Annotated in this window: 51 protein-coding genes, 1 pseudogene and 1 riboswitch; of the genes and pseudogenes, 13 read left to right on the top strand and 39 right to left on the bottom strand. The window is 47.8% G+C overall.

All coding sequences use genetic code 11. From position 1 onward, the window contains the following. Positions 1-420: 420 nt before the first annotated feature. The 8 genes from MH144_RS22950 to MH144_RS22920 form a co-directional block, all read right to left on the bottom strand. A complete protein-coding gene (locus tag MH144_RS22950; protein ID WP_239304467.1) occupies positions 421-882 on the bottom strand; it encodes a GNAT family N-acetyltransferase in 462 nt (153 codons plus the stop codon). Between the two features lie 92 nt (positions 883-974). After that, a complete protein-coding gene (locus MH144_RS31110; protein ID WP_481857391.1) occupies positions 975-1,541 on the bottom strand; it encodes a DUF1361 domain-containing protein in 567 nt (188 codons plus the stop codon). 485 nt (positions 1,542-2,026) lie between these two features. Next, positions 2,027-5,695 carry a GH32 C-terminal domain-containing protein gene (locus tag MH144_RS22945; RefSeq protein WP_239304465.1) on the bottom strand — a complete coding sequence of 1,223 codons (3,669 nt, stop codon included), beginning with the start codon at positions 5,693-5,695 and terminating at the stop codon, positions 2,027-2,029. A 291-nt stretch (positions 5,696-5,986) separates the two neighbouring features. Then, positions 5,987-6,889 carry an ROK family protein gene (locus tag MH144_RS22940; protein ID WP_239304463.1) on the bottom strand — a complete coding sequence of 301 codons (903 nt, stop codon included), beginning with the start codon at positions 6,887-6,889 and terminating at the stop codon, positions 5,987-5,989. Between the two features lie 19 nt (positions 6,890-6,908). Further along, entirely contained in the window at positions 6,909-8,384 is a 1,476-nt protein-coding gene (locus MH144_RS22935; RefSeq protein WP_239304462.1) for a glycoside hydrolase family 32 protein, read from the bottom strand. Between the two features lie 31 nt (positions 8,385-8,415). Then, positions 8,416-10,023, bottom strand: coding sequence for an ABC transporter substrate-binding protein (locus MH144_RS22930; protein ID WP_239304460.1), 1,608 nt, complete (start codon positions 10,021-10,023; stop codon positions 8,416-8,418). Between the two features lie 56 nt (positions 10,024-10,079). After that, the gene (locus MH144_RS22925; RefSeq protein ID WP_239304458.1) at positions 10,080-10,961 is read right to left on the bottom strand and encodes a carbohydrate ABC transporter permease; all 882 of its coding nucleotides are present in this window, start codon (positions 10,959-10,961) and stop codon (positions 10,080-10,082) included. A gap of 15 nt (positions 10,962-10,976) precedes the next feature. After that, complete coding sequence (locus MH144_RS22920) at positions 10,977-11,912, bottom strand: ABC transporter permease (protein ID WP_239304731.1); 936 nt, start codon at positions 11,910-11,912, stop codon at positions 10,977-10,979. Positions 11,913-12,378: 466 nt separating this feature from the next. Here MH144_RS22920 and MH144_RS22915 point away from each other — a divergent pair, with 466 nt between their 5' ends. Then, on the top strand, positions 12,379-13,446 hold the full coding sequence (locus tag MH144_RS22915; protein WP_239304456.1) for a LacI family DNA-binding transcriptional regulator: 1,068 nt from the start codon (positions 12,379-12,381) through the stop codon (positions 13,444-13,446). 192 nt (positions 13,447-13,638) lie between these two features. Here the strand turns inward: MH144_RS22915 and MH144_RS22910 are convergent, their stop codons facing one another. From MH144_RS22910 to MH144_RS22890, 4 genes are all read right to left on the bottom strand, one after another. Next, positions 13,639-14,085: a DUF1569 domain-containing protein gene (locus tag MH144_RS22910; RefSeq protein ID WP_239304454.1), complete on the bottom strand. Its 447-nt coding sequence runs from the start codon at positions 14,083-14,085 to the stop codon at positions 13,639-13,641. Positions 14,086-14,258: 173 nt separating this feature from the next. Then, positions 14,259-15,437: an MFS transporter gene (locus MH144_RS22905; protein ID WP_239304452.1), complete on the bottom strand. Its 1,179-nt coding sequence runs from the start codon at positions 15,435-15,437 to the stop codon at positions 14,259-14,261. A gap of 23 nt (positions 15,438-15,460) precedes the next feature. Next, positions 15,461-16,279, bottom strand: a complete 819-nt coding sequence (locus tag MH144_RS22900) for a MerR family transcriptional regulator (RefSeq protein WP_239304450.1) — start codon at positions 16,277-16,279, stop codon at positions 15,461-15,463. 750 nt (positions 16,280-17,029) lie between these two features. After that, entirely contained in the window at positions 17,030-17,746 is a 717-nt protein-coding gene (locus MH144_RS22890) for a class I SAM-dependent methyltransferase (protein WP_239304446.1), read from the bottom strand. A gap of 319 nt (positions 17,747-18,065) precedes the next feature. Between MH144_RS22890 and MH144_RS22885 the strand changes: the two genes are divergently transcribed. Beyond that, on the top strand, positions 18,066-18,308 hold the full coding sequence (locus tag MH144_RS22885; protein WP_239304444.1) for a (4Fe-4S)-binding protein: 243 nt from the start codon (positions 18,066-18,068) through the stop codon (positions 18,306-18,308). 2 nt (positions 18,309-18,310) lie between these two features. Continuing rightward, a complete protein-coding gene (locus MH144_RS22880) occupies positions 18,311-18,589 on the top strand; it encodes a GNAT family N-acetyltransferase (RefSeq protein ID WP_239304442.1) in 279 nt (92 codons plus the stop codon). Positions 18,590-18,721: 132 nt separating this feature from the next. Here the strand turns inward: MH144_RS22880 and MH144_RS22875 are convergent, their stop codons facing one another. From MH144_RS22875 to MH144_RS22855, 5 genes are all read right to left on the bottom strand, one after another. Further along, positions 18,722-19,195, bottom strand: a complete 474-nt coding sequence (locus MH144_RS22875; RefSeq protein ID WP_239304440.1) for an HIT family protein — start codon at positions 19,193-19,195, stop codon at positions 18,722-18,724. Positions 19,196-19,261: 66 nt separating this feature from the next. Further along, on the bottom strand, positions 19,262-19,762 hold the full coding sequence (locus MH144_RS22870) for an NUDIX domain-containing protein (RefSeq protein WP_239304438.1): 501 nt from the start codon (positions 19,760-19,762) through the stop codon (positions 19,262-19,264). 169 nt (positions 19,763-19,931) lie between these two features. Beyond that, positions 19,932-20,375 carry a GNAT family N-acetyltransferase gene (locus MH144_RS22865; RefSeq protein ID WP_239304436.1) on the bottom strand — a complete coding sequence of 148 codons (444 nt, stop codon included), beginning with the start codon at positions 20,373-20,375 and terminating at the stop codon, positions 19,932-19,934. Between the two features lie 531 nt (positions 20,376-20,906). Then, complete coding sequence (locus MH144_RS22860; protein ID WP_239304434.1) at positions 20,907-21,155, bottom strand: hypothetical protein; 249 nt, start codon at positions 21,153-21,155, stop codon at positions 20,907-20,909. Between the two features lie 233 nt (positions 21,156-21,388). Further along, positions 21,389-22,414 carry a M23 family metallopeptidase gene (locus tag MH144_RS22855; RefSeq protein WP_239304432.1) on the bottom strand — a complete coding sequence of 342 codons (1,026 nt, stop codon included), beginning with the start codon at positions 22,412-22,414 and terminating at the stop codon, positions 21,389-21,391. A gap of 368 nt (positions 22,415-22,782) precedes the next feature. Here MH144_RS22855 and MH144_RS22850 point away from each other — a divergent pair, with 368 nt between their 5' ends. From MH144_RS22850 to thrS, 3 genes are all read left to right on the top strand, one after another. After that, positions 22,783-23,544 (top strand): response regulator transcription factor, encoded by a 762-nt coding sequence (locus MH144_RS22850; protein WP_239304430.1) that lies wholly within the window; start codon positions 22,783-22,785, stop codon positions 23,542-23,544. Next, positions 23,541-25,307: a sensor histidine kinase gene (locus MH144_RS22845; protein WP_239304428.1), complete on the top strand. Its 1,767-nt coding sequence runs from the start codon at positions 23,541-23,543 to the stop codon at positions 25,305-25,307. Before MH144_RS22850 ends, MH144_RS22845 begins: the two co-directional genes overlap by 4 nt. Before the next feature lie 474 nt (positions 25,308-25,781). Beyond that, the gene (gene thrS / locus MH144_RS22840; RefSeq protein WP_239304426.1) at positions 25,782-27,713 is read left to right on the top strand and encodes a threonine--tRNA ligase; all 1,932 of its coding nucleotides are present in this window, start codon (positions 25,782-25,784) and stop codon (positions 27,711-27,713) included. A gap of 112 nt (positions 27,714-27,825) precedes the next feature. Here thrS and MH144_RS22835 read toward each other — a convergent pair whose 3' ends face one another. Then, the gene (locus tag MH144_RS22835) at positions 27,826-28,689 is read right to left on the bottom strand and encodes an SDR family oxidoreductase (RefSeq protein ID WP_239304424.1); all 864 of its coding nucleotides are present in this window, start codon (positions 28,687-28,689) and stop codon (positions 27,826-27,828) included. 137 nt (positions 28,690-28,826) lie between these two features. On the opposite strand from MH144_RS22835, the gene MH144_RS22830 reads away from it, so the two are divergent. Beyond that, positions 28,827-29,324, top strand: a complete 498-nt coding sequence (locus MH144_RS22830) for a hypothetical protein (RefSeq protein ID WP_239304422.1) — start codon at positions 28,827-28,829, stop codon at positions 29,322-29,324. A gap of 52 nt (positions 29,325-29,376) precedes the next feature. Further along, entirely contained in the window at positions 29,377-30,108 is a 732-nt protein-coding gene (locus MH144_RS22825) for an MBL fold metallo-hydrolase (RefSeq protein WP_239304420.1), read from the top strand. Positions 30,109-30,278: 170 nt separating this feature from the next. On the opposite strand, the gene MH144_RS22820 is transcribed toward MH144_RS22825, so the two are convergent. Next, positions 30,279-31,484, bottom strand: coding sequence for a PQQ-dependent sugar dehydrogenase (locus tag MH144_RS22820; RefSeq protein WP_239304418.1), 1,206 nt, complete (start codon positions 31,482-31,484; stop codon positions 30,279-30,281). Positions 31,485-31,795: 311 nt separating this feature from the next. Between MH144_RS22820 and MH144_RS22815 the strand changes: the two genes are divergently transcribed. Beyond that, positions 31,796-32,884, top strand: a complete 1,089-nt coding sequence (locus tag MH144_RS22815) for a M24 family metallopeptidase (RefSeq protein WP_239304416.1) — start codon at positions 31,796-31,798, stop codon at positions 32,882-32,884. Positions 32,885-33,014: 130 nt separating this feature from the next. On the opposite strand, the gene MH144_RS22810 is transcribed toward MH144_RS22815, so the two are convergent. Then, the gene (locus tag MH144_RS22810) at positions 33,015-33,698 is read right to left on the bottom strand and encodes a queuosine precursor transporter (RefSeq protein WP_239304414.1); all 684 of its coding nucleotides are present in this window, start codon (positions 33,696-33,698) and stop codon (positions 33,015-33,017) included. 226 nt (positions 33,699-33,924) lie between these two features. Beyond that, the gene (locus tag MH144_RS22805) at positions 33,925-35,322 is read right to left on the bottom strand and encodes an L-cystine transporter (RefSeq protein WP_239304412.1); all 1,398 of its coding nucleotides are present in this window, start codon (positions 35,320-35,322) and stop codon (positions 33,925-33,927) included. Positions 35,323-35,656: 334 nt separating this feature from the next. Here MH144_RS22805 and MH144_RS22800 point away from each other — a divergent pair, with 334 nt between their 5' ends. Further along, a complete protein-coding gene (locus MH144_RS22800; RefSeq protein WP_239304411.1) occupies positions 35,657-37,357 on the top strand; it encodes a methyl-accepting chemotaxis protein in 1,701 nt (566 codons plus the stop codon). Between the two features lie 178 nt (positions 37,358-37,535). Here the strand turns inward: MH144_RS22800 and MH144_RS22795 are convergent, their stop codons facing one another. The 11 genes from MH144_RS22795 to cobD all read right to left on the bottom strand — a co-directional run bounded on the left by MH144_RS22795 (position 37,536) and on the right by cobD (position 49,089). After that, on the bottom strand, positions 37,536-39,098 hold the full coding sequence (locus MH144_RS22795; protein ID WP_239304729.1) for a cobyric acid synthase: 1,563 nt from the start codon (positions 39,096-39,098) through the stop codon (positions 37,536-37,538). A gap of 95 nt (positions 39,099-39,193) precedes the next feature. After that, entirely contained in the window at positions 39,194-40,180 is a 987-nt protein-coding gene (cobS, locus tag MH144_RS22790) for an adenosylcobinamide-GDP ribazoletransferase (RefSeq protein WP_275440263.1), read from the bottom strand. Further along, positions 40,177-40,737 (bottom strand): bifunctional adenosylcobinamide kinase/adenosylcobinamide-phosphate guanylyltransferase, encoded by a 561-nt coding sequence (cobU, locus tag MH144_RS22785; RefSeq protein ID WP_153977396.1) that lies wholly within the window; start codon positions 40,735-40,737, stop codon positions 40,177-40,179. The genes cobS and cobU overlap by 4 nt, the downstream gene beginning before the upstream one ends. Then, the gene (cobT, locus tag MH144_RS22780; protein ID WP_239304409.1) at positions 40,734-41,861 is read right to left on the bottom strand and encodes a nicotinate-nucleotide--dimethylbenzimidazole phosphoribosyltransferase; all 1,128 of its coding nucleotides are present in this window, start codon (positions 41,859-41,861) and stop codon (positions 40,734-40,736) included. The genes cobU and cobT overlap by 4 nt, the downstream gene beginning before the upstream one ends. A gap of 49 nt (positions 41,862-41,910) precedes the next feature. After that, on the bottom strand, positions 41,911-42,732 hold the full coding sequence (locus MH144_RS22775) for an ABC transporter ATP-binding protein (protein ID WP_239304407.1): 822 nt from the start codon (positions 42,730-42,732) through the stop codon (positions 41,911-41,913). Further along, entirely contained in the window at positions 42,729-43,775 is a 1,047-nt protein-coding gene (locus MH144_RS22770; RefSeq protein ID WP_095360590.1) for a FecCD family ABC transporter permease, read from the bottom strand. Before MH144_RS22770 ends, MH144_RS22775 begins: the two co-directional genes overlap by 4 nt. Further along, positions 43,772-44,773, bottom strand: a complete 1,002-nt coding sequence (locus tag MH144_RS22765; RefSeq protein WP_481857388.1) for an ABC transporter substrate-binding protein — start codon at positions 44,771-44,773, stop codon at positions 43,772-43,774. Before MH144_RS22765 ends, MH144_RS22770 begins: the two co-directional genes overlap by 4 nt. Positions 44,774-45,212: 439 nt before the next feature. Then, a riboswitch (cobalamin riboswitch) is annotated at positions 45,213-45,341 on the bottom strand. A gap of 172 nt (positions 45,342-45,513) precedes the next feature. Continuing rightward, positions 45,514-46,161 carry a histidine phosphatase family protein gene (locus tag MH144_RS22760; protein WP_239304403.1) on the bottom strand — a complete coding sequence of 216 codons (648 nt, stop codon included), beginning with the start codon at positions 46,159-46,161 and terminating at the stop codon, positions 45,514-45,516. Continuing rightward, on the bottom strand, positions 46,152-47,132 hold the full coding sequence (cbiB, locus tag MH144_RS22755; protein ID WP_239304401.1) for an adenosylcobinamide-phosphate synthase CbiB: 981 nt from the start codon (positions 47,130-47,132) through the stop codon (positions 46,152-46,154). The genes MH144_RS22760 and cbiB overlap by 10 nt, the downstream gene beginning before the upstream one ends. A 41-nt stretch (positions 47,133-47,173) precedes the next feature. Next, entirely contained in the window at positions 47,174-47,971 is a 798-nt protein-coding gene (locus MH144_RS22750) for an adenosylcobinamide amidohydrolase (RefSeq protein WP_239304399.1), read from the bottom strand. Then, positions 47,971-49,089: a threonine-phosphate decarboxylase CobD gene (gene cobD / locus MH144_RS22745; RefSeq protein WP_481857390.1), complete on the bottom strand. Its 1,119-nt coding sequence runs from the start codon at positions 49,087-49,089 to the stop codon at positions 47,971-47,973. Before cobD ends, MH144_RS22750 begins: the two co-directional genes overlap by 1 nt. A gap of 220 nt (positions 49,090-49,309) precedes the next feature. Here cobD and lplA point away from each other — a divergent pair, with 220 nt between their 5' ends. Continuing rightward, positions 49,310-50,311 carry a lipoate--protein ligase gene (gene lplA / locus MH144_RS22740; RefSeq protein WP_127538243.1) on the top strand — a complete coding sequence of 334 codons (1,002 nt, stop codon included), beginning with the start codon at positions 49,310-49,312 and terminating at the stop codon, positions 50,309-50,311. 127 nt (positions 50,312-50,438) lie between these two features. Further along, positions 50,439-51,242 carry a Cof-type HAD-IIB family hydrolase gene (locus MH144_RS22735; RefSeq protein ID WP_095360596.1) on the top strand — a complete coding sequence of 268 codons (804 nt, stop codon included), beginning with the start codon at positions 50,439-50,441 and terminating at the stop codon, positions 51,240-51,242. Positions 51,243-51,346: 104 nt separating this feature from the next. Here MH144_RS22735 and MH144_RS22730 read toward each other — a convergent pair whose 3' ends face one another. Genes MH144_RS22730 through MH144_RS22720 form a run of 3 tightly spaced genes read right to left on the bottom strand, consistent with a single transcriptional unit; the run spans position 51,347 to position 53,093 of the window. Next, a complete protein-coding gene (locus MH144_RS22730; protein ID WP_239304396.1) occupies positions 51,347-51,757 on the bottom strand; it encodes a hypothetical protein in 411 nt (136 codons plus the stop codon). A gap of 24 nt (positions 51,758-51,781) precedes the next feature. Continuing rightward, complete coding sequence (locus tag MH144_RS22725; RefSeq protein WP_239304394.1) at positions 51,782-52,114, bottom strand: hypothetical protein; 333 nt, start codon at positions 52,112-52,114, stop codon at positions 51,782-51,784. A 40-nt stretch (positions 52,115-52,154) separates the two neighbouring features. Then, a complete protein-coding gene (locus MH144_RS22720) occupies positions 52,155-53,093 on the bottom strand; it encodes a DMT family transporter (protein ID WP_239304392.1) in 939 nt (312 codons plus the stop codon). 120 nt (positions 53,094-53,213) lie between these two features. Between MH144_RS22720 and MH144_RS22715 the strand changes: the two genes are divergently transcribed. After that, complete coding sequence (locus MH144_RS22715) at positions 53,214-54,638, top strand: aminotransferase-like domain-containing protein (RefSeq protein WP_239304390.1); 1,425 nt, start codon at positions 53,214-53,216, stop codon at positions 54,636-54,638. A gap of 142 nt (positions 54,639-54,780) precedes the next feature. Here MH144_RS22715 and clpP read toward each other — a convergent pair whose 3' ends face one another. From clpP to MH144_RS22695, 4 genes and pseudogenes are all read right to left on the bottom strand, one after another. After that, positions 54,781-55,365: an ATP-dependent Clp endopeptidase proteolytic subunit ClpP gene (gene clpP, locus MH144_RS22710; protein ID WP_095360598.1), complete on the bottom strand. Its 585-nt coding sequence runs from the start codon at positions 55,363-55,365 to the stop codon at positions 54,781-54,783. A gap of 17 nt (positions 55,366-55,382) precedes the next feature. Then, complete coding sequence (locus MH144_RS22705) at positions 55,383-56,252, bottom strand: RNA polymerase sigma factor (RefSeq protein ID WP_239304388.1); 870 nt, start codon at positions 56,250-56,252, stop codon at positions 55,383-55,385. 155 nt (positions 56,253-56,407) lie between these two features. Continuing rightward, a complete protein-coding gene (locus MH144_RS22700; protein ID WP_239304385.1) occupies positions 56,408-57,190 on the bottom strand; it encodes an MBL fold metallo-hydrolase in 783 nt (260 codons plus the stop codon). A gap of 188 nt (positions 57,191-57,378) precedes the next feature. Next, positions 57,379-57,671 (bottom strand): annotated as a pseudogene (locus MH144_RS22695) (hypothetical protein); the annotation flags it as partial.

The raw sequence follows: 57,671 nt of genomic DNA, 5'->3' as shown, positions 1-57,671 counted from the left end.
AAGAAATGAATGTCTATTTTTTGGCAGATTTACGGATTCATTGAACTAAACTGCCCGTTAGCTGAACAAACAGCTGATCGAATTGATCAGCTGCCTTCTAGGTATTATTGAGCTATTGTCTCCCGTTATCAAAATGACTTACTGTGATAGGGTTTACCGCGCTGTATCTAATCACTAAGTTTAATGGTCATCTACCCGGATGGCCTTTTAACGTTTTACGGTACAAATTTTACAACGATTACTCTGATAACTGGACGATAGCATCAATGAGAAGAGTCGTAGGAAACGAACGCGTTTACGAAATAGTTTGTAAAATGCGAATGATTTCTTTTTCGATAAACGATTCGTCAACAGTATCCAGATATTCAGGACTAATTACTTGATACTGTTTCATTCTATAAAAGATCAAATACCTGCTGCTCAGTCCCAGTGCTTTTCTAGCGCTTCTTCACTCTGAGAAAAACCATTTCTTGAATAGAATTCAACGCTCTCGCTGCTTGGCCAAAGAATGAGAAACTCGACCTCATTCTCTTTTGACCAATTTTCCATAGCTTTATGGATTTTTGACCCGATACCTAAGTTTCTGAAAGCCGGACGAGTATAAACATTGGTAACGTAACCGTAATAAGGGTCTGAAGATTTTCCTGGACGCGGAACTTTATGTATTAGCTGCAGGTACATATGTGATACAAGACTTCCACCACTTTCTGCAATCCAAATATACCAGTCTCCGCTTTGGATTGCTTTTAGCAAAAACTCACTACATATCTGGTTAAATTCCTCAAATGTAACGACATTATTAGCATGCTCTTCTTCTGAAAAATCCCAACGCATTTGTACAAGCTGAGGGATATCCTCCGATGTTGCCAAACGAACTAGCATGATACACCCCCTACTATTGTAAATATATTCAATTTATCTTATCACACCTTCACCCTAACATGCCGTTAGCTTAGTGAATTAAAGAGCAATATTCATTCTTTACTGGATCTTGCAGTCAACAAGGATACAATAACGTATGCAAATATTTGTATTAAAAATACAATAGCCACAAATTCAATAACCATGTTGTTCCTTGCAACAAGATCATGCATGATATCCATAACAATTTGCCAAGGCCTGGACAATACATCCCACGAATTCCACCGATTAAATCTCCCTATGTATACGCCCAAACTACTCAACATTAAAATAACGCCTATAACCATCATGTTAATGTACTTACTGAATAACTTGTTTAACACACCATGTATTTGAATGATCGAGCACGTTGAGAGAAGTATGCCTAGTATGGCTACAGCGAACGTTAGGGTGAGGTTATACCAAAAATCAATATGGATCCAAAATTGTGTTCCTTCTTGAGCATTGAAATATCTGAATGAATGCAGGATTTCAGTAAAAAGGTATGCCGAATTAGGCAAAAAAAATAGCCACACCGCACTCATTGGCACCATCCAGATCAGACTCATTTTCGTTAATTTCTTATTGAATATGTATCTAATGCATGATGAGATGATATATGGTACCCATGCCAGGAACATATCCCAGGTTAAGAATTGATATATATTCGTATCTGATTTGATACGTAAATACATCGCAACACCTAAACAACATAACGTAACCACTAATAAGGTTAAAATAAATCGAAAATCTTGAACAGGATGTTTGTTTTCATTCATTTCGTTGCTTCCCATTCCCTTTCCCTAGGGATTTACAAATGCATTGTTGTAGTCTTTAACATTTGCATTATCCAAATTATAACATGAATTTATTCAACTATCCGGCTATTAGCTTAATGCACTAGTAAACGAACTAGATTAAAAATACAAATATTCAGCATTGGATCATCTCTAGTCCTTCCTCTTCCTAATAGAACAGCTGTGAGTATTGAAAATCAGTTAGAGGACTACACCTCACGTGCAGTCCTCTTCCACATGTTTTATTCAAATGTTGAAGGCGCAGATCAACACCTACAAATCATTATCCCATTTACTTTAACTCTCCAGAACACCACGCCACGCCACGGTTATTGCACTTTGTTTACCAAAATCCATTTTTGATACTCATCTTCAGCCTGGAATTCTTCCATCACCAGCTTGGTTCCATCTTCTGATACACGGAGTGCACTGCCATTGTGCACACTTGTAATACTTACCGTCCCATCATCGTTTTTGGAAATGTTCCAGCGTTGATTGGGGTACCCGATATATGGATAGAGTTGAATCCGATTCTGACCGACATCCCAATCCAATGATACCCCGCTGACGGTACGGATGGAAAAAGAACCGGAATCATCGCCGGTAGGCACCAGTATCCAAGCATACCTTGATTCTTCACCATCCTTTTCGGCGCCCACTTTCACAACCTCGCCTGCTTGGGATTGCGTCGCTTGTAGGACAACAGGAAGTTCTGAACTGCGAATGATCACGGTCTCCAGAGCTGCTTTTTTCATGTCATATGCATTCACATGCTGGAAAGACGCACTGCCTCCAAACGTATGCACACCGAAGTGTCCCTCCGCAAAGGTTCCATCCTGGACAACCATGATCCGTTCACCGTCCAAATCCACCTGAATATGAGTTCCTTTCGCCTGAATCTGGATATGGTAAGTCTGATTACTCCGAATGAATTTTGGAATGCGGGCAAGCACCTGCCGATTCTCGAACTTTCCGTCCACTTTATAAAACAGGCGAATCGCCTTCAGGTTGGGATCAACATTCAGATAATAGCCACTTCGTCCATCCTCGCTTGCCCGAAACAGAATGGAACCTGCTCCACCTTCAGCATCCAGCTGCAAGTCAGCCTCATATCGGAAGTCTCCCGCGGTCTCTCGCGCAATATATTGTGAATCACCACGGTCACTCCCCTGTAAGCCGCCATCCGAAACAAACCACTGCGCAGACGGTCGATCCTTTTGCCAGCCGGATAAATTCGTGTGAAATACGCCATCCGTTACCGTAATCGGTATTTTGGTAGAAGCTTTGCCATTAGCCATGGAAGCCGTCACCCAAGCTTCTCCCTTGCCTACAGCACGAATCGCAGCATGTGTTTTGCCAGAATCAACGATTTTCACCACTTTAGGATTACTCACGGTCCATTTTAGCGGTTGGGCCCCTTTCCCTGGTCCGCCTTCAGCCGAAGCGTAGAGGGTTTCGGTATGACCCACATTCGTTACTCTTCTCTGCGTATCTGCAATAACTTTCGGTGCGGAGGACATGCCTCTTCTCCAGATATTATCCATCGCATATACATTCATGGAGACCACTTTCACATCTCCACCCAGGCTGTAGAACGCCATCGACCTTCCAGCCGGATCCGGAAAAATAACATCCGAGAAAACAATACTGCCATCATTGCCGAACACTTCAACGGAAGATTCATCGACAAATATCCGCAGCTTGATCCTCCCATTTTCAGGTTGTAGCTCAGCTTCGTGAACTTTGGTAAATAAGCCCGAGAAACCCACATCTCCCGAAGCGGTGCGATCCACGAACATCGTCTCTTTCTCCGTCTTGTAGCCTACGGTCGTTTGTTGTCCTTCCCTTTGACGCAGGTGAAAACCAAACTCCGTAACGGGACTGTTTGCCGGAATTTCCACTTCTGCTTCAATTTCGTATGCACCCGCAGCCAGACCCTTGAGCACATTCTGCGATTGCGGCCCGACCATTAACTGCTCCGCACTGTACAGGTTTTGCCGAAGTGTCTCAAGTTCGATAACAGGCTTTTGTACCAGACGCACACCCTCATCTGTTGCTCGGAGAGAAACTTCTCTCGGAATAGTCAATTGACCTTTCCAAGGGTTCGTCGGGAAATCAAATGGATAATCCCAATTCGTCATCCACGCAAGCATCACTTTCCGCTGATCCGGCATATTCGCAAATGACATCGACGCATAGAATTCCTTGCCGAAGTCCGTCTTCAGCACTTTTCCGGCAGGATGGTCGTTCAGGAATTCCCCCTCCGCCGTCAGCTCGCCAACAAAGTATTCCGCATCCGATCCTTGCGTTTTCGTATTGGCTCCTGTACTGATCATAAGCACCCACTTGCGCTCATCCGTCCCCTCTACTGGCAGCTGAATCAGGTCTGGACACTCCCATACCCCTCCGCGTATGTATTCCCCATACCCGAAGTTATCGGTTAATGTCCAATCGAGCAGATTCGTTGAGGTGAAAAACCGGATATGATCCCCGCCAGATACCACCATGATCCAGCGGTTGTGCTCTTCATCCCGAACGACCTTCGGATCGCGAAAGTCCCAACTCCCCGGGTCTTCGCCATTTTGGCCAGGGTTCTCGATCACAATCGGATGGTCTTCCGCGTATTGCCAGTTCCGGCCTTGATCCGTACTGTATGCGAGACCGATACGCTGATTGCCACCAGGCTTACCCGGATGGTACGACGTATAGTATGCGATCAGACCTTTGCCACCAGAATCCGAGAACAGGCCGGATGCGTTGTTCAGATCCGCAATCGCTGATCCCGACCATACATGACCCAGATCATTCCAAGACAGTGCAATGGGTAAACGCTTCCATTTCACAAGATCCGTACTGACTGCATGTGCCCATGTCCCTCCATCCTGGTGAAACAAATGATACTCCCCCTCGTAATAAACCAATCCGTTTGGATCACTTGCGGACCCTCGAATCGGAGAGTAATGATATTGGGGACGGTATTTTTCCGTATAATACTTCGCATTTTCCGTGATATACGTATCTTGAAAATAGGCCATGCCCTGTTCCACTTCAAGTCCGGCATATCCCTCGGCATAACTTGAATCCATAACCTCCACAGCCGGTGCTGCATATCCATCTACATACACCTGAATCAGGCTACCGGTGGCAACCACTTCGATATGGTGCTTTGCTTCCGGTTGACTTGGGTATGTACGATCCGAATTCGCAAGAATCGTTCCGTCTGCCTTTTGCAGCTGTACCCGAACCTCTTCCCCTACTCTAGTAAGAGCCGCTTTGTATCCCTTTGTCCCGTCTGTATTTGACCTGAATCGTAGAGCTGCGAAGCTCGTATCGGCCAAAGACATATCTCCCTCAAATACAAAATCCCCCGCTGTTTTTTCGTATATGATCCGCGTTTCCTCTTGCGAACTTCCTTTCCCACGATATCCCTGGATATCCGGCTGCCAGTCACCTTCACTGTAAACGGGGTTACCCAGATTTCCACCCATGGTACTGATCTTCACATTTTGGAACAAAGCTGATCCGTCCCACACATGGAGCCCCAGCTTCCCTGATACATACGCACTGTCTTTCACATCAATCACCGGGTCGTACCCGCCATCCCAATACACCTGCAGCCTCTCGCCAACCGCTTTTACTTTCAAATGATAAATGCCGCCAGACTCCACGGTTACCGAGTACTCTTCCAACAATGTACCTGACTTGCCACTGGCATCTTTTAAACGAATCAGACCAGCCTGAGGAACCACTTGCAGCATATAAGCAGACCACCCCGCATCATTGGAACGGAAAACAAGACTGGTATCTGCCTTCATATCCTTGATTAACAAATCTGCTTCATAAATAAAATCATCGGCCGCCGTGTCCGATAGGGCGGTTACATTCTCCTTCTCTTCGGAAGCCAGATAAAGCCCTTCATTCGTATCTTCAAAATTGCCTTTACCATGCAATGTCCAACCGGACAAATTTGTTACTGCCTTGGGCACGTCCATTTTCATCGGAACCGCCTCCGTATGTTGAGTTTGAGGTTTTGAACTTATGGATGATGCCGTACTCTGCTGCATCGTAACCTTATCCAGATAGGAAGGCGTTGAGTACGCCTCCACAGAAGCAGAACCAAGGACACAGGATAATAGGACGCAGCTAATGGACCTTAAAATGAATCTCATGAACATCCCTCATTTCTCTGCGTGATATAAAAAAAAAAATAAAGAAAGGACGATGCATTCCCTTAAACAACTGAATCAGTCTTTTAAGCGATTTGCTCCGTCCTTTCCCGAACATGTCGATTACAATGATACCGATGAATCAGTCTTTACTTGATTAAGTGCTTCAATGCCCAAGGCAAGCGCACCGTATAAACCTGCGTGTTGTCCCAATCCTGGTGGAACAATATATTGGTCGATGTGCTGCACCAATTCAGGCACGTTTACATAACCATGAAGATTGTGTATAACCTGTTCCCGAATCATGGGAAACAGATGCATTTGCTGCATGACTCCACCGCCCAAGATGATCTTCTGCGGTGAATGCAGCAGGATGGACGTCGTAATGGATTCTGCAATATAAAAGGATTCGATCTCCCATGCCAGATGGTCCGTCGGCAGCTCCCTGCCGGGTGTCTGCCAGCGGGCTTCGATGGCTGGCCCTGCAGCCAGTCCCTCCAGGCAATCCCCATGATACTTGCACAACCCGGCAAAGTGATCCTGCGGATGCCGCCTCGTCCGGATGTGTCCACCCTCTGGATGCAGCAATCCGTGTATTCTTTTTCCTCCAGCAATAAGCCCAACGCCAATACCTGTGCCAATCGTATAATAGACGCAGTTGTCCAAGCCCTGCGCAGCTCCCCATGTGACTTCCCCCAGAGCAGCAGCATTCACATCCGTATCCCACCCGAAGGGAACAGGGAATTCACGCTTCAAGATTCCCACCACATTGCAGTTTTCCCATTCGCACTTCGGAGTTGTGGTAATGTAACCGTAAGTAAGGCTATCCGTCTTCAAATCGATCGGACCAAAGGAACCAATGCCGATAGCCACTACCCCTTTATCTTTGTAATAGTCACTCACCTTGGCGAGTGTAATCTTGGGATGTTCCGTCGGAAAGCTGAACCAGTCTTCCATATGTCCTTGTTCATTGCCTATTCCGCATACAAATTTTGTTCCGCCTGCTTCGATGGCACCTATACGCATTTATCTGCCCTCCTTCTCTTTATTTCTCATGAACTTTCACCTTAACGGGAGATAATTCGTAGATATGAAGAGCGGAGAAGACCATGTCTTCCTGATCGGCATCAACCGAAATTCGCGTAGCCTCTGGATCCGGATAGATCAGGTCGGTAATAACGGCCTGACCGTCATTCGCAAATACCTCAACCGAAGAAGAATCCACATAGATACGCAAATGTTGACCCCCGCCCTGAACCCTTGCGGTGTGACGTCCCAGGAAATGCTCATGGAAATCAACGATGCCTGATCGACTGCGATCGACGTACACCTCACGCTGATCCGCGTCTACACCAACGAGCGTTTGATGACTGGCGCTGCTTCTCAAGGTAAATTGAACGGATTGCTGAGATTCCCATTGCGCATCGACTTCATAGCTCACCAGCTGCAGCGTGCTGAGATGCTTCCTCGCCTCTTGGACAGAAACATTGTGCAGGGTCAATATCGGTTTCCGGGCTTGCTCCATCTCACGGGCCGGACGCTGAACCAATGTGACTGTACCGTCTATCGTTTCCAAAGTAAGCTCCCGAGCAATCGTCATCGCGCCGCGATAACCTTCGGTTGGTGTTTGGTTGGCATACATCCAGTTGCTCATCCAGCCCATAAACAGGCGTCTGCCGTCTTCTGCCGGAATGTCGGACCAACTGACTCCTGCGTAGTTGTCCCGGCCATGGTCAAGCCAGCGAACCATGCGGGAAGCTTCATCCGGAACAAACGTCGACCCATCAAAATCTCCGATAAAGTACTGCGTCCGCGAGCCTTCCTTGAACGCAGGATCTGCACCAATACTGACAAGCATGACCCATTTTTCATGCCCATGGTCCCCATCCACTGCCAGCGGGAAGAGATCAGGACATTCCCACACGCCGTCATGTGAACCGATGCCTGCCCCGAATTCACTGCCTAGTGTCCAATCCTTCAGATTGGGAGAACGGTACAAGCATACGGTCTGACCACAGGCGATGATCATTACCCATTCCTTGTTCTGCTCGCGCCAGAACACCTTGGGATCACGGAAATCGACATAAGACTCATGCTCCAGTACCGGATTGCCCTCATATTTGTTCCATGTACGGCCATTATCCTTGCTGTATGCAATGCTCTGCCGCTGAATCGGCTGCTCGTTCGGCACTTCCAGATGATGCGTGAATATCGCCACCAGTCCTGGTTCCTCATCAAAGAAACCGGAAGTATTATTCCAATCCACCACTGCACTGCCCGAAAAGATCATGCCGTGTTCATCCGGCGCCATAGCCACAGGAAGCTCTTCCCAGGTGAACAGATCCTTGGTCACAGCATGCCCCCAATGCATCGGTCCCCATGTGGTACCAAACGGGTGATGTTGATAGAACAGGTGATACTCGCCTTTGAAAAACACCATCCCATTGGGATCATTCATCCACTTCTCGTTCGGTGAGAAATGATAAGCACCTCGGTAATCGGTTGTTGATATTGTAGACATGTAGGTTCTCTCCTTTGAATTACACGTTTTTTTATTTTGTATTGCGGTCATATCCCGCTTGTTTAATCTGAAGCCATTCCTGCAGTCCAAGACGATCCAGCTCTTTCAGATAGGCATCCCATTCCTGCTCGATTTTCCCGTTTTGATACCATTCCGTGCGCATGCGCAGTACATAAGCAAACAGGTCGGTTTCAATGGTAGACAGTCGGTCGAGCTCATCAATGGAGAAAAATACGCTTGGATAGACGTTTTCTGCTTTCATATGTGGAACCATGACCCGATCCAGAAGCTCCATGCGCCAAGCAGCATCTTCTGGTTTCGTCGTGTATTTGTCGTAGTAACTGTCGAGAATCGCCAGTGGTCCCGCAATGCTCGTTTTTTGCCTAAGTTCGACAGGCGCAGCTCCTTCCAGCGGCAGATGCTTCAGCATGCCCTTGGCTTCATCGAATTCAAAAATATTCTGCTGCGTTTCATCCCCATACGTTCCCCAGTTATTTTGGATTGATTGGAGCGGATCGTACAGCTGGTCTACCCACTTCGCAGTGGATTCCAGATTTTTATTGCTGCTCGTGACGACCATACGTCCTCTGTCGAGCCCAATCCCGTTGGTTCTTGTGACATTTCTCTCTCCATCCGGACCGGCAAGCGGAGGCAAAACATCATACGTGTCATTCATTCCCGTAATGTTGGCCTTATCCCATGTGAAATACATGCCGTACTTATGGTCCTTGCCTTTGGCCAGATACGTATTCCAATCCTGTTGATAGGCTTCCACATCCACAAGACCTTCCTGGACAAGCTCATGGATATATTTCACGGCTTCCTTATAGCCTTCATCCGCTGCCGTAAAGACGACCTTACCCTCGTTCGTTACCACGGTATGATCCCAGTTCTCCCCAAGCCCAAATGCGGCAAAGAGAAATGTCAGATCTTCTCCGCCCGGCTTGTTGATGAACGACAACGGAATTTCATCCGCTTTTCCATTTCCATTGGGATCTTGCGTTTTGAAGGCGATTAGCACTTCCTTCAATTCCTCGGTCGTCGTCGGCATCTTCAGTCCGAGCTTATTCAGCCATTCCACATTGATCCATGGCAGATTATCCACCGCTTGTATCCGCTGCTTGCCGCTTCCCAGCTCCTCGATCCATGGGAAAGAGTAGATATGTCCATCCGGCGCTGTAATCATGCTCTTGTATTCGGGAGCTTCCTCCAGCACCTTTTGCAGATTGGGCATGTATTGTTCAATCAAGTCTTCGAGCGGGATGATGGCCCCGTCCTTGGCCAGTTTCAGAAGATCATAATCTCCGTAACCTGCGTCAAAGATGGCATCGGGCAGATCCCCGCTGGCTACCGCCAGATTTCTTTTTTCGGCAAACACATCACTCGTATAATTCTTCCAGTTGATGTGCACATTGGTCTTTTCCTCAAGTCGTTTGTTAATCAGCTTCTCGTTCGGATCGGCCGGAGCCAGCGGCGAGCTCTGCGTGATAAAATTCAGTGTCACTTTCCCATCGGGAGACTGGGCTTCACTGGCTGCGCCGCCACCGCCTCCACCACAGGCCGTGAGCAGAAGTACAGCAGACAACATGGATAGGGATACCGATGTAATGCCTCTTTTGGACTTTTTCACTTTTTTCATGACGTGACCTCCACTTTATATTGTTGGATCTGACTTAAGATATCTGAGGCTGTTCACTACTTGAGTGAACCTACCATGACACCCTTTTCGAAGTACTTTTGAAAGAACGGATACATGATAATCAGCGGCAGACTTGAAATGACGATGGCAGAATACTTAATCATCTCGGATAGCCGTTTAAGCTCCGCCATGGCAAGCTGATCACTGATCATGCCTGGTGCAGCCTGATTCTGGATCAGAATGGAACGCAGGACGAGCTGTAGAGGATGAAGATTGGGATTATCCAAATAAATCATGGCATCAAAATAGGAATTCCACTGCCCGACGAACGCGTACAACGCAAGGACAAAAATGATCGGTTTGGATAGCGGAATGACGATCTGAAAGAAAATCTTCATATCGGAAGCACCGTCCACGTTCGCAGCTTCTTTCAGCTCCCTGGGCACGCCTTTGAAAAAAGTTCTGGAGAGAATGATGTTCCACACGTTGACCGCTCCGGGAATGATGATCGCCCATATGGTATCCAGCATCCCGAGATTACGCACAAGCAGATAGGTGGGAATGAGGCCGCCACCGAAGAACATCGTAATGATAAACAGAACCATGAAAAATCCTCTTCCCGCCAGCCTTTCTTCAGACAAGGCATAACCTGCACAGATGGAAACCGCCACGGTCACGAAGGCAAACGAAACCGAGTATAGCACCGCATTCGCGAAGCCTCGAATCATGGCCGGATTGGACAGAATCATCTCATAACCATCCAGACTCCAGTCGGATACGTTGAAGGATAGTCCTTGGTTAAGCAGTACCGTTGGATCCATAAAGGAAGCGATAACAATATAAATAAGAGGAACAACCACAACTAGTACAGCACAAGTGAGAAAGATGGCGTTCAGTGCGAGGATCAGACGATCCAGCCCCGTCGGTTTGATAGTCATGAGTGATACTCCTTTCTAGTAAAGGCCTTCGCCTTCGTTTAATTTCTTCACGATCAGATTCACGGTGACGAGCAGGATGACGTTAATGATGGAGTTAAACAACCCTACGGCCGCAGAATAGGCGTAATCACCTGACTGTAATCCGACCTTGTATACATAGGTGGCAATAATTTCGGATGACGGCAGGTTCATGGATGTCTGCATCAGATATGCCTTTTCGAATCCGATCGACATAATTCCGCCCGCCGCAAGGATAAACACAATGGCCATAATTGGGCGAATGGTTGGAAGATCAATGTGGCGAATACGCTGAAGAAGATTGGCTCCATCCAGATTGGCTGCATTGTGAAGTTCTGGATCGACATTGGCCAAAGCAGCAACGTATATGATCGAAGCCCAGCCAGCCCCGGTCCAGATATCGGACAAGATGTAGATCCAGCGGAAATATTCGGGTTCGGACATAAACATGATCGGCTGACCCGTAATCCATGTGGTCAATTGATTAACGGGACCCGTCGGCGATAAGAAGATGAACAGCATGCCCACAACAACGACAACCGATATAAAATTGGGTGCATACAGAAACAATTGAATGTTCTTCTTCACTCCAGCTTTGCGCACCTGATTCAGCATGAGAGCCAGTAAAATAGGCACCGGGAAGCTGAATATCAATCCCAAAAAGCTGAGCTTAAGCGTATTCAGGAAAATGACATCAAAATTAGGTGAAGCCAAAAACTTCTCGAAATGTTTCAGTCCCACCCACTCACTGCCCATAATCCCCTTGATCGGACTGAAGTCCTTGAATGCGATGATGGCTCCATACATCGGAATGTATTTGAAGATCAGTGTCAGGATTAGAGCTGGAGTAAGCAATACATACAGGAAATAATTCTTTTTGAGCTGCTGTAATGGATGAAAAATGGAACTCCTCTCTTTGAGGCTTTTCCCCATCCTCTTATTGGTGTTTACTGTGTTATCCAACACACGACCCCCGTTCATCATTAAAGTTTACAATTGCTCATAGTAAGGGCTTTCAATATTTACAATTGCTTATTTGATAATTTACAATTTATCAGGGTGAGTATCATTTAGTCAATACAAAACGTAAAAAAATAATTGTGCATTTGCTTCACTTTTTTATGCATAATTCTGTTCTAATTGTACGTCCTAAGGAATTAATACCCATAAAAATCCCGTTATATAGCGTGTTTTATCCTGTAACAATAGTCTCTGCATTGGCCGTGTACGATGTAAACCTAAATGACGAATGAAGAGCGAATGTATAATGTGAAATTGACAAAAACAATTTCAAATTGTGCATTTGTAAATTTACAATTGCTATTTGCTTCGATATATTATACATTTGACTTAGAAAACACTTGGGACGATTAATTGACCAATAGAGGTGAGGCACGACATGGCAAAAGAGAAAGTTACGATACAGGATATCGCAGATGCTTTGGGCATCTCCCGAAATACGGCTTCCAAAGCCCTGAATGATAGCGGAAACATCCCGGAAGAAACACGGAGTCGGGTGATTAAGAAAGCCATTGAGTTAAGATATAAACAGTTTGCTTATATGGAAAGTGAGCATGTCCTGAGTAAAACACCGGGCAATATCGCCCTCTTAACAGAGAACCTGCCGAATACATCTCATTTTGGATCGCTGCTCATTAGCGGTTTGGAGAAAAGAATTAGTGCTGAGGGCTATAATCTGTCCATTCATATCGTTCGTGAAGTTGATGAAGAATCACTTACACTACCTAACAATTTTGACATTTCCAAAGTGGACGGCATCATCTGCATCGAGTTATTCAACCTGGAATATACCCGCCTCATCACAGAGCTCGGAATTCCCACGGTCTTTATCGATTGTGCAGCCAACATCTGCTATCCGGATTTTCATGCTGATCTGCTTCTTATGGAGAATGAACATAGCACTTATCAGTTAACCAAAAAATTAATTGATAGCGGCTACAAAAGTATCGGATTCGCTGGGGATTACAATCACTGTAAAAGCTTCAACGAACGATGGACTGGATATCACCGGGCGATGTTGGAATCGGGATTGCAGGTCGATCTATCCCACTGCATTACAGACAATGATAAGCTGTTCTTCTCCAAGCCTGGTTGGATAAGGGAGCGAGTAGCTGCACTGGAGTCTTTTCCTTCCGCATATGTGTGTGCCAATGACTTCATTGCGGTGGATCTAATCAGAGCTTTTAAATTAAGAGAGGTCACGGTTCCGCAGGATATTGTGGTATGTGGATTCGATAATGCACCTGAATCCAGAATTATAGAGCCTCCGTTAACGACGGTTCATATTTACAGCAACGAGATGGGCATTAAGGCTGCCGAAATGCTGTTATCCCGGATTGACAACCCCGAACAGCCTTATCAGGTCTCGCATATTGTGACTGCACCCATTATCAGGGAGTCGACACCTGGAATCATGCCAGCTGAGCCTACTCTTATCAGAAAATAAGATGGAGAAATGTATCTAGTCATGCTGAAATGCGTCGCGATGGCGTTCTCTGAGCATGTAGTCGAATACAAAAAGAAGTGGATACCCTACAGATGGGTGATCCACTTCTTTATATTTTCTAATCTATCTCTTCTAGCTTGCCTCAGTTTATCCTGTGTATTTCTCTATGTGTTCAGCCCTTCTCCTCACTTCTTAAACGCCAAATTGCTTCAGATGATGGTCCAAGTGCTTATAGATTCCTTTACCCCATTCCTCGGAAGTTAGTCTTCCAAAAAAAGGATGAGGAAATGCACCATCTTTGAGACCTTCACGTTGTATCGTCAATATATTTTGTTTGAGCTTTTCTCTCTCTACTTCAAACTCTCTTGTATCCATGATCATCATGCTTGGAATCGTAGACATATTACGGGGAAGGGGCTTGTCATTATAAAAGATGGGTTTTGCAAACTTTCCCACCACCATGCCTAGCAAGCTTCTTGAGGAACGGGCTTTTCCCGTTGCTATGTCTTGGAACGAAGAGCAATGAGCAAGCATCTGAGCAACATTCATGCGCCCCCACCCAGGTTGAACATCTTGCTCTAATTGATCGATGCGTCCCAAGATTTCTTTTGCAGCCGATAGATCAAAAATCGTTTTCACTAAGACATAGGCCTCCTAACCTTTACAAGAAAAGAATCCACAACAAAAATATTACCATATTATTCAAGTGAAATGTGGATTAAACCAGACCCTTTTATGATTAAAACAGCCAATCACAATGATCGGCTGCTTTCTTGTTGTTATTGAATTATCGTGGAAGTCCCGTTCTTCTCTTACTTAGTCATCATAGGCGTTTCCGCCTTAATACGGCTTGCTCTATTAAACAGTAGGATAGCCAAAATTAAAGCTATACCGACAGCGGCAAATCCCAACCAGTTCAGATACAGAACAGACGTACTTCGAATGACGAGACCGCCTACAGCAGATCCCAGTGCAAAACCGAATTGAATGAAAGACGTATTTACACTAAGAGCAATGTCCGGATTTCGAGGCGCCAGAGTAACTAAGTATAGCTGCTGGGCTGGGGAGATACTCCACGTTGAAAGCATAAAGATCATTAAAATCAAGATTAATGCCAGGAGATGGACACCCGCTAGCGCGAACATAAGGAGCGTGCCCCCCTGTAACAAAAGCCCGAGAAGAATGGTGAATTTTGAACCCTTGGCATCTGCCAATTGTCCACCCACTCTTGATCCTGCAAAGCTGCAAATGCCTGCTAAAAACAGAACACCACTAATCTCGGTCATGGTAAGAGAGGATGTCTCTTGCAAAAATGGCGTAATATAAGTAAACAGCGTGGCGTAACCGCCGACATACAATAATGTAACTACTAAAGACATAAGAATAGTCGGGTTTTTCAGAATAGAGAGCTGCATACCGAGGGTAACCTTTTCTTCTTCTTTGATTGCTGGAACCCTTTTATAGATAACTAGTAATGGAAGAATACTCAATACACCAATTAGAATAAACAAGACTCTCCAGCCGAACATCTCACTAAAAAATGTACCGATAGGGACACCGAGCACTAACGCACTGCTAAGCCCCATTAAAATGATCCCGATGGCATTGCCCCTTTTCTCCTTCTCAACCAGTCGGGTCGCTACGGCCATGGCTACAACGGTAGCCATTCCTCCGCTAGCTCCCTGGATTACGCGGACCCATAACAATGTCTCATAAGCAAGATCTGCAAACATGAGTCCGTTGCTGACAATAAATACACCGAGGGTTGTCATCAGTATTTTTTTGCGATCTGCATTGATCGTAAGTGCGATCAGCATCGGAGAGACAATGGCCGCAGCGAGAGCAAACACCGTGACTAGTAGCCCCGCTTCGGAAGTAGATACCCCTAGGTCCATGGCAATCATCTCTATGACTCCAGTAATAATATATTCAATGGTCCCGATCAAAAAAACGGCCAATGCCAGCACATAGATGATGCCTTTATTTTTCATTTCACACCAATCCACCTTCTCAATTAACTATTTAGTATGGGAATTTGTATCTCAATAAATTGTGCATCCCGTTCCGGAGATAACGGTAAATACAGTTCCCTGCCGGGTTCGCTTTCCTTGATCTGATAGTTATTATCCTCGATCCATTTCGCTAAATGCACACAGGCCGCACCATCAAACTTGGAATCGGAATGAAATGCCATTGTGGCCATCATCGGTTCAGGAGGAAGAATTCGCAGCTGAAATGGCTCTGGAGAGGATTGCAGCTCACAGGTTAAAAAATATCCCACTTCAAACTCAAACTCATCTTCTTTTCCATCGACGTCTTTCCACAACACAACCTGAGGGCCTTGGATCTGCTGCCGCATTTCGGCTGTTACTAACAGATCAAATTGACGAAATAACTCCGGAATGTCTTCTTCTGTTCCGTACGCTTTTTGAAAAAGAAAGGTTTGAGCAGCTTCTGCTTTGATTCGGATGTCTTGACCCGTCTCGAGTTGCCCCTCTCTTTCGATGAGCTGCATACGCTCTTCAATCCTGAAAAGTTTGGCTTGTTCCGTATCAATGATTTGCTGGATTTCACTTCTTTTCAGCCTAAACATGCCTTGAATGTTCTCCAATGTGATATCTTCCTGGAGCAGCTGTGCAATCTGAGGTAATGTAAAACCCAACTCCTTATACATCAAAATCCGGTTGAGCTCCAGAAGCTGATCTGCGGAATAGTAACGATATCCCGTATGGTGATCTACTTTTCTTGGCTTGAGTATGCCAATCTGGTCGTAGTAACGCAGGGTTTTAAGTGAGACCTTGCTTAACCTGGAAAATGCACTGATTTTGAACAACATATCATCTCCAATCTATAACATAAGGTGAGTATACAGTTTCCTGTGCAGGGGAAAGTCAAGGATGTGAATACATTTTATTTTATCCGAACAAAAGCAGCCGATCCTGATACTCGGCTACTTCTTTGGTAATATTGAGTTCAGAATCTATCCGACATATTTAAGAATGAGCTGGTATATGGCTATGGAGAACCCCAAAATGCTTGCTTTCACTTTAGCTGGATGATTTTTTCTTCTACCGCCAAATAAATATAGGAAGATGATTATAAATCCTATAGGAATCCATAGCTGAAAGTAACCTTTTGCTGTGTAACTAGTGTAAATCGGAGTAATGGAAGTACTGAACAAAAAGTAAAAGAATACCGTAAAACGTCTTGTTTCTAATTGTTTGCTCCACCTTACTAATAAGAAAATAATAATTACTACGATAATCGTGATGTGTAAAGGGGGAATAAGTATCGTAACGTTTCCAAATGTTAAATCCATTTTTGCGTTGCCCTCCTTTTTTCACCTACTCATACTCATCTTTCATTGCTTTCAGCATCTAAATCATGAAGCATCCATTATATCAGAATCAGAACCATTTATTGTATAATATTAGGAAACAAATATTCATATCACCATTAAATTTTAATTAAAGCATCCATGGTAAAAATAACAAAAGCAGCCGATCTTGTTGATCTGCTGCTTTTGTCGTATAAAGGACGCTATCCTTTTTAGCAATCACTATTATTGTGCTTTTCAAAGAATCTATTTTATACAATGAAAAATAAAAGATCGACTTTCAGAATTTGCGTGTTTAAATTCCCAATCCCCATATGTTTCAATTTTTGAAAAACCTGTTTGTTTCAGTGACTCATTTAATTCTCCTTGATTTCGAAATCGTATCTGCATTTTTTCATGAACAAGAACTTCATTTGTCTTTGTATTTTTCACAGTTTCATAGAAAGTATAAACATCTCGCTCAAACCCCTCATATTCTGTATAGATTTCAAGAGGGTCTCCACTCAGCCTGTCTTTGGCTACATCAGGAGTCATATCCTTCTCCCACTCTTCCCACACTTTCGCCAAAGGATTTCTTGTATCAAAAATAAAGTGACCGCCAACTTTCAGGGATCGGAATACGTCTGAGATCACTTGCTTCCAACGATCATCTGTAAGAAATACCTGTGCGACATTGGCTGTCATAATAACCGCGTCATACGTATTGGTTTGTAAGTTGGAGCTGTCTCCTACAATCCAATTCACATGGCCTGAATCATCCTTAATTCTCGCCAGTTTAATCGCTTCTTCATGGGGATCAATAGCTGTAATTTTATATCCGTATTGAACAAGATGTGTAGTCCATCTTCCTGTTCCACAGCCCAAGTCAGCTATAGACTCCACTTTCAAGCTCTTTAGCAAAGCAAGGAAAAATTCATCATCTTTTCCCCAAAGGTTAATCTGGTCATATACTAATGGAATCATAAATGTTGTTTCCCACTTTCTATAGCGTTTTTATGATGAACCTGGATGTTACATAAGTATAAATGGATATTCCTGAAATCGTTCAACTTATCTGCCCGTTAGATGAATAATAGCAACCAAATACAAGGAATGCATTAAAACATTGGGAGATTCGTCACGTTGACTTATCCATAATTCCTCATTATAATTCGGACATCGAGAGCCAAGCCAAAAATTGCTGGCCACGGTTGCCAATGCCATGTCCCGGTTCAGAAGGTTCGCTTTCGAAGTATGAATCTTGTCTATAAACAAACTCAAAAGTGAAAGATGTGAATGAACGATGAGTAAACAGAAGTTGTACTACGGTAAAGATATCGAAGTAATGTTTGATTCTGAGGTATGCATTCACTCAGGTATTTGTGTAAAGGGCCTCCCTGGTGTGTTTGATTTGAGCAAACGTCCTTGGGTTAATCCCGATGGCGACACTTCAGAGACTATTGCCCGGCATATTGACACATGTCCAAGTGGAGCACTGACGTATAAACGTCTGGACGATGAATATTCAACAAGGAAAGAGGGATGAACATGCATAATGTAGAGCATGAACCTGCTAATAAAAGATTTCTTATTCAAGATAATGGCGACACTGCTGCGGTAATGACGTATGTAATTTCAAGTCCGGAGCTGTACATTATTGATCACACGTTGGTTGAAAATGCTTACCGGGGCCAAGGGCTTGGCGACAAGCTTCTCAAAGCTATGGTAGAATACGCGCGGGAGAACGGGATCAAGATTCTACCTTTGTGCCCGTTTGCCAAGGGACGTTTCGACCGCATCCCAGAATACGCGGATGTTCTCAATTAATAACGATTGAATGATGTCCATAATAAGAAGAGCCTGAGAGTACGAGATTACTTCGTTTCTCTCAGGCTCTTTTGCATTAACTGCTCCTGTCATTTTGGTGAGCATCTTCATGAAAGTAATGTTCAAATTGACTTAGATGTTTTCCTTTATCCAAGAACGCAACTTATCAGCATAGAAAGAACGCTCTTCTGGATCGGACTGTGAACCCTTCAACAGATAAAGTTGATCATTCATATATCTAGGGTAAACATGGAGATGATAATGCCACACGTCCTGATTGCCAGCTGGTTCATTATGCTGCCTTGTAGAAATTCCATCACATCCATATGTACTTTTCATAGCAAATGCTGTAAGCTGCGCAGCGCGGTGAATCTGGGCAGCGTAATCTGCAGGCAGTTCATAGATGTTCTCGAAATGTTGATTGGGCACCACAAGAACATGTCCTTTATTGTTTGGCCACCATTTGCCCGCTATAAATGCTGTTACCTTTTCATTCTGATAGATGATATCCCTTTGTTTTGTTCCCTGATCAGGTCGCTTAATTCCCCAAATACAGCAAAATGGACATTCGTATCCTTCGGGCTTGTGTGAAAATAATGCTGTCATCTCTATTTCCCAACCCCTCTCATAATTTCCCCACCCATTAGTTTAATCTCTTAGAGTTACAAACTTTCAGAAAGATACAGTTTGTTTAACAATAGACCACTGGATAAGCGGAACTTCTTCTTCATTAACTGTAAGTGCTCCAACACATATATTCCTCTGATCAGGATTCTCAAGATAATGTTGAATAGTAAACCTGATGGCTTTTGAAGTTTTCAATTTCATTAGCTCACTCTTATGTATCCAAAACAATTCGCCTTCATCTGAAGGGATAAAATCCCTATGGGTTGTCTCTCCAAAATATACGTATTGTTGCCTAAGTTCATCTTTACTTTCTTCTATCAGTATGTACTTCAAGGTAAAGTTCTCTATTTCATTCTCTTTATATCCCGTTTCTTCTTCAATTTCCCTGAAACTTGCTCTCATCGGGGAGTTTAGTTCCTCATACTCAAGATGTCCCCCAATACCGCCCCAAAATTCAAAATTAAAAATCTTACTCTTAGCCTTCTTCATCATCAAAACATGCTCGTGATGTATTAAGAATGCTGTTGCCATTTGTCTAACTTCCATAAATTTGTCCTCCAATAAGGTATTCAGGTTTTAATAACATTCAAAAATGTAGTGGGAGTAAATTCGTCAATAAACTGCCTTTGCTTTCAAAAGCAGTCGATCATAATGACCGTCTGCTTCCATATCTATATTGAGCTCTCCGTTTCTCTTTGAATGAGATGGTTATCATTCAGTCAATTTTAATAATTTTATCAAAACAGTATGAATCTTTGTTATATCCGTTATGCTCATAAAAAGCTTGGGCACCCGTTCGTTTCATCCCGGTACATAAAATAATGCTTGATATCCCGCTTTCTTTCGCGTAATTTTCAGTATATCGCAGCAGTTCAGTTCCTACTTTATGACGTTGAAAATCCTTATGCACAGCAAGTCCGGTTATATGCAGATAACCATTCGTAGACCCTACAGCTAATGCGTGGACTATAGATATGAAACCAACCACATGATTCTCAAGTAACGCTACAAACGTTTTGTAATTGCCCTCCCTGATCATCTGGTCCATCGTAATGTGAAAATTTTCATCCGTAACAGTACTGACGCCCAGTTCATCATTCCATAGGGTAACGACTTCAGTATAATCTTTTGATAGCAATTCTCGTATTCTAATCCCCATATAATCTGCCCCCATTGAGAATATATTCACAGCGAAAGAGTTTGAAATCGATGAAGGAAACCTGTTCTTTAGTTGAACATGAGCAGTCGATCACATTTGGTTAGTTGTTTAATGAACTATAGTTGCCTTTTACTTTAATGACTTTGCACTACTTAGAATGGCTTCAAGTATTTTCTTACCTGTAACGTCTATCATGGTACCTTGTGTTGGCTCTTTTTTATTAATCCATTTTATGAATTTAGAAACATAATAATCCAATTATAACATGAATATGGATGTAAAAACTTTGGTTATGGAGCCGATTTCAAACAACATGTGCTCAGGAGGGACCAAGCTTTGCTTTTTATGATTACTAAACGAAAAGTATTCAATATCACCCTCACTAATCATCCTACTTTCAGTGTTGAATGATGTATTCGTTTCCATTCCATTATATTCCTGCTTGTTGCTTCAGTATGAAACGGCAGCTGAGCTTACGTTAACTACCGTTGTACTGTATTGAACAATCGTTACATGTTAGCATAATGGGCTCTAATTTTTACTATCTTCATTAATCTTTTGTTTGTATAAAATAATGGCGAGAGGCAGATTAATCATTCCAAGAGTGAAAGAAGATACAATAGTTATCCATTGAGGCATTGTAAGATAATAATTCGGTTTTCCGTCTCCTACAGGTCCTACTTTGGGTTGGTAGCTATCCCACCATTCATATAAGAAACCAACAGCAGGTACTAATATGCAAACTACACTTGCAGCGATGTGTAACACATGCCTGTTCACCCCTAATCCCTCCGTTTCATGTATTCCTGTCTAGAATCTTCTTTACATAATATGTAATCTAAAAGTTGAAAGCCATACTAACCTGCACATTTGCTCAACATAAAGACAGCCGACCCATTAGCCGGCTGCCTACATGAATTATGTGTTTTAAGCTAAGATCACGATTCCATAAGCTCTATTTTATTAATCGGAGATGAGCCCCATCCACCTCCCCTACTAACAAAAGCACCCTGCTATTCAGGAAGTCCCTGAAACGTGTTCCCACGTGTCAGCACCTGGCTCTGATCTTCCCAGCGGATCTGAACTGAACGGGAAGTGAACAGATCAGGTCCATCTGAGACTTGAAAATGCAGATGCGCTTCACTGGAGTTACCGGAATTACCAAGCTGCCCGATGAGATCTCCCTGCTTGACTTTATCCCCTGTTTTTACGGCTGCACTCCCTTCCTTGAGATGTGCGGTGATGCTGTATTCCCCATTTCCATGATCGATGACGACAACATTCCCTGTCGGCTCTTCAGCATTCATCACGCCTGGCGTGTTATCCGGAATGTCATTTTTGACTTCAACAACCGTCCCATCTGCAGCTGCATAGAGCGGCTCACCAAAAGCATAATAGTTTTCATTTACAGCGGCCTTCCCTTGATAACTTGAATCTTCCTTCGTGCGAATAATGTCCAGTGCGTAACGCTGCGTTTCATGCGCATAATGATAATTGGACATCACATCATTTCCTCCCCAGAACACGAACCATTCCCCCTTCATAGGAAACTGAAATTCGGTCTTGGTAAATGCCTTGTCCGTCTCCTCATGCGTTTCAAGTGGCTGGATCAACAGCCCGTCAATCTGATGATCCTCGGCAAAATAGGTCTGTATTCCTCTGGTCCCCGTCTGATCCTTCCAGGAATGCTCCATCAGGTTGTTCATTTTGACTCTCGTAACCTGTTCCCAGGAAGTGACCCCCTCCGTGAAGCTGTCCACAGACGTCTTAAACTCATCCAACGATATCGTTTCCTTCAGTTCCGGGCTCATTTGATTATAAATGTCCTCCTTCGAACCATTCATCAATGTATCTATGAAATGTTCAGGTGTAATCATCACATTCTCCTCTGCTGAGTTCATCTCTTCTTTATTGGTGTTTTCTGCTGCTGGCGACGCACTGGAAGTCTGTTCTGCTGATGGCTTTTCCCTCTGGTCAGATGACTCTGTAGTGCCGCAGGCAGAGAAGAGCATACACACACCAAGTGCTGCTGCAAGCATTAACCAACTCCTCTGGCTTCTCCTTAAGTCTTTTTGCAGAGCATAATTTGCTTTCATCCGATTTTTTTCAATGAACATTTTGGACCGCTGCCTGCTTCCCTTATGAATTTTATTCACTTCCCTGCACCCCTTCTGTAGAACGATTTCTTTCCAATCCAGTTTACAAAACCAATCTTATCCTCCGTCTAACCTCCTCTTACGTCTATCATAACTTTGAGGCATGCTGCTGCTTCATAATTAAGATTCTGTTAAGGTTATAAACACGCTCCACGGCTCTTCTGAATGGTATGATAGATTAGATAGACCAACGCAGATGAACATAAGGAACCACTAATATATACATAAAAATCAGGAGGATCTCTTACGTCATGGATAACGTTTCAATCCTGCTTGTTGATGATGAACAGGCGATTTTACATATGTTAAAAACAGTTCTGCTCAAGGAGCAATTCGTAGATATTGACACGGTCACCACAGGTGAAGATGCGATTGCCGCATGTGAAAAGAAAACCTATCACTGCATCGTGCTGGACGTCATGCTGCCAGGCAGAAGCGGGCTGGAAGTCTGTCCTTTTCTGCGCCAATTGACCGACGCACCGATTCTCTTTTTAACCGCCAAAACAACCGATTATGACAAGTTGACCGGCTTCGCGGTTGGGGGAGACGATTATGTCGTTAAACCGTTTAATCCACTTGAAGTGGTCGCACGGATGAAATCACTGCTGAAGCGTTATTTGCCCACACGGACGGATTCAGGCAGGAAACTTCCATTTCATGACGCAACTCCGTCATCTCCTTCCTCGCAGGAAGGGATCTATGATTACGGCCGCTTTCAGTTGATCGAGCAAGCCGGTGAACTCCGGGTCGAAGGACAGCTGATAGGCTGTCCGGCTCTGGTTTATCAGCTGCTGCTCTTTTTTTGCAAACATCCCAATCGAATCTTCACCAAATCCGAATTGTATGAGCGGGTATGGGAATCGGAGGCTATCCGTGATGACAACACCGTCATGGTTCATATTCACCGAATTCGTGAGCGTATTGAAGCCGATCCTTCCAGGCCTGAACTGCTGGTGAATGTCCGTGGTTTGGGATATAAGCTCGTTGATCCCGAGGCGGAGCTCCCAAGATGAGCATACGTCGCAGATTGATGACGCGGTTCATCGGCCTGCTTGCGGGTGCTGTAATTCTGATCCTGGTCCTCGGTGGATTCATCGCATATTGGGTCATCCAACAGCTGAATGAGGCCAGCCTTGTTGAAGATTTTGCCACTGTCGGGCTCGAACAGCTGATCAGTACCGCAGAGATTTTGCCGGACGGTACTGTTCAATATGATCCCGCGCTGCTAAAGCGTGTGGAGGAGAACAACGGCTGGCTCCAGGTTCTCGATGAGCAAGGCAGTGTGGTGGATGCTTTTCACACCCCTTCCGATGTCCCGAATCACTATAAACCCGGAGAACTTCTATCCTATTGGGAGGGGAAAAAGCCCTTTCCCTACCAGCTCTATCTGCTCATTCGAGAAAGAAAGGGAATCAATTTCACCCTGCTGTACGGGGAGAGCAATCAGGCGGTAACGATTCTGGATCAAGTTTACACCGATGGAAGTTATGCCAACGACAAGCTTGTACTGCCCTCCGAGCAGCAGGATATCCTTCGCTCGGCGGACGCCTATCTTGAGATTTTGGATGAGCAGGGACATGTACTTACTTCTTTCAACGAGCCTGCAATGGGCACACCGGACAGCTACAGCATTCAAGACCTGATTCTACGCACACGATACCCTACCAGGTACGGAATGACTACGGTGACCCTTTATGATGAACAGGATCAATTGACCTGGATGCTGAGTGTTCCTCTTGCGAGCAGTCCGGCAGGCATGAATGAGAATCCCTTTGGATTTATTTTTGGTCCTGCACTGGCTGCACTTCTGGTATCCATCATCAGCCTGCTTGTGCTGCTTGCATTCTGGTATGCCAATCGCTTCGGTTACCCCATGCTCCATATGCTTCAATGGCTGCAGCGGCTCGAACGTGGACACTACGAAGAGCCCGCAGGCACCCGGGGCAAGCCACGCAGCCAGAAGCGTAACGGGAAGTGGCGTCAAAAATATCGGGTATATGCGGAAGTGCTGCACTCCATCCAGTCGTTGTCGAGCACACTTAAACGTGATGAAGAACTCCGCAGACAGACCAACTCTCTGCGCGAGGAATGGATTGCTGGGATAACTCATGATCTGAAGACACCCCTGTCCTCCATCCAGGGATATGCGCACATGCTGGAAGCATCGAAATACAACTGGACCTCCGAAGAAATACGGGAATTTGCGGGCATCATGCTGGATAAATCCATGTACATGGACCGACTGGTGAACGACCTGTCCATGACATACCGTCTGCGCAGCGGTGGATACCTTCCCCCTGTCGAGAAAAATGACGTCAATGCGCTACTTCAGGATCTTGTACATCGTGCCGAGCGTAACCCGGCTTATGGAGAAGGGCGTATTATATTCCAACCTGCCACAATCGCGGTGCATGGTTATGTCCACATCCCGTCCTTCGAACGAATTGTCGATAATCTCACCGCCAATGCCCTACTGCATAATCCACCAGAGACGAAGCTGACCGTTAGTGTTAATCCAGGTGAGCAGGACAGCAATTTCTGCATTCAATTTGCCGATGATGGCCGCGGAATGGATCAGGAGACGGTATGGAGGCTGTTCGAACGATACTATCGCGGCACGGATACGGCAACATCCGATGTTGGATCAGGCCTCGGCATGGCAGTAACCAAAGGGCTGATTGAGGCCATGAAAGGCCGAATCGAGGTTCAATCCCATCCGGACCAGGGAACCACCATACGTTTGATATGGGATCGCCATTCGGATGAAGCCGAATAAAACTCCGCTTGACCTTTTGATTTTCAGTCTATATAATCGACACTCAATAACACCTGTTCCAATATATTGATACGGATCACAACTTCATTTCGAATCAAATGAACTGACAATAACTTTGCATATTGGCGATGACCAGAGACATGATTTCGTTTGCGTGCTGCCCAGAGAGAGAAGGGATTGGTGAAACCTTCTTCAGCGAACGGAGCGGAATTACCCCTCTGCAGCCGTGGCCTCGAACCTCAGCCTGATGGACTTTCCATGGAAGTACTGTCCGGTTGTCAGTAGAGTTCACCGCCTGATCCCCGATAACGGATCCCAATGAGGGTTATGATGTTTCCTGTATTGCGGCGGCTGGCCGATTCAGGGGATATTCATAACCAAATTAGGGTGGAACCACGAGCTGAGCGCACTCGTCCCTTTTCCGGGACGGGTGTTTTTTTGCGCTTCCATTTCAAACATTGGAGAGTGGTTTGCATGAGTAATCAACAAGGTAACCCCATTGAGATTCGCCTTCAAGGTGGAGCAATTCGTTCGTACAAGGCGGGCATAAGTGTCGGAGAAGTGGCTTCGTCTATCAGCACTAGCTTGGGTAAACAGGCCATCGGAGGCGTTGTGGACGGTGTAAACGTTGATCTGGACATGAAGCTTGAACAGGACTGCGAACTTGTCATTGTTACACTGGATAGCGAGGAAGGACTGTATCGTTATCGTCATAGTACTGCACATGTCCTCGCCCAGGCCCTCAAGCGTATCTATGGCGCGGAACATGTCAAACTGGGAATTGGTCCCGTCATTGAAGATGGCTTTTATTACGATGTGGATCTGGAGCATGCCTTATCCATCAGTGATCTGGCTGCCATTGAGCGGGAAATGAACAAGATTATACAGGAGAATGAGAAGATCAGCCGCCGGATGGTTAGCCGTGAGGAAGCCCTTCGCTTGTTCGAAGAGATTCAGGATCCGTATAAACTTGAACTAATCCATGATTTGCCGCAGGATGCGGAGCTTTCGATCTATGATCAAGGGGAGTTTTTTGATCTGTGCCGGGGTCCGCATCTTCCGTCCACTGGCCGGATCAAAGCCTTCAAGCTGCTGAATGTGGCAGGGGCTTACTGGCGGGGCGATTCGGACAACAAAATGCTGCAGCGAATCTACGGCACTGCCTTTCCAAGCAAAGCACAGCTGGACGATCACCTGCACATGCTGGAGGAAGCCAAGAAGCGGGATCATCACAAGCTGGGCAAAGAGCTGGGTCTGTTCATGTTCTCGGAGGAAGCTCCGGGTATGCCCTTCTATCTCCCGAAAGGCATGACTGTCCGTACAGAGCTGGAGCAATTCTCACGCGAGCTGCAGCTGCAGGAAGGGTATCAAGAGGTTCGAACTCCGCTGATGATGAACAATCGACTGTGGGAGCAATCCGGGCATTGGGAGCACTATAAGGACAATATGTATTTTTCAGAAGTGGATGATGCTACGTTTGCACTGAAGCCGATGAACTGCCCGGGGCATATGCTGATTTTCAAAAATTCGCTTCATTCCTATCGCGAGCTTCCCATTCGCATGATGGAATTTGGCCAGGTTCACCGTCATGAATTCTCGGGTGCGTTGAACGGCATGATGCGAGTACGGACATTTTGTCAGGATGATGCTCATCTCTATGTCATGCCGGAACAGATTGAGGAAGAGATCAACCAGGCGATATCCCTGATCGGACGCATGTACGATATTTTTGGTTTCGAATACACAATTGAGCTATCCACTCGTCCCGAAGACTCCATGGGATCGGAAGAGCTATGGGATCAGGCGGAACGAGCGCTGCAAAATGTACTGGATCGGCGCGGCGTGAAATACCGCATCAATGAAGGAGACGGAGCATTTTATGGGCCGAAGATTGACTTCCATATTCTCGATGCGCTGAAACGCAGCTGGCAGTGCGGAACAATTCAGCTTGATTTTCAAATGCCGGAGAAATTCGACCTCACTTATGTTGGCGAGGACAGCCTGAAACACCGTCCGGTCGTGATCCATCGCGCCATCTACGGCTCCATTGATCGCTTCATTGGCATTCTGACTGAGCATTATGCGGGTGCATTTCCACTCTGGCTCGCTCCGATTCAGGTGAAGCTGCTCCCGGTATCCGATCACTACGCGGATTATGCCCTGCAGGTACAGAGTCAATTGCGAGCAGCAGGCATTCGGGTTGAAACGGATCTGCGCAGCGAGAAGCTGGGGTACAAAATTCGTGAAGCTCAGATGGAAAAAGTGCCTTACTCGCTCGTACTCGGGGAAAATGAGAAAAACGCCCTGTCTGCTTCTGTCCGCGCATACGGTCAGGGGGATCAAGGCGTTCAGCGCATTGAGGCATTCATCCAGGAAGTACAACAAGCTGTGCAAGCAAAAGCCTAATATGTCTGTCATAGTGAGGTAACGCAGACGATATAAGCAGACGAGTGTACTATGATCACCTTTGATCATTTACTGAGATGAAGAACCGGTCCTGCACCTCAGCTTGGGCTCATCACAATTTCTCATCAGGCTTCAGTCCGACTTGCTGTTCGCTCCATGTCCAGAAACGTTCAGTTACCGCATCATTGACGGCATGTGCTTTTAACTTCTGCTCTTTCTTTTGATAAAAGTAGCGTCCTGTAATTTCTGCTACTTCCGGGCTGGTGGCCAAATAAATTGCCGTTTGGGCCCCCTCCTCGGGAGACAGGAAAAAAGGAAGCTTGCCGATAAAGGCCATGATTCGTGTACCAAAACCGGTATTGCGATCTACGCCGATGCTTGTACCGACCGCACCAGGATGCAGACAATTCACCGTGATTCGGCTATTTGCCACTTTGCGGGATAGCGCACGGGTGAACAGTACGTTGGCCAGCTTGGACTGCGCATAGCTCTTAATCGGGTTATAGCCCTTCTGCAGATGCGGATCGTCGAAGTGAATCTTGCCTGCTTTGTATGCACCGGATGAAACATTCACAATTCGTCCCTGCTCCGCAGCCTGCAAAGGCTGGATCAAGAGCAATGTGAGCAGGAAATGTCCCAGATGATTAATGCCGATGCTCTGCTCAAAACCATCCGAGGTCTCCTGTCTTTTCAGCATGACCACACCGGCATTATTCACCAGAACGTCAAGCGTACTGTAGCGTTCACGGAAGGAACGGGCAAAATGACGTATACTTTCAAGGGAACCCAGATCACATAGGATTAGCTCAATCGCAGTAGAGCCTGACTCACGCAGGGCCTCTTGCAGAGCCTGCTGTCCGCGCTTCTCGCTTCGACAGGCCATGATCACCCTATAGCCTTGCCTTGCAAGTTGGATGGTGGTTGCGAGCCCCATGCCGGAATTTGCTCCGGTTACAATGGCTGTTTTCATGGACATCAGATACTTCCCTTCTGAACCCGGGTTCAGTTATTGGATGAACGATCAGAATCCTGCCTCCCTCGGAAAAGAGGCGCTCTGAGTAACAATGTGAGATAATGAAGTTATCACATCTTGGTTTCCATGGGAGGACAGGTATGCTGACCAAAGACGATTTTAAAAAAATCAAAAAAGAAGCAAAGCTTGAAATCGCAGTACTGGAACAAGAGTATCATGATATGGGACAAGGACTCGATTCACCGCAATGGGATCAACGTAAACATCGAAGATATGCATCCCTTGTCATTGAATGCTGCTCCATTCTTGAACACATGTTAAAACAGCTGTATCAAAGCGTCTATCAAAAAAAGTTTAATTCGACCGAGCTGATGAAAACTCCTGCTTACCGTGCACGGTCCAATATGGAGATCATACAGGCTGAATTAAATAAACAACAGATCACCCTGAAACCTGGGAAAGAAAACATGGAACAGGCTCTTAGTCAGGTCTTCCAGGCCAGGAACAAGCTCATTCATGAGAACTTCTCCTTTGACTCCATCGTCAAGGAAGGCATGCAGGCTGAACAAACCTTTGAAGCGATGCTGAATACCATCCAGAAGTACAGAAAACACTTAAAATACCTTCGTCCCGAATAACGCAAACCATATCATTCAAAAAGGAGGTGGACCGGACTCGATCCGGATACCTATGACTAATCAAAAAACAGATTTTACCGTGCTGCATCTCAGCATACCCACGTCTTCGGGAGACAACCCGATCTACCCCGTCATGCTGCGCGATGAAGATGGCATCACCCTTGTGGACACAGGCATGATTGGCCAATTCGCCGGGTTGGAGTCCGCACTGCAGCAGGAAGGCGTACAGCTGGCTGACGTCAAACGCATCATTTTGACTCATCAGGACATTGACCATATCGGTAATCTGGGTGCCCTTCTGGATGCGATACCCGGGCTTGAAGTCTGGGCACATGCGGATGAGGTTCCCTATATTAAAGGTGAAAAGCCATTGATCAAGTTCACGCCAGAACGCAGAGCCATGCTTCCTGCACCGGTACTTGTCCAGGCCGATCAGCTCCTCTCCCAGCTGCCAGAGATCGAGATCAGCAGAGTATTGGAAGATGGGGACATGCTGCCGCTTCAAGGCGGAATCCAGGTCATCCATGCACCTGGACATACGCCAGGACACATCTGCCTGTACTTCCGTGACTCCGAATTCCTGCTGGCTGCCGACGAACTGCGTGTTGTGGACGATGAACTGGTCGGACCTGCACCGCCTGCAACACCGGACATGCCTGAAGCGCTGAGAAGTTTGAAAAGACTGACCGGCCTGAAACTGAACAAAGTACTCTGTTATCACGGCGGGGAATACACAAACGAACCAAGCGCGCATATCGCCAAACTTGCAGAAAGCGCGGATTAATTGGCAGTATCCATCTGCTATGTGCGGCCATATATAAAGCAATCAAGGGGCTGTCCCAAAGTCATGAACTTGGCGGGACGCCCCTTTTTTTATTTTCACGAACAGCATCCGGGTTCTAATAGAAGCATGCTTGAGCTCCAATATTAGTAATGGAACCCGGATGCATCAGCTCAACTCTCCGGTGTAAGCACAATGATGTGGTCGTCCCCATCCCTCGGAGTTCCTCGTCCGTCCCGATTGTTCGTCAGAATATATAACTTTCCGTCTTCCCCGGCTGTCACGTTACGGATGCGTCCCCACTCGTCTTCAAAAATGGGTTCCACCTGCTCCACTTGTGTACCATCCTCGGACAGAGTAATATGAAGCAATTGCTCGCCTCTCAGGTTAGCCGCAAGTAGTGAACCCGCCCACGGTCCTTTCTCTATAAAAGCAATACCCGATGGTGCCCATGTATCGTCACCGCTATGAGCAAGCGGCGCCTGATAGGTACCATTATCATCCTCGTCCCCTTCCACTTCAGGCCAGCCATAATTCGCCCCTGCTTCGATTCGGTTAATTTCATCGTAGTTACGCTGACCGTGCTCGGTAGCATAGAGATACTTATTATCCGGATTCCATGCAAGACCCTGGGCATTACGGTGTCCCATGCTGTATACAGCGGAATTCGGCCATGGGTTTTCTGCAGGGATCGAACCATCGAGACCAATCCGCAATATTTTGCCACCCAAGCTGTTCTGGTCCTGTGCCAGTTCCGGTTCATAACGTTCACCGGTTGTAATGTAGAGCATGTTGTCCGGACCAATCTTGATGCGGCCACCATTATGATTCGTCCCGCCAGGGATATTACCAAGCAACTCCTTGTCGATCACGGCTTGATCTCCATTTACCTTTAAACGCAATACCCGATTTGCGATCTCGTCTCCTTCAAAATAGGAATGGTAGGCGTACAGATAACCGTTATTCTCAAAGTCCGGATCTGCAGCCAGACCGAGCAAGCCCCCTTCTCCCTCTTCATTGAACGGAGCCTCAAATGCAATGAGTGGTTCGGTTTGCAATTCTCCATCCTTAATAACACGAACGGTTCCTGGACGCTCCGTCACAAACATCCGTCCGTCTGGCACGTTCACTAGTTCCCAAGGTGCGTTCAGTCCAGTGGCCAGAACCGAAGCCTGATACGGGATAACCGCATTCTCCTGTGTTCCTTCTGCCGCTGTACTTGTATTGTCATTGCCTCCATCCGCTGTCTGTCCCTGGCCTGTGCCTTGACCTTGAGAGACCTGCTGCGATTCTGTGGAAGGATCGCCTGAAGCACAAGCCGTCAGCAGAGCCATACTTAAGAGCGAAGCGTATAGTGGAACACTTACTCGGTTATTCATCATCTCATCTCCTTCTATTAAATAAAGTGTAGTTCGAAACTGCCAAATGCTGCTGCGATATGTTCAAGGATAATTATTCTCAGTATCTGTCCTTAATCGGTATCTCTCTACCGATATCTGTATCGTTATTTGTACCGTTAGCGGTAACCATCTTCAACGTCGTTTCGCCCTGTATTTACCCCTCTCCATGTTCGCCTAAACGGTAATTTGACCACAATACAAATAGCCCTCCGGTCACGCCCCTTTGGCATTTTTCAATATTCTTCTATAATAGAAGGATAGAACGAACTGAAAGGTGGAGCTATACACATATGAATCAAAGCCCTTTATCCCGTCTGGAAGCTGATCTGTCTGCACAAGGATTGGATGCCATGCTGATTACAGATCCGAAACATATCTACTATTTAACTGGTTTTGCAAGCAACCCGCATGAACGTTTTCTCGGCCTTGTTCTCGCCCGTGGCGAGGAACCTTTACTGATTGTGCCTGCCCTGGACGCTGATGCTGCAGCAGCCGCCTCCTCGGTAAGCAATATCGCGACTCATACGGATACCGACAATCCCTATGCATTGTTCCAACGTTATCAGGGACGTCTGGGCCGGATGGGCCTTGAAAAAGAATACGTCACCGTTGCACGTTACGAGCAGCTGACCGCTGCCCTTGGTGCAGTCAACTTCGAAGATGTCGGGCCTCTGCTCCGCACACTGCGCGTCAAGAAGACACCGGACGAAGTAGCCCGCATCCGCCATGCCATTCATCTTATTGAAGAAACGCTGCGCCAGGGACTGTCTCATGTACGCACAGGCGTAACCGAGATTGAACTGGTAGCAGAAATGGAATATCAGATGAAGAAACTGGGTGCAGATGGTCCTTCGTTTGATACCATGGTGCTTACCGGGCCCAAGACAGGGCTGCCGCATGGTACACCGGGTGAACGCAAGCTGCAGCATGGCGACTTGTTGATGTTTGATATGGGCGTATACGCTGCAGGGTATGCATCTGATATTACGCGCACCTTTGCTTTTGGTGACATTTCTCCTGAACTGAAAACCATCTACAATACCGTGCTTGCTGCAAACGAAGCTGCCATTCGCGCAGTTAAGCCAGGTGTGGCCTGTGCCGATATCGACCGTGCAGCACGTCAGGTGACGGAAGATGCCGGATACGGGGAACGATTTATGCACCGTGTTGGACACGGTCTGGGAATTGATGTGCACGAGTATCCTTCCCTGCATGGACAGAATATGGATCTTCTGCAGGAAGGCACCGTATTCACGATTGAACCAGGCATCTATACCCCTGCAGGCGGAGTGCGAATCGAGGACGATGTTCTTGTGACAGATACCGGGGTTGAAGTGCTGACTTCCTATCCAAAAGAACTGCAGATTCTGACAGACTAACCTCTAAGGTACGAAACTAAAAATAACCCGCAAACCATATCCATATGGCTTTGCGGGTTATTCTCGTTATACGACTTGTTGCGTTGCTAGCAACCATACTCGAATGAATACGGATATAGACGAGATTGGACTAGACTTCATCCTTGATTTTAAAATTACGCGCTGCATATATAAACGGCGTACCTACCGCGGTCAACACGAATTTGATAATGTACGTTGTCAGGAAGATCTCGAGCCAGACATCCCATGGATAGATAAACGCAAATGCAATCGTGCAGAATACCAGCGTATCCACAAAAGAACTGACGATCGAGCTGCCGTTCGTACGAATCCACAACTGATTGCGTCCAGGTGCCATCTTACGCAGCATACTGAACAGCCGCACATCCAGGAACTGGCTAATGAAGTACGCGGTCAGACTTCCGAGTGCCAGACGTGGCAGCAGTCCGAACAAGGTTTTCATCGATTCTTGGGCAAAGTCCGTCGGTGCCGGTTCGAAGAAAATGACCATCTGCATCAGTACCGTTGTCATGATTAACGTGAAGAATCCGAACCATACGGCCTTCCGCGCCTCACCCGATCCATACTTCTCATTGAGAAGGTCACTGGTTAGGTACATGCTGACATACATCGTATTGCCAAGTGTCAGTACAATCCCCATAATATCTATCGTTTTGGTCACCTGAATGTTGGCTATAACCGTCGCCACACCAATCCAGGCATACAGACCCTTTTTACCGAACAGACGGTAACACAATAGGAAAAAACCATACGTTACGAGAACAAAAAGCGCTCCCCAACCCAAATTAAACATAAATACATACACTGCCTTCCTAGTTTTGATTACGCGGGATGGTTACGAACCGCGGTCTGGCCTGGGCCAAAACATGAATACTCTATCACATTTCCCATCCTTTGAACAGCACTAAATAACGACAATCAGCAAGCATGCAAAAAAAACCGCCCTACGAGTAACCCGTAGAACGGCTAATGCTGGCTTGTTATTGCTATAAACAGCCATCTAAGTTATGGAGTCCGAATTAAGCTTGAACAGCGGAATCCAGATCACGGCTTTGACCATTGAAAGTATCCTGATCATTCTCTTTCAGGATTTTACTGGATACGAGACCAGCGGTCATCGAATCGTTCACGTTCAGTGCCGTACGACCCATGTCGATCAGCGGCTCAACCGAGATCAGCAAGCCTGCGAGTGCAACTGGCAGGTTCATCGTGGACAATACGATCAGGGAAGCGAAGGTTGCCCCGCCGCCTACACCGGCTACGCCGAATGAGCTGATCACGACAACCAGGATCAGAGTAATGATGAAGTCCCAGCTCATCGGATCGATTCCGACCGTAGGAGCAATCATCACCGCCAGCATGGCCGGATAGATCCCGGCGCACCCGTTTTGACCAATGGTAGCCCCGAAGCTTGCCGAGAGATTCGCAATACCTTCGGATACGCCCAGTCTCTTCGTCTGTGTCTCCACGTTAAGCGGGATTGCAGCCGCACTTGAACGGGATGTGAAGGCAAATACCAGGGTTGGCAGAACCTTTTTCACATACGTAATCGGATTGAAACCAAACAGCGCGATAATAATGAGGTGGATGATAAACATCACAATCAACGCAACGTAGGAAGCAATGACGAACTTGATCAGTTTCAGGATCTCATCCGGGTTCGTTGTCGCTGTTACCTTCGTAATAAGCGCCAGAATCCCGTATGGAGTCAACCTGAGCACCAGAGTTACGATCCGCATGACTACAGCATATACCGCATTCACCATGCCTCGGAACGTTTCCGCCTGCTGTGGTTTCTTGCGATCCAGTCCAAGTACTGCCACACCAATAAATGCCGAGAAGATAACAACAGCAAGTGTAGACGTGCGGCGTTCACCGGTCATGTCTGCAAATGGATTGGAAGGAATGAATTCCAGAACCTGCTGCGGAATCGTCTGATCCTGTACATCAACAAGACGTTCCTCCATCTTCTGCCCCTGTGCGAGCTCTCTGTCTCCACCTTCAATCTCAATGGAAGTCAGGTTGAAGCTCAGACTTGTTACGATACTTACACTTGCCGCAATGGCCGTCGTAATCAGCAAAATCGCAATGATTGAGAAGCTCATTTTGCCGAGGTTTTGCTTGCCTTTCAAATTCATGATGGCCGAAATAATGGAAACCATGATAAGTGGAATCACGACCATCTGCAACAATTTGACATATCCTGAACCGACAAGATTAAACCAATCAACAGACTTGGTAACAATGTCAGAATTAGACGAGTATATCAGTTGAAGAATGACACCATACACAACCCCGATTCCCAGACCCGCGAATACACGCTTGGTAAAGGAAATATGTTTCTTTTGCATCCAATACAGGACGCCTAGAAGAACGAGCATAATCACTACGTTCAGAATGACTAGAAAAGTATCCATCTTGTAAAATCCTCCTCAGAATGTGCATACCGACTGAACGGTTTTTCTATTCGCTTTACGCGATATTGAACAATATATCATATATCAAACTATTCTGGTAGGTATTAATTGATATTATGTAATATGCATGTAATACATTCATATATTTCTGAAAAAAAATCACCGTTTAATGAAAATTTTTCTATTCAACCCCCGGTTAATTTTGTAATATAGGTATATCCGCTTATTCCCAAGTTTTCTCAACGTGAAAATTAGGCCTTTTTTCGTTGGTACATAGTCTTACGATACGGAAAAGCGACAAATGTTAATGAACATGACGTGAAAGGATGATCCTATGTTTCGTAATCGTACGGTTGCCGGCAAAATAAGAGGCACGCTGTTCCTCGTTCTACTGGTCGCTTCCCTGTTGTTTAGTATCAGTTTCTATGCTGTATCCATGAATATTATGCAGAGCTATGTGCTTCCACAGTTCGACAAGGTCCTGAACACGTCCATCCAGGATATATATAAGAACGTCTCCTCCTCCAAGATTTTGCAGGTGCAGAGTGGTGGAGCTGGTTCTGAAGGTGCCGCACTGACGGTCGAATCCTATTTGGCTCAAAAGGCAAAAGAACATAATCTGGATGCTTCCTACGTCGTAGCTATCCAGGAAGGCAAAGGTACGGTTGTCATTGCCAACGCTGCCTCAGAAATGAAAGCCGGAGATGAAATCAGCGTGCAATCCGCGATGAATACGGCCGCAGAGAGCAAAGAAATGGTCATCAGTGAAGTTTATTCCGATTCCTTCGGCGTACATAAAGCAGCCTTTATTCCGATTGCAGGCAGCAACATGATCATGGCAGTAAGTATGGATGCCCAGTTCATTCAGGATAAAAACGTTCAGATCTTCTGGTTATGTCTGGGTATCACAGCACTCGTTTTCGTGCTCGGTTGGCTGATCTCAGCCAGCATGATCAAAAGAGTAACCAAACCGATCATCCAGCTCGTACAACACAGCAAGCAGATTTCCCAAGGTGACCTGACCGCTGAGCTGCAAATCAAGGGCAAAGACGAAATTGCACAGCTCGCTGCCAGCTTCCAAACGATGACCCACAATTTGAAGGAAATGATCAGCCGTGCACTGTCTACCTCCAATGAAGTAGTTCAAGGCTCCGATGATCTGTTAAGACGGGTAGAATCCATGTCCGGCATGGTCAAAAACTCCAGCCGCTCTGCGGAAGACGCCGAGAAAGGCAGTGTGACCATTGCTTCAAGCGCTGCCGAGAATGCGAGAGCCATGGAAGAAATCACGCAGGGCATCATGCATATCGCTTCTTCTTCTGCCGAAGTATCGGAACAGATCGGTGAAGCTGCGAATGAAGCCGTCAACGGAAACCGTCTTGCACAGGATGCTGTTCAGCAAATGGAACGTGTCGGCCAGACCGCAAACGAGTCGCTGCGTTACGTGGAGACGATGAATGAACGTTCTATAGCGATTGGAACGATTGTTACATCCATTTTTGAAATTACAAAACAGATCAACATGCTATCCCTTAATGCTTCCATTGAGGCAGCACGTGCCGGAGAGCATGGCCGGGGATTCGCTGTCGTAGCAGGTGAAGTCCGCAAGCTGGCGGAACAGTCCAAAACAGCCACGGAAGAAATCGCCGATTATCTCGGAACTATTCGCGAAGATGCGGAACGTTCGGTGAGTGCCATGAACCGGGTAACCGAGGAAATCGGGTCTGGAACCCATGTGGTTCAACAAGCGGGAACAGCCTTCCAACAGCTGAACGAACTCATCCAGAACGTCAACCTGACGATCCAGACCGTGTCTGCTTCCACTGAAGAAGTCTCAGCAGGAGCTGAAGAAGTTAGTGCATCTGTCGAAGAGACGGCACAAATTACCTCCAGATCACGTGAGAGCATGCAGCAGATTGCTTCAACTGCCGAGCATCAACTGAGTGAGATGGATTCCCACTCGGGTACGGTTCGTCACCTGCATGAGCAGGCGATGGAACTGCAGTCTGCAATGAAGAAATTCAAGATCAACTAAAATAACAATTCAGGTATAACATTAAACCATCATTCCCTTATGTGAACCACAATTAAACCACAGACATGCAAACACCCCCATGCGTAACAGCAGCCCGTTTCCGGGTACTGCATATACACATGGGGGTATTTTTTTTATATTCAGGTTATAAATCCTTGATCATACACTAGCTTGCTATTCAATCATTAACAGTTGAAGCGGTATCTCGGTACTGGATACCCATAATTTCGTATACACGTTTCATGTCCAAGGCTGAGCGCAGAGACTCGGCTACCCGGTCGAATTCCATCTCCTTGCGTTCATGAGCACTATAGGTTTCCTGAAGCGGAGCGAGTCCTTTCTCTTGCCGAAGGCCATTAAGCCAGGAGCGGCGGAACTGGTCACTTTCAAACAAACCATGCAAGTACGTTCCCCATACTTTTCCATCCGTGCTCCCCCAACCTTCCTGAAAAGGCTGACCACCTGGATGAGCAATCTCAAACAGCGCAGTCACTTGCTTCGCATCGTAGCACTCGGTTACGCCCATATGAATCTCGTACCCATTCACTGGCATGGAATCAACGGAATCTTGATCCCCGTATAGACGAATCGGATGCCGCTGCTGCACACGCCCTGAAGCTCTCACCGTCTGTTTATGTTCCAGAAAAGTGGTCGACAGCGGCAGCCATCCCAGACCCTGTGCCTCCTGAATCTGATTCGCTTCCACTGCAAACGGATCTTTCAAATGCTGGCCCAGCATCTGATATCCACCGCATATCCCCACAAGCTGGACATGATCACGTTCGGTCTGACTCGCAATCGCTTGCTCCAGGCCCGACTCTCTCAGGAATGCCAGATCACCAATCGTATCCTTCGTACCGGGGAGCAAAATGGCGTCCGGCTGTCCCAGCTCTTCCGGAGAAGTCACATATCGCACATTGACATCCGGTTCACGGGACAGCGAGTCAAAGTCCGTAAAGTTGGAAATCCGCGGATAACGAATAACGGCAAGATCCAGCTCCCTTTTTCCTGATTTGCCATGACGCATGGAGTCAAGCACCACGGAATCCTCGGCTTCAATCTGAATATCTCTTATGTAAGGCAGTACGCCCAATACCGGAATGCCCGTCCGCTCTTCGAGCCAGTCGAGTCCAGGCTGCAGCAGGGACAGATCCCCCCGGAATTTGTTAATGATAAATCCTTTTACACGCTGGACCTCATGCGGCTCCAACAGCTCAAGTGTACCTACAATCGAAGCAAACACGCCTCCGCGATCAATATCGGAGATAAGAATGACTGGCGAATCCGCCCAGCCTGCCAGATTCATATTGACAATGTCGCGATCCTTCAAGTTAATCTCGGCCGGACTGCCTGCCCCTTCCATCAATACAATATCATAGGTATCGCGCAGCCGATTCAGCGCATCCATGACCGTCTGCTTCGCTTCCGGCAGGAAATGCTGACGATAGTCCGAAGCACTCATCTGGGCAAAAGGTACACCGTGCACCACGATCTGCGAGTGCATATCCCGCACGGGCTTGATCAATATCGGGTTCATATCCGTTGTTGCTTCAATACCGCAAGCTTCTGCCTGCGCTCCCTGGGCTCTGCCAATCTCCTTGCCATCTTCGGTTACGTAGGAGTTGAGCGCCATATTTTGTGATTTAAACGGGGCCGGTCTGAAGCCATCCTGCTTGAATATCCTGCATAATGCCGTAGTAATAACACTCTTCCCCACATCCGATGCCGTACCTTGCAGCATCAATACCGCCGCTTGTCCTACAGGCGTATCCTGCACGTTCCAATCACCTCAGCTCTTTCGCGTTATGCTCCACATTACTCATTTCCATTCGTTCCCTATAACAAAAATAATCCCTGCAGCAGACTTAACACCGTCAGCAGAGCGGCTTCCAGCAGCTCATTCATGGCGCCATATGTATCTCCAGTAAGTCCGCCCAGCCTCTCGCTGATGCGTCCGGCAACGAATTTGCCGAAGAAATACGCCGCCAGAGGCACCAAAATGGCAGCTGCAATAGGATATAGCCACCAAGGTAATGTCCCAAGGCCCCTTTCCATCGCCAGCATTTCTACAACACTGTTACCCGGCTGAAAGATCCACACCGCGGCAAACGTAATGACAGCCGCGAGGATGGTTAGTCCAACCGCAGCGCTTCTTGCCCGCTGGACTTCCTTCCGTTCCCCAAGGCCTTTGAACAGGACAGCAAGTCCATCGTCTCCCCTGGCATTCGGCCAAGCCGAAATGGCATATACCATGAACCAGCGGCTCCAGATCATGGGCAGAATTAGCAATGCTCCATATAGCCAGTTCCCACGTGCGATAAAATCAGCAATTAACGCTGCTTTCATCATGAGCAGCAGCACACAGGCAATTACTCCCATGGCTCCAACGCGGCTGTCTTTCATAATCTCCAGCATCCGCTCACGGGTACGATAGCTGAGCAAACCATCCGCTGTGTCCATCCAGCCATCGAGGTGGAGTCCCCCCGTAAGCCATACCCAAAGGGTCAAGGTCAATATAGCCGCTGGAAACGATGGCAGCAGCGCACCTGTAAGCGCACCACCGAGCCAGACACACAGCCCAATGGCTGCACCGACCAGCGGATAATACACTACGCTTTCCCGCAGCAGTGGTGGAACGAAGTCAATCTGCATTTTCACCGGGAAACGGGACAAAAATTGAAAAGCGGCCGCAGCCGTATGTTTTTGATCCAGTCTGTTTACATTTTCCGCATCCAGAGCTGGGCCCTGGTTAATCTGATTCGTATTGACGCCACCGCTATTATTCTCATGATTTTGCTGGCTATCGTTACCGTCATGGCTCATAAGCGATACTCCTTGCTCTTCAGCTCCATTGCAATCCCTACCGTTACCAGGAAAACCTCGCGGCTAATGGCAGCAACTCGCTGATTCAATATGCCCGCCAGATCCCGATATCTTCTGCCAAGCGCATACTCCGGTACGATGCCGTCACCCACTTCATTCGTAACCAGGACAAGCAGCCCGGGATAGGACTCGATGGCGGTTACCAGTGCATTCATATGATCCTGAATAACTTGCTCAGGCTCATGCTCGTGGGTAAGCAGGACATTAGTCAACCAAAGCGTCAGGCAATCCACCAAAATGGTCGGAGCAGACGATCCTGTATGCGATTCCCCCATTCGGGTGATGAGTTCTGGCAGTGCTAGGGGTTCCTCTACTGTATGCCACAGGTACCCCACTTCATCACGCTGATTCTGATGCAGGCGTATCCGTTCACGCATCTCGTCATCATACGCCTGTGCGGTTGCCACATACCAGGCCTCGGAGGAACGCTGCATGCAGAGACGCTCGGCGAAGGAGCTTTTGCCGCTCCTTGCCCCGCCCGTAACAAGTACGCTCATGGAGATACCTCTCCCCGAACTGCCGAAGTGGCTGTCGATGAATCATCCGCGCGCCCATTCTCATTCGAGCCTCCCGATACACCAGCACTTGCAAATGTGGCCATCTCATTCAGAATACGGCAAGCCGCATCGATCAAATGAAGGCTGAGCACACCGCCTGTTCCCTCACCTAGCCGCATGTCCAGATCCAACATCGGTTTGAGGCCAAGTTCGCGCAGAAGCGCAGCATGTCCACTTTCATGCGATGTATGCGAAGCGATCATATATTCCACACTGACCGGAGCAAGCTGTCTCGCAATCAAAGCCGCTGCAGTGGAGATAAACCCATCCACAACAACCGGGCAACCATGAGCTGCCGCTGCGAGGATGACACCTGTCAGCCCGGCAATTTCCAATCCGCCCACTTTGCCAAGCACATCCAAAGCATCGTCTGCATCCGGTTCATTCACACTTAGTGCCCGGCTGACTACAGCAGCTTTGCGCTGCAAACCTTCGTCATCAATCCCTGTTCCCCGACCAACCGCAGATGCGGGTGCCGTTCCGGTCAAAGCACACATGACTGCGGCACTCGCGGTAGTATTTCCGATGCCCATTTCTCCAGTTACGAACAACCGGGTTCCCTTCGCAACTTCAGTCGCCACAACCTCGGCTCCGGCAAGAATCGCCTGGATCGCTTCATCACGGCTCATAGCTGCGCCCTGCGCCATGTTGGCTGTACCTTTGCGTACTTTGCGGGAGACCAGGTCCGGGTGTTCAAGATCGGCATTCACGCCAATATCCACACAGATGACATCTGCCCCTGCATGGCGCGCCAGAACGTTAACAGCCGCTCCTCCTGCCAGAAAATTATGAACCATCTGCGGCGTTACCTCTGCCGGGAACGCACTGATGCCTTCAGCAACGACGCCGTGGTCGGCAGCCATAACGATGACGGCCCTGCGATCCAGACAAGGCCGAGCCTCACCGGTTATCCCCGCAAGTCGAATAACCAACTGTTCCAGTTTGCCCAGACTGCCGGGCGGTTTCGTTAATGAATCCACATGTGCAGAGGCTTCTGCCGCCACTTCTTCATTAGGACCCACGATCCGATCGATTAACTGTTCCAACGTCTGTTCATTATTCATACCGCCAGCACTTCCTTCATCAAAATATGGGGTCGCCCCCGATTTTCGTTCACTCGTGTTCTCGCCGCAGCAACAATTGCGGCAATCCAGTATCGGGATGATTCACCATGGCCGGGTTCACCCGGAAGATATCCCGAATGTTCTCTTCCGTCATCAGCGAATGTGGTGTTCCACTGCTTACGCACATGCCCTCGCGCAGGGCGAGAATGTGATCGCAGAATTGCGCAGCGAGGTTCAGATCGTGCAGCACAGCCACAATGGTAATCTTGTTTTTTTGCCGCCAGGAAGATAATAACTCCATGAATTGCAATTGATATCGGATATCAAGAAAAGTGGTTGGCTCATCCAGCAATAACAATTTCGGCTCCTGTGCCATGACTTTGGCGAGCGCCACCCGCTGCCTCTGCCCGCCGCTGAGTGCATCGAGCGGCCTGTCGGCCATTTCGGTTAATCCCAGTTCTTCCAGTACCCGGTCCACCACTGCCGCTCCATCCGCGGATTCCCTGCCTAGCCAATTCTGATAAGGATAACGTCCCATCTCCACCACATCTCGGACGGGATAGGAGATGGCAGGCAGGCCGTCCTGCTGTAATACCGCAATCATACGGGACAGATCTTTGCGAGTGTATGAGGTAATCTCCCGCCCTGCAATCCGGATGCTGCCTGCACCAGGCTGTTCGGTTCCTGCAATGAGCTGGAGCAGCGTTGATTTTCCGCTTCCGTTTGGACCAACGACACCCCACCATTCCCCTTCTGTCACACGCCAGTCCACGTTATGCAGCGCCCGGTGCTGACCATACATTTTACCTGCTCCTGCAACTTCAATCAGCGGATCGTTTGAGGTAACGCTTGTACCCATGATTGCACTCATGGCATCACCCCTTTTCGCAGCTTTTTATTCCGATGCAGCAGATATGCGAAGAAAGGAGCCCCGACAAAGGCCGTCACCACACCAAGCGGAATTTCGGTCGGTGCCAGCAGAGAGCGTGCAATCGTATCTGCCCATACCATGAAGATGGCTCCGCCAATCGCGGACAAGGGAACCAGCAATCGATAGTCAGGTCCAACAATCAGCCGAAGAATATGCGGGATGACAAGACCTACGAATCCAATAACACCCGAAACCGAGACGGCCCCGGCGGTAAGCAGTGTTCCTACGGCAAGGACGGATAGCTTCAAACCATCCACCTGAACACCGATATGTGCAGCCTGCCGTTCCCCCAGTGCAAGAACATTCAAGGAACGGGCACGGCTCCAAAGGAAAATCAGACCCAGTATAAAATACGGGAAAAGGATGGCCGTATACGACCACCCACGCAGAGCCAGACTTCCCATCGTCCAGTATATAATTTCGTTAATCGTCTGTTTCGACATGGTCGACAGGAAGGAGACCACCGCTCCCAGAAAACTTTGCATCACCACACCAGCCAGAATCAGGCTGTGCGTCGGTATTTTCCGCCCTTCACGAGCCAGGGCGAGCACAAACCATAATGTAAGCACGCCCGTTAGAAACGCAACGAGCGGCAAGGTCCAGATTCCGATCAATGCATACTGCAATCCGAAGAAGATCAGAAAAGCTGCACCCACCGATGCACCAGACGATACGCCAAGCGTAAACGGATCTGCCAGCGGGTTACGAAGAACCCCCTGGAAGCCCGCTCCGGCGATGGCCAGCGATGCACCCACGAGTACAGCAAGCAGTACCCGCGGGAATCTGACCTTCCATATAATCTGCTCGGCTGCCGTACTCCAGTCGGGCGTGATCCAGTCTCCGATCCATGGCATGTGATGAAGCAGAATGCCTGCAATGTCACGGACAGGCAGAGCTACCGAACCGATGCCCGTACAGATCAGCACGGTCAGCACAAGCAGCAGAATTCCGGCTGTTCCGTACACTGCCAGCTTTTTACTCATTGGAACAGGTCAGGATAGATTGCTTTGGCTACAGCTTTCAAACCTTCCGTTACACGTGGTCCCGGACGGCTCAGCAGGTTGGCATCGAGGCCAATGACTGCATCGTCTTTCACAGCCGTGATTTGGTCCCAGCCGCTGCGCTCTTTGATGATCTGATCCAAAGTTTTGGAGTTCTCATCAATAACATCATTGGCGTACAGAATGACATCCGGATTGGAAGCAATAATGTTCTCTTCGTTAATTTCATTCCAGCCTACAAGGTCGGAAGCAACGTTGATCCCACCAGCTACTGTGATCAGTTCATCCATGAATTCGCCTTTACCTACAGTCCAGCCTGGGGAGAATTCAACATATACCTTTTTCTGATCTTCCGACTTCACAGCCTTAACCGCTTCGGTTACGTCTGCTACATCTTGTTTCATCTTCGTGATGAGCTCCTGTGCCTGCTCCTGATGATCCGTGATTTTCCCGAATGTTTCGATGTTGTTCATGACATCGTCTATCGATTTCGGATCTGTTTTGAAAATGGTGATTCCCAGTTCGCGCAGCTTCGTCACAGCTTCTTCGCTCATGGAGATCCCTGTAAATACGATGTCTGCTTCCGCTGCGATGATTGATTCTTCATTGGGCTTCGACACTCCGCCCATTTTCGGTTTGCTCGTTGCAGCTTCCGGATAATCGTCATAGTCGGATACGCCTACAATCTGCTCGTCCAGTCCAAGCGCGAACAACGATTCAGTTTCTGCCGGAGACACGGATACGATCTTGGCTGGCGCCTGCTCAAACGTGAAGGATTCACCTGTCGCATCGGTTACCGTAAGTGGATATTGTGTTTTGAGATCCGTCTGCTCCTGGCCTTGGGATTGCTCCTGTGCCGGCTGCTGTGTAGAGGTACCTGTTCCCTCGCTCGTTGTTGCGTTTCCACATCCGGCCAAAGCCAGTGTAAGCATCGCTGCTGTCAGCAGGGACGCCATGCCTTTCCAATTCTTGATGTTCATTCTGTTCATTCTCCCCTTCTCTATGATCTCTCTTAAATAGTGCTCCTGACCATTTCCCCTGAATTTGTGTTCCTAAATAAAATGACCCTAGAAAACCACACTTGGCCACTACGATTGCAGTACCATCTTCCGATCGCTGTTATCCCCAGATTTTTTTGATTCTCTCTTATAAACGTGAAAATCCGGGGATAGCTTATGCTTCCGATGCAGCTTTCTTTCAGAAAGCTTTTAGGCGAGCGCACGCTTCTCCAGATTGGTTCTGCACTCTTCGTTACGTGTGAATATTTTTCGGTTCATCCTATATGAACAAAAAAATCCCCGATCCTTACGTCAGGATCAGGGATGACGTCTCGCATATGGCGATCTGCACATCTACAGCGTACCCGCTGTTCATGCACATAGAATTGCCCGAAACGCTGTCCTTTCCTCGAAGGAACACCGGTTTGTACGTCCAGGGCAGGTAACCTGACTTACAGGACTGCTCGTCCTGATTTACAGTGGCGGGACCGTGCCGGATTCACACCGGCTTCCCTATTTCACCCATTGTGCCGTTCATCGCTTGCATAAACTTGATGAGCTCTTCTTGCTCGCACAAGGGACCCGTGGTCGCTGATATTGTAACCATTCAAGTGAGCATGTCCCATCCCTCAGCGCTTAAACGCATAACGAGATATGTATTCATGCTGAAGTCACACTTCTGTTGTGATTATAGGTTATATTGCACATCCTTACAACCCGATTCACGGAAAAGACACCCTGCTTGAAACCCAGCTATTTTCACTTTTTTCAAGCCGAACCTTAATTGCTTGCCCCGGAATGACCTGTGTATCCCAGAATCCCAGTTCCGGTATGAGACGTGATATGGCATACCGAATGACACCGCCATGGGTAACTACGGCTATCGTCGGAACAGAGTTTCCACCGGAATATACCTCTGGCGAAACGGACACAAGACACGCCTTCACGAAAGAGTCGATCCTCGCAGCAAATGCCTGCCAAGGCTCGCCGCCCGGTGGCGTCACATGCTGCGGTGCATCAATCCAATCCCGGTAGAGCGGATTGTCCTTGAGCTCATTGTAAGTCATCCCTTCCCATTGCCCAAAATTAATCTCACGCAGACGCGGATCATACTGTGCTTGTTCTGCCTGTACCGGAGCGATTCGTTTCATGGTCTGCCGGCAGCGCAGCAGATCACTACAATATAACGCATCCCATGTGATCCCGCGAATGGACTCGCGAAGCGGCGCCAGTTCCCGCTCTGCATCTGGCAGGAGACCGATATCGGTATGTCCGAGGTATCTCTTTTCCACATTCCAAGAAGTTGTACCATGGCGGATAAACACGACCTCCCGCGTTCCAGTTCCACGCTTCCCGGATTCTACTTCCATAACAGTACACCTCCTGCTGTCCAGATGCCGAACGTTATCAGCCAGCATAACAGCACAAAAGCTCCCGCCGACCAGAACATCAAACGTGTGGTCCGCACGATATCCTCTGCTTCCATCAACCGTGTCTGATCGCCCATATAGGCTCGAAAAGAAGCCACGCCGTGATAAACGTTATGCCCCCCAAGCCTGATGCCCAGCGCTCCCGCAACGGCAGACTCCGGGAATCCGCTGTTCGGGCTGGGGTGCAATCTGGCATCCCGGCGAACCATAAGTGCAGCGCCTTTTGCGTTTAATCTCATAAACCACGCACCTGTAATTAGCAGCAAGGCGGTAAGCCGTGCCGGAATCCAGTTCGCCCAATCATCCAGACGAGCAGAGGCCCAGCCGAGATGCAAATACTTATCATTTTTATAACCAACCATGGAATCCAGCGTATTGACGGCCCGATACGCCATCGCAAGCGGAGCACCGCCAATCAGGGCATAGAATAGCGGTGAAACGATGGCATCTACGATGTTCTCCGCCACGGTCTCCACGGTTCCCCTTACCACTTCCGGTTCATCCAGATGCCCTGTATCCCGCCCCACGATCATGCCGAGTGAACGTCTAGCCGCAGGCCAATCCCTTTCTCTCAGGTGACGATACACTTCCATGCCTGCATCCTTCAGTCCTTTGGAAGCAATGGTGGTGGCAATCAGTACTACTTCAGCGATAACGGCAACCACCGGGTGAACAAGTCCAAGGACGTATAACACTCCCCAAGTAAGCGCCAATGAACCACCCGCAATGATGATCGGAAAAAGCAACCCTGCCCGTTTAAGCCCCTGATCGCTGCTCACTCGTTTTCTTATGGTCCGCTCCAGTGCAGAAATTCCTTTGCCCATGCCGATCACCGGGTGGGGGATCCAGCGTGGATCTCCAATGAGGCGATCCAGTATGTATGCTGCTAAAATAATCCATGCTCCTGTCATTCCTGCCCATATGGGCCATTCCGCCCATTGACTCAGAGATATCATCGCTTGCTATTCCTCTCTTTCCACGCCTGTCCAGCTTGCAAACTTTCGGTAACGGCATCATAGACGACACGCCCAATTCCTGCCCCAATCACTGTGGCTGTACCTGAGTAAGAGATCAGTGGTTTCCCCTCCACCTGACTCGCGGCCAGCACAATGGCATCCGTCGTCGTTCCCGTTGCAGTCAGTCCGTTTTCCGCATCCATTACACCGCAATCCGAGAGCGCTGCCGTTTTGGCTTCCACTGCTGTCTGAATGGCATTGACCATGGCTCCAGGCGTCATGCGGCCGTTTATCCATAACATGATATTAATAGTACCGGGAGTGTAGGGTGACTCTGCTGCTATTCCCTCCTGGTTAGCTATGTTCCCTGCAGCATCAAATACGGTTCTTGCGGAGCCTGCACGGGCAGCATTGGATACACCTGCTGTCGTACAGCATAAGATCCCCGCTTCATCGCCCACAACTTCCTGAACCGATGTGTGCTCAAGCTTAACCGCTGTCAGCAATCCGGCACATGCTGTTGTGCGTTCCCCCCACCCGCTCAGCAGGTCTGCAATATCACGCGGCGGGTCGTCACAACGATAATGCCTGTCTACATAAATATTGAATATGCGATCCAGCTCGATCATGCCCCCGCTATACACGGCACTCGAAATGGCGGTTACCCGGTTAGGGATCGCTGCTCGAATATGGCGTTCATGTGCGCTGATGGTTAAGCCGGGCCATGCAGAAGAAGTATATTTATTTTGCTCTGCATTTGCATGGGTAAAGTACTGAAAGAATGGCAACGCCATTACTCCGCCCCCCCGCTGATTGACAACGGATTCGTTTGTCCGCTGACACTTCTCATTTCATTCACCAGACGAAGATTCGACTTCGCATCCTTCACCGCCAGTCGGATATGTCTTTCCCCAAGTCCAGGGTACATGGCGCAGCTTCGGATCAGAATTCCCCGTTCCCCCAGAGCCGCTTGCATGGTTGCCGCTGTCCATGGCTGCGGCACACGTGCCAGCAAGAAGTTCGCTTCCCCACGTGTCACTTCGCATCCACAGGCCTCCAGGCCGGATGCCAGTTTCTCTCGTTCAAGCGCCACCTGTTCCAACGTCTCCCGTTCAAAAGCTTCCCCGCTGCTTAGACAGGCTTCTCCCGCGATCAGTGCCAGTCCGTTGACACTCCAGGTTACCTGTTTCTCCGTCATGGCACGAATCAGATCCGGGCGTCCAATCGCATAGCCAAGCCGAAGACCCGGAATGGCATAAAACTTGGTCATCGAGCGAATGATGATTACCTGTGGGTAAGCCTGCAATCGGGAAGCAATGGATTGCCGCCGCGTTTCAGGAATGAAATCCATAAATGCCTCATCAATCACCAGGACAGTATCTGTCTTCTCTGCATGACGGGCCAGCCGCTGCAATACTTCTAAGGGATACTGCACGCCATTGGGGTTGTTCGGCTGTCCAAGAAACAGCAGATCTACCTGTTCCATCAGCCTCTCGATATCTTCGGGAGCTGCTCGCCATTCGAGCTTCTCCTGCCCCAGAACATGATGCATTTCTGCCCCAAATTGCTTGGACAATGAACGATACTCCGAGAACCCTGGCTCCACTGTGCCCACCTTTCGGGGAGAGAGTCCGAGCAGGATCAGAGCCATACTTTCCGCAGCTCCATTCCCTATAGATATATATTCCTCTGACAGACCAAGGCGTTCGCCAAGCAATGTCTTAAATGTCCGATGTGCAGGATCAGGATAACGAAGTATCGCCCGCATCCCTTGCTCCAACGCCTTCAGAACGTCCTTGGGCGGACCCAGAGGATTAATGTTTGCACTAAAATCAAGGAAATCCTCAGGACTCCCGCCAAATCTTGACGCAGCAGTCTCCACGTCACCACCATGTCCAAAAACTTCAATGATACCGCTCATTTTGTCCGTCATCCTTTCTGCATGTCATTTTTATTATGGATGGCGTAACTATCACGGGTCAATCCTGATTTGCCTAAACCATCCATTCCCTGCTTCAATTCCTTTGTGTCCAATCGACAATTCGATTACAATAGAAGAGGAATTTTGATTTGCAGGCATAACACTACATAAGGGATCATCGTCCCTCACATACATTAATGGAGGAATGACCATGCTGTTTGTTGATAACCAGGGCATTACAGATCCTTCTGTAAACCTCGCGATTGAGGAGTACATTTTGAAGCATTTGCCGATGGATGACAGCTATCTGCTGTTTTACATTAACCGCCCTTCCATTATTATTGGAAAACACCAGAATACGATCGAAGAGATCAACATCGAATATGTTCAGGATAACGGTGTACAGGTTGTACGTCGTCTCTCTGGAGGCGGAGCAGTCTACCATGATTTGGGTAACCTCAATTTCAGTTTTATTACCAAGGATGACGGACAATCCTTCCACAACTTCCGCAAGTTCACCCAACCTGTCGTGGAAGCTCTGCAGGAGCTTGGTGTGAATGCCGAGCTAACCGGACGCAACGATTTGCAAGTCGGGGAAAAGAAAATCTCGGGTAACGCCCAGTTCTCCACCCGCGGTCGTATGTTCAGTCACGGAACGCTCATGTTTGACCTCAATCTGGATCATGTTCAGGCATCCCTGAACGTAAATCCCGAGAAATTCAAATCCAAGAGCACCAAATCCGTACGCAGCCGTGTCGCCAACATTCGGGATCTGATTGACAGCAATCTGACCATTGAACAATTCCGGGACGAGCTGTTGCGTCACATCTTCCGTATGGAGCCGCAGGATGTTCCCCAATATGAACTCACGGAGAAGGATTGGGACAAGATCAAGGAAATCTCCGCTGAGCGTTACAGCAACTGGGACTGGAACTATGGGTTGTCTCCGGAGAGCAATGTGAAGCATACCCGCAAATTCCCTGTCGGCATTATTGATCTGCGCATGAACATTAAGGACGGACGAATTGAAGATATCAAAATCTTCGGTGACTTCTTCGGTGTAGGCGATGTAGCGGATATCGAAAATATGCTGCGCGGCAAGCGTTATGAGGAATCCGAGGTGCGCACGGCACTTGAGGGCCTTGATGTGAAACACTACTTCGGTAACCTGGAGCTGGAGGACTTTATCGGCCTCGTTTTCCTGGAAGAATAGATTTAGATGTAAGTATAGTTTTAGAACGAATTCCTTTCTTACACTATTCTGCGTTTGGAGTGATCTGGTGTAATGATGGATCCATTCGTTTGTGATTATAGATACAGATAAAAGGAGAGAAACTCAAATGGCTTACAAATTAATGGCAATTGACATCGATGATACCCTCATCAACGACAACAAGGAAGTAACCCCCGCAACACAAACGGCATTGGAGCAAGCGGTTGCTCATGGTGTAGTTGTTACCCTGGCAACAGGACGTGCCTATGCTTCTGCACAAGCACTTGCCCGCCAAACAGGATTAAACGTGCCAATCATTACCTATCAGGGTGCTTTGGTCAAAAACCTGCTGGACGAGAAAGTACTCTATGAGCGCTATGTACCGCAAGATGCTTCCCGCAAGCTGTACGACTACTGCCTGGAGAACAATCTCCACCTTCAAACGTACATTGATGACAAGCTGTATGCTCGCGAAGAAAACGACAAATTGCGTGATTACGCGAAGCTGAATGGTACCCAGTACCATATCGAGCCGGACTTCATCAAAGTTATTGAACAACAAACACCAAAATTGCTTATCATCGATGAGCCAGACTATTTGGATAAAGTTGCCGTGGACCTGCGTGAATTGCTTGGATCTGAAGTGCATATCACCAAGTCCAAACCATACTTCCTCGAGATCATGCATCGCGAAGGTACCAAAGGCCACGCACTTACATTCCTGGCGGATCACTTTGGTCACCAATTGAGCGAGTGCATTGCGATCGGGGATTCTTGGAATGACCATGAAATGCTGGAAGTTGCCGGTCTTGGCGTGGCTATGGGCAATGCCATCCCTGCCCTCAAAGAGCTGGCAGATTACATTACGGCAAGCAACAACGAAGACGGCGTGAAGCAGGTCATTGAGAAATTTGTGCTGAACGCGGAGTAATACGATAACGCTGAGCATACTGCAAAATAAAACAGCCCCGGGCAGCGAATAAACTCGCTGAACCAGAGGCTGTTTTTGTTTTGGTTGTATCTTCGGAATCATTACTATTGATATCGGGAATTCAACCATATTTTGCGAAAGTAACCCAATAGTGAATTGAACATTAGAAATACCAGAGCTCCGACACCAAACAGCAGTGCAATCATAATCGATTCGCTATGGGGACCTTTAACCTGCAGAAGCATTCCCAAGACGCCTACGACAGAGCCAGCTAGAAAATAAACGACTGTCTTCCATATCCCGCTTTTCCGCTTGAGGAAACGGTCCAAAACTGCCATGAGCGGCAAACCTGCAAACAGATAGAACGCCCATAAAATCAAAAAAACGGTCAGGAACTGATTGCTAAAAGGCACCATTACTGTTGCCGTATCAACATCATTCGGATAGCGATCCACCCAGGCAGCAAGGAGTGAGAGAGTAAATGCCGAACAGATCGTTGCGTAAAATTTGACCATCCTGCTCTCCCCTTTCACCTATTTTTATCGATCGCTGCTGTCATATGAATTTCGTATGCTGCTTCCGTACTGCTCATCAAACTCGCGGGTCCGTTCCCGGATCTCTTGTATCGTCTTTCCCTTGTTCATACCAGCAATCAGAACAGTCAACAGAAGCACCACACCCATGGCAAACAATAAGATCGCCACAACCAATCCGATGAGGCCACCAGTCTCGGACACAGCTTCCAAATAACGCCCCCATCTAGTAGACCAGACGGTAACTAATGGAATGTGTATAACGGCAGCAATATGAATAATGCCATAAAGGATAATTCCCACGAACAGAAATATTGCACCAAGCCTTTGTCTGTTCAACCTGATTCCTCACCTCATTCCGATGTAAAAAAGGTAATACCTACTTTACCACAGGTTTGGAAGTTTGCACCAATGAATTGGTTCGTTTACCTCTCTTCAGCCAGCTCATCACTTTCTCATTCATCGCCAGCAAGCCGGCTACAACAAGCACAACACCGATCCAGGTGATCCAGCTTACATGTTCACCATACACAACCGCTCCAAGACCGACCGCAATCGGAGGCGAAATGTACAGCCAGGTTGCCGGGAACAGCGGGTTGGTACGTGACATGATCCAGTAGAACAGGCTATGCCCTACCATTGAACCAATCACGGTCAAATAGATCAGCGACAAGATCGCCGGAGTCCAGTCAAGTCCAGATGTGCTCCACGATTCTGTCACTGCCGAGAGCCCGGATAACAGCAAACCTCCATACATCATCTGCACGGCATTAATCGCCACGGGGCTGGCCTCCTTGAACTGGTTGATCACCTTCTTGGAGTACAGGGCACCTGCCGAATAGCATACTTCTCCTACAAGTACGGCGATACACCCCCACAACCACAGTGAACTCCCGCCAATGGATACACCGGGTAAAACAACAAGCACAACGCCACCGAAACCGATCAGGCAGCCTGCAATCATGCGAGCAGAGGTTTTCTGCCGCAGCAGAGCGGTTTGCATCACCATAATCATCAGTGGCCCGGTAGCTGATAAAATGGCCCCAACGCCTGAGCTGACATATTGCTCAGCCCAGTATAAAGTGGCAAACGTACCAAAGGTCAGCCCTGCTCCGGTCAGGAGCATTTCTTTTCTCCATAAGAGGGACAGACTTACCTTCCCTTTCATCCACATCCATGCAAACATCAATGCACCTGCAATGATAAAACGTAATCCGGCGGATAGAAAAGGCGGCATGCCTGCCTCGACCCCAATTTTAATCGCCAGGAACGTTGTTCCAAAAATAAGACACATTACTGTAAATGCTGCTGCAACCATGCTAGCCCCTCCTTCATCTGTTCTCCATCATATAGCACTGTCTACAGAACAGAATGAAGAAAACAGAACAGAATCCGCTCATTTCCTGTTACAATAGAGTCCAAAAGGAGCGTGAATCGGGTGGGCAAAGCCATGTTAATGACAGATAACAGCCTTAAACTATATGAACAGGTGATTCATTATCTCGTGGTGCGTATTGAGGCGGGAGAGTGGGCCGAACATGAAAAACTCCCTTCGGTGCGAAGCCTGTCCGAGCAGCTCGGTGTACATCGGCTTACGGTGTTCAAAGCCTATCAGGAGCTAAAGGAACGCGGGAATGTATACGTTAAGGACAAGTCCGGTTATTATGTCAGTCCTGCTGACCCGTCGCCTGTAGCGGACCAGGCAGATGACCCTGCTGTATCCGCCTGGCTGCACTGGGACTCACTCGCGCGCGTGCAATCCCTTGAAGCGGAATATCAGTTTTCGAAGTCACTGATTGATCCCGCCCTTCTTCCCAATCGTTACTGGGGGGAACTCATGCGGGATTTGCTCGATCAGTATCCCCGGCTGCTCGGCACATATTCAACCATTCAGGGTGATGTGGAACTGCGTAGTGCGCTGGCAAGCCACCTGACACTGAAAGAACGATTTTACATCTCAGCGGAAGAAGTACTTATTACCACGGGAGCGCAGCAGGCCATTGATCTGATCTCCCGAAGCCTAGTCAGACCGGGGGACCGTGTCCTGATGGAAAGGCCGACTTACGGCCCTGCCATGGAAATTTTCCGCAAACAGGGGGCACGCCTGATCTTCACGGATATATACCCGGAGGGTTATGATCTGGAACAGATTGAGCATCTGATGAAAACGGAGAAACCCCGCGTTTTTTACATGACGCCAACCTTCCAGAATCCGACCGGAATTAATATTCCAACCGAACAGCGGAAACAGCTTCCCGAACTAGCCGAACAATATGGATGCTTTCTCGTTGAAGATGACAGCACGTACGATATTTATTTTAAAGAGAAGCCTCCTGCGCCGATCTTTACGTACGATACGACAGGGCATACGCTCTATATTCGCAGCTACAGCAAGTATGTTGTGCCGGGTCTGCGTATTGCGGCCATTATGTGCCGTCCCCGGTTTATGCCGGGGCTGCAGGCAGTAAAAGCGTTGGCTGATAACGGAACTCCCCTTCTGAATCAGAAGCTGTTTCTCCGTTACTTTCAATCTCCGCGCATGCATCAGCACCTGTCGAAGCTGCGCACCGCCATACAATTACGGATGGAAGTCATGGAAAAGTGCCTGCAAGAAACAGACTGGAATTGGACCCGGCCTGAGGGCGGACTCAACATCTGGGCAGAGCTTCCTGAAGGCATTGATACAGGACGACTGCTTCACCAATGCATGGAACATTCTGTGGCGTTTGTCCCCGGAACGGTATTTGATCCTTCGGACGCTTCGGCCAGTCGCAAGCTGCGTTTGTCTTTCTCCTATGCACACGAACAGCAGATTCGTGAAGGGATGAACAGACTCATGGAACTAGTTAAAAGGATGAAATAGCCCCCATATGCCTCCACTGTTTAACTGACAACCACAATGGAATTACAGTGAAATTAAAATAAACGAATCAAAGAGCCCGGAAGATCATATGACCTTCCAGGCTTTTTAGATGTTTTAAGGTGTAAATTATAGGGCTACTTGCTCAATCTGTTCTGGATATTACTTTATCCACTAATCCATATTCCACCGCTTCCGCTGCGGTCAGGAAATAATCACGATCCGAATCTCTTTCGATGCGCTCCAGCGGTTGTCCTGTATGGTTCGCTAACAGCTCGTTGAGCCGCTGGCGGTGCTGAATGATCCGGTTGGCATGAATCAGCATATCCGATGCCTGCCCGCGCGTACCCCCATGGGGTTGATGGATCATAATCTCACTGTTCGGCAGAGCGAGCCGTTTTCCTTTGGTACCACCGACCAGCAGAATCGTACCGAAACTCGCAGCCATGCCAGTGCAGATCGTTGAAATATCCGGCTTCACAAATTGCATCGTGTCATAGATTGAGAATCCGGCTGTAACCGATCCGCCCGGACTGTTGATGTACATCTGGATATCCTTTTCGGGGTCCTCTGCGGTCAGAAACAGAAGCTGAGCCACAATGGCATTTGCCATCTGATCCTCAATCTCCCCAGACACCATAATAATTCGATCTTTCAGCAAACGTGAATAAATATCATAGCTCCGCTCACCGCGGGCTGTCTGTTCAACTACATAAGGTACATGGTTCATACTTGTCGCCTCCCGGTTTACGCAACCATGAGAGCGGCATATCCTCCTCCATACATCATTGAAGTCATGCCGGAATTGGAATACCCGTACATCATTGGCTGCGTTGATGAAGACGGCAAAGACTGCTGCAGAATCGTTCCTGCCACGGCCACCGGATCATCCGTACGGTTCAGGCACAGATCAATCAGACGCGCCGTATCTCCACTGCGAAAAGCCATCAAATAACTCCGCAGCTGCTCTGCGCTCGCTGAATCTTCATCTGCGCCACTCCCTGCTTCACCCTCCGTTTCAAGACTGCTTTGTCTGACGCGTTCCAGAGCAGATCTGGCGCGATTCAGCGCGGCTTTGACCGCTCCTTCCGATGTATCCAGCATCTCCGCAGTCTCTGCCGTCGTGTAACCCATTAACTCACGTAATATATATATCGCTCGCTGCCACGGCGGCAGCTCATTGACAAGGATCTGAACAGCAGACTCGATCTCTTCGAGTCGCTCCTCCTCCGCACATTCTTGCATAAACGGTTTCAAGCTATCCAATTTGCAAGCGAGCTTCTCCCGCTTCCGTATGACGTCAATCCATGTGTTGCGCGCAATCCGGATCAGATAGGCTTCCCAGTTCATTTCTTGCTTCGTACCACAGGGCTGCATAGCCGAAGAAGCCAGCATTTTCACGCAGGTATCCTGAACCAGATCCTCGGCCTCCCAGGTTGAACCGGTCAGAGATAGACAATAAGCGTAGAGGCTGCTCATCAGATCAGGCAGCACACTTTCCATCATCTGTTCCACGCTGTACTCAGCTTGATGACCAGTCTGGGTATATGGTTTGAATGAGTTACGGTTATCATGTGGTCTGTTGATTCTGCAATCCACGGACTTCACAAAGGCCATGTTTGGGGCCCCCCTTTGTTGGTTCCTGATTGATCTTGCTTCATGTCTTGCTTTTCGATGACTTGCTCTTATGGTCTTACACTATGTAAACGAAGAACCTCCGGTAAAGGATACGCTCTTCTGTATTTATTTTTATATTCCAAATAGGTTCTAACTTAAACGCTGCCCAGAGGCACCTTCATGCCTGTAGCTGCTAGCGTAATACCTGGATCCAGATCGTAATTTTGCTGTACATCCACGTCATGAGACATATGGGTAAAATAGGTGCACTCCGGTTTCAGTTCCCGCAGCAGTTCCTGCGCCTCACGCATGTCGTATACGGAACGTGTGGAGAATTCCGCAAGCTCGTGGACAAAGCTCGTTCCCAGCACCAGCAGATCCAGCCCATGCAGCGGCTTCTTCTCTGCTTCCTTCAGATCGATGGCATCCGAACAATACGCCCAGCTGTACCCTTCCCGCTCAAGCCGGTACGCGTAGGAATAACCGTTTTTACCATGGCAGACCTTCCAGGAGTGCACGTTCCATCCGCCAAGCTGGATATCATCATCCGTTTCCAGAAAGTTCATATGCCGGCTTAGCCAAGGGAATTGCCCCTGAATGGTTGTAATTACTTCGCGCGGTGCGTACAAGCTGCCCTTAACCCCCAGCCAGCGGCAGGCATCCGCCCATTCCGGCAAACCTCCAATATGGTCAAAATGCGCATGTGTCACCAATAATGTATGAACCATACGCAATCCCTGATCCTCCATCTGTGATCTCCAGTCTGGTCCGCAGTCAATCATAAACGGTTCGGATTCACCATCTGAATGGATCAGAACAGAAGATCGTTTACGCTGGTTGTTCCCGGTCAGACGGGCCTCCGTGCAGACTGCGCAATCACAGTATACACGCGGTACGCCCATGGCATCCCCGGTTCCCAGAAATGTTAGCTGATTCAATACAGTGATCCCCTCTCTATCCGATGCTGTACTTTCTAAGAAATTCTGTTTCCTAAATTGTATATCCTCACCACCTGCTTTTGCAAAAAAAAGCTCTCCCTACGCAGTTCTAATCCTGCACTAGGGAAAGCCTGATCCCTGACCACATGTAGTCAGCGTATGTAACTTCTACTTGACCTGCTTGTCGCCTAGACCAAGGCACGCAATTTCAAGGTCAATTCCTGACCCTCGGGCACATCTCTCGAATCGATAATGACCCAATTTGATGCAAGGCGCTTCGCCAGCACTTCTGCCTGCTCCGGCTTCAACTTCAGGCCGGTTACAACGCCCTCACCGACCGTGAAATCACGCTCCGGTTGTAAACCAAAAGCCTTCTCAATCCAGATGCCCAACCCGCCTCGGGTATTAAATGTAATCCGGTAGCCCTCTTGAACGGCCGCTTCCAGATTCTCACCATGCTCATCTGCATACGAGATAAAAT

Origin of the sequence: Paenibacillus sp. ACRRY, assembly GCF_022346995.1 — a bacterium.
In the GTDB taxonomy this organism is placed as follows: domain Bacteria; phylum Bacillota; class Bacilli; order Paenibacillales; family Paenibacillaceae; genus Paenibacillus.
The sequence above is the reverse complement of the archived record's forward strand: the minus strand, read 5'-3'. Positions and strand labels throughout refer to the sequence as shown.

Bases quoted from the DNA above. Each gene is read 5' to 3' on its own strand.
- cobS (WP_275440263.1), bottom strand. From the start codon at position 40,180: ATGAGCCATGACGGTAACGATAGCCAGCAAAATCATGAGAATAATAGC.
- MH144_RS22880 (WP_239304442.1), top strand. From the start codon at position 18,311: ATGCATAATGTAGAGCATGAACCTGCTAATAAAAGATTTCTTATTCAA.
- MH144_RS22945 (WP_239304465.1), bottom strand. From the start codon at position 5,695: ATGAAAATGGACGTGCCCAAGGCAGTAACAAATTTGTCCGGTTGGACA.
- MH144_RS22720 (WP_239304392.1), bottom strand. From the start codon at position 53,093: ATGGTTGCAGCAGCATTTACAGTAATGTGTCTTATTTTTGGAACAACG.
- lplA (WP_127538243.1), top strand. From the start codon at position 49,310: ATGCTGTTTGTTGATAACCAGGGCATTACAGATCCTTCTGTAAACCTC.
- MH144_RS22820 (WP_239304418.1), bottom strand. From the start codon at position 31,484: ATGAATAACCGAGTAAGTGTTCCACTATACGCTTCGCTCTTAAGTATG.
- MH144_RS22795 (WP_239304729.1), bottom strand. From the start codon at position 39,098: ATGCTGCAAGGTACGGCATCGGATGTGGGGAAGAGTGTTATTACTACG.
- MH144_RS22850 (WP_239304430.1), top strand. From the start codon at position 22,783: ATGGATAACGTTTCAATCCTGCTTGTTGATGATGAACAGGCGATTTTA.
- MH144_RS22730 (WP_239304396.1), bottom strand. From the start codon at position 51,757: ATGGTCAAATTTTACGCAACGATCTGTTCGGCATTTACTCTCTCACTC.
- MH144_RS22760 (WP_239304403.1), bottom strand. From the start codon at position 46,161: ATGGAAGTAGAATCCGGGAAGCGTGGAACTGGAACGCGGGAGGTCGTG.
- MH144_RS22830 (WP_239304422.1), top strand. From the start codon at position 28,827: ATGCTGACCAAAGACGATTTTAAAAAAATCAAAAAAGAAGCAAAGCTT.
- MH144_RS22845 (WP_239304428.1), top strand. From the start codon at position 23,541: ATGAGCATACGTCGCAGATTGATGACGCGGTTCATCGGCCTGCTTGCG.
- MH144_RS22815 (WP_239304416.1), top strand. From the start codon at position 31,796: ATGAATCAAAGCCCTTTATCCCGTCTGGAAGCTGATCTGTCTGCACAA.
- MH144_RS22835 (WP_239304424.1), bottom strand. From the start codon at position 28,689: ATGTCCATGAAAACAGCCATTGTAACCGGAGCAAATTCCGGCATGGGG.
- cobU (WP_153977396.1), bottom strand. From the start codon at position 40,737: ATGAGCGTACTTGTTACGGGCGGGGCAAGGAGCGGCAAAAGCTCCTTC.
- MH144_RS22810 (WP_239304414.1), bottom strand. From the start codon at position 33,698: ATGTTTAATTTGGGTTGGGGAGCGCTTTTTGTTCTCGTAACGTATGGT.
- MH144_RS22890 (WP_239304446.1), bottom strand. From the start codon at position 17,746: ATGATTCCATTAGTATATGACCAGATTAACCTTTGGGGAAAAGATGAT.
- MH144_RS22950 (WP_239304467.1), bottom strand. From the start codon at position 882: ATGCTAGTTCGTTTGGCAACATCGGAGGATATCCCTCAGCTTGTACAA.
- MH144_RS22865 (WP_239304436.1), bottom strand. From the start codon at position 20,375: ATGGGGATTAGAATACGAGAATTGCTATCAAAAGATTATACTGAAGTC.
- MH144_RS22885 (WP_239304444.1), top strand. From the start codon at position 18,066: ATGAGTAAACAGAAGTTGTACTACGGTAAAGATATCGAAGTAATGTTT.
- cobT (WP_239304409.1), bottom strand. From the start codon at position 41,861: ATGAATAATGAACAGACGTTGGAACAGTTAATCGATCGGATCGTGGGT.
- MH144_RS22855 (WP_239304432.1), bottom strand. From the start codon at position 22,414: ATGCTTGCAGCAGCACTTGGTGTGTGTATGCTCTTCTCTGCCTGCGGC.
- MH144_RS22775 (WP_239304407.1), bottom strand. From the start codon at position 42,732: ATGAGTGCAATCATGGGTACAAGCGTTACCTCAAACGATCCGCTGATT.
- MH144_RS22705 (WP_239304388.1), bottom strand. From the start codon at position 56,252: ATGGCCTTTGTGAAGTCCGTGGATTGCAGAATCAACAGACCACATGAT.
- MH144_RS22825 (WP_239304420.1), top strand. From the start codon at position 29,377: ATGACTAATCAAAAAACAGATTTTACCGTGCTGCATCTCAGCATACCC.
- MH144_RS22920 (WP_239304731.1), bottom strand. From the start codon at position 11,912: ATGGGGAAAAGCCTCAAAGAGAGGAGTTCCATTTTTCATCCATTACAG.
- clpP (WP_095360598.1), bottom strand. From the start codon at position 55,365: ATGAACCATGTACCTTATGTAGTTGAACAGACAGCCCGCGGTGAGCGG.
- MH144_RS22870 (WP_239304438.1), bottom strand. From the start codon at position 19,762: ATGGAAGTTAGACAAATGGCAACAGCATTCTTAATACATCACGAGCAT.
- MH144_RS22930 (WP_239304460.1), bottom strand. From the start codon at position 10,023: ATGAAAAAAGTGAAAAAGTCCAAAAGAGGCATTACATCGGTATCCCTA.
- MH144_RS22770 (WP_095360590.1), bottom strand. From the start codon at position 43,775: ATGAGTAAAAAGCTGGCAGTGTACGGAACAGCCGGAATTCTGCTGCTT.
- MH144_RS22935 (WP_239304462.1), bottom strand. From the start codon at position 8,384: ATGTCTACAATATCAACAACCGATTACCGAGGTGCTTATCATTTCTCA.
- MH144_RS22875 (WP_239304440.1), bottom strand. From the start codon at position 19,195: ATGACAGCATTATTTTCACACAAGCCCGAAGGATACGAATGTCCATTT.
- MH144_RS22765 (WP_481857388.1), bottom strand. From the start codon at position 44,773: ATGAACATCAAGAATTGGAAAGGCATGGCGTCCCTGCTGACAGCAGCG.
- MH144_RS22805 (WP_239304412.1), bottom strand. From the start codon at position 35,322: ATGGATACTTTTCTAGTCATTCTGAACGTAGTGATTATGCTCGTTCTT.
- MH144_RS22915 (WP_239304456.1), top strand. From the start codon at position 12,379: ATGGCAAAAGAGAAAGTTACGATACAGGATATCGCAGATGCTTTGGGC.
- MH144_RS22800 (WP_239304411.1), top strand. From the start codon at position 35,657: ATGTTTCGTAATCGTACGGTTGCCGGCAAAATAAGAGGCACGCTGTTC.
- MH144_RS22905 (WP_239304452.1), bottom strand. From the start codon at position 15,437: ATGAAAAATAAAGGCATCATCTATGTGCTGGCATTGGCCGTTTTTTTG.
- thrS (WP_239304426.1), top strand. From the start codon at position 25,782: ATGAGTAATCAACAAGGTAACCCCATTGAGATTCGCCTTCAAGGTGGA.
- MH144_RS22925 (WP_239304458.1), bottom strand. From the start codon at position 10,961: ATGACTATCAAACCGACGGGGCTGGATCGTCTGATCCTCGCACTGAAC.
- MH144_RS31110 (WP_481857391.1), bottom strand. From the start codon at position 1,541: ATGTTCCTGGCATGGGTACCATATATCATCTCATCATGCATTAGATAC.
- MH144_RS22735 (WP_095360596.1), top strand. From the start codon at position 50,439: ATGGCTTACAAATTAATGGCAATTGACATCGATGATACCCTCATCAAC.
- MH144_RS22750 (WP_239304399.1), bottom strand. From the start codon at position 47,971: ATGGCGTTGCCATTCTTTCAGTACTTTACCCATGCAAATGCAGAGCAA.
- MH144_RS22940 (WP_239304463.1), bottom strand. From the start codon at position 6,889: ATGCGTATAGGTGCCATCGAAGCAGGCGGAACAAAATTTGTATGCGGA.
- cbiB (WP_239304401.1), bottom strand. From the start codon at position 47,132: ATGACAGGAGCATGGATTATTTTAGCAGCATACATACTGGATCGCCTC.